Consider the following 56703-nt stretch of genomic DNA (forward strand, 5'->3'; position numbering starts at 1 on the left):
CTCCTCGCGCAGCCGGTCCGCCCAGGCGGTGGCCCCGGCGACGAACCGCTTGCGGTGCATCTCGCGCACGCCGAGATCGTGCAGGTACTGCTTCAGGCTCTTGCCCTCCGCCGCGGCGGCGGCGCGCACGCCTTCCATTTCCTCGTCGGAGAAGGACACATTCAGCGATGGCATACGGCCATGGTACCTACCTGGTACCTGGCCCGCCAGGCCGGACGGCCGCGAGCGTCCGGGGCACGTACGGAGCACGTCAGGGGCGCGTGCGGGGAACCGCGCCCCGCCCGCCCGGCGTCCTGGACGCAAACGGATCCGGAACGTCCGGAAGGCGCGCCCTCCCCATGTCCGCACCACACGACCGCACGCTGCCGCCGACGAGCGGGCGCCCACGACGCGGCGTCCTCGCCACGACCTTCACCGTCCTGCGGCAGCGCCGGCGAACCCTGGCGGGCGCGACGGCGCGCGTCGTCGGCCTGGCGGGCCTGACCGGGCTGCTGACCACCGCCGCGATCTGCGCCCTCGCCTGGCCCGTCTTCACCCGGATGCGCGACCAGCGCATCCGGTACCACCGCGCCGAGGAGCCCTACCCGCACGACCACACCGACCTGGCGTGGGTCGCCCTCTGCACGCTCCCGCTCTTCCTAGGGTGCTCCTGCTGGTGACGCGGCTCGCCCTGCCGCTGCGCCCCTTCGTGCGCACTCTCCTCGAACGAGCCACGGGCAACTTCTTCGCCGCCTACTACGCCGGCGTCCTCACCCCCGTCATCGTCGCCGTCCTGGCCACCGCGGCCCTGACGCTCCCGCTGACGTGCACGGCGTTCGCGGCCCTCCACGACCGCCTGCGGCCGCACCGCACCGCGTGAAGCGGCCGCACCGCACCGCGCGAAAAGGGCTGTGCGCGCCGCCGGTCCGGCTGGTAGCTTGCAGTCGACCGTGACGTCGCCGAAGGAGGTGAGACCACCATGAACGCTGTATCGAGGTGGATGCTCCCTCTCCCCGTCACGGTGCCCGGCTGATCCAGCCGTCGTCGGGAGCGCCTCTCCAACCAGGCACTTCCGAAAGGCGAACACCCATGAACACCGTGACGATCACACGGACCGCGCAGGACCGGTGGGAGGCCGTGGCCGACGACCGGATCGTCGGCGACGGCGACGTCTCGCGCCGGCCCGACGGACGGACCTTCATCAGCGTTGACGTATGGCAGGACGCCGTCTTCGAGCAGCTCGCCGCCGCGATGCTGGCAGACCTCTGCGCACCGCTCCACACCGTGGTCGGCGCGGCCGACCACGAACTGAGGTCGCGCTGGGAACGGCTCGGTTTCACCGCCGCGCGCCGCGAGTGGGAGTACGTCCTGCCCACCGACCCGCAGGCGACGGGACTCGGCGCACTGGCTCTCCCGCCGGGTGTCACCATCCTGCCCGCCGGTACGGCGGACGAGGTCCCGCTGCGTAGGCTGGACCGCGTGATCCGCGAGGAGGTCGAAGCCACCGTCGGCTGGCGTACCATGCCGGCCGAGGTGCTGCCCTGCCCGGCCGGGCCCCCGCCGGTGGACCCGGCGAAGTACGCGGTGGCGGTGCGGGGCGGCCAGTACGCCGGTCTGATCCGGGTGGCGCCGGTGCGGCGCCGGGCGCGGATCGGGCTGCTCGCGGTCCGGGCCGATCAGCGCCGGCACGGCATCGGACGGGCGCTGCTGGCCCACGCGCTGGGCGCGCTGCACCGGGACGGGATCGACTCCGCCTGGGCCGAGGTGGACGCGTCCAACACCGCGGCGATCGAGCTGGCCGAGGCGGCCGGCGCCCGGCGATCGAGCGGATACCTGGAGCTGGCACGGCCTTGAGTGCCCGCTCCCGCACCGAACACCATCACATCGAGAAGAGAAGTGAGACACCTTGGCGAGAACATCGAAGGGCCTGGAGCTGGAGGGCACCGTCCTCGAATGCCTGCGCAACGCCACCTTCAAGGTGGAGCTCCAGAACGGACACCACGTGCTCGCGCACATCAGCGGCAAGATCCGCAAGAACTACATCAGGATCCTCCCGTACGACCGCGTGCTCGTGGAGCTGAGCCCGTACGACCTGACCCGCGGCCGGATCCTCTACCGCTACCGCAACTGAGCGTCAGCGCAGCACCAGCAGGTCCATCCAACTGATCGCCCGCTCCTCGGGGTTCGCCGCCGCGGCCTCGCGGATGCGGGCGATTCCGCGAGCGTAGGCGGCGTCGCCGAGGGCGCGGAGCTTGGTGTCGGAGTCGCGGCGGAGACGGTCGGCCCAGGCGGCGAGGGTGGGCGCGGACTCCTGCGGGACGGAGCGCAGCGCGACCCGCCGGAAGCCGGCCGCGCCGAAGGCCGCCTCGACCCGTTCGACGGTGGGATAGCCGGCGACGCTGTCCGCGGTCTCCGGGAAGAAGCGGACCCGCAGGTCGCGCCCGCTCCGGCCGGGGAACGTGTTGCGGATCAGGACCGGGGCGCCGGGACGCAGCGCACGGCGCAGCTCGCGGGCGGCGGCGTCCAGATCGCCGAGGTGATGCACGACCGAGCCGAGCCACGCGGCGTCCGCGCAGGCGTCGGGGACGGGCAGGGACTCCGCGCGGCCGTCCAGCGCCCGGACGCCCGCGCCCGCCGGGATCAGGGCGCGCATCGCCGCCGCCGGTTCGACGGCCAGTACGCCCACTTGGAACCAGTCGTGGAACGCGGCGGCGAAGCCGCCGGTGCCCGCGCCGACGTCCAGGACGGTCATTCCGGCCGTGAGACGTGCTTCGTCGGCGACCGCCCGCCGCCAGGCGGTCAGACCCTCGCGGGGGATCTCCCGCGCCGCCCGGTACTCGGCGGCGGCCGCGGCGTCGTAGCTGGTCTCTGGCATGGCCCGTTCCCGTGCGGCGCGGTGGAGGAACCGGGACGGCGGCCGGCCGCGCACGGCGGGCGACGCCCCGGTCAGGACCGTATCCGCCCGCCCGGGAGGTTGTCTAGACCAGACGGCGCCGTCAGGACGGCGGAGCCGGGAGGGGGTTCTCGGCCAGCGCGCGTGCGGCGTGGACGAGGTTGGAGGCCATGGCCCGGCCGGTGGACGCCGCCCAGTCGTGGCCGCGGTCGTCGTCGAGGTAGTCGGGCCCGGGGCCGGGACCGAGGTGCCAGTACGTCCACGCCTGGCCGGGGATCGTGTAGCCGATGTCCGCGAGGGCGCCGCTGATCTCGCTGATGACGTGGTGGGCGCCGTCCTCGTTGCCGGTGACCACCACGCCCGCCACCCGGTTGTAGGCGACCGGGCGCCGCTGGTCGTCGGTCTCGCCGAGCATCGCGTCCATCCGCTCCAGCACCCGCTGGGCGACGGAGGAGGGACGGCCCACCCAGGTCGGGGAGGCGATCACCAGGATCCGGGACGCCAGCAGCTTCTCGTGCACCCGCGGCCAGTCGTCGCCGTCGCCCATGTCGGTCCGCACACCGGGCCTGAGATCGAGGTCGACCGCCCGCACGACGTCCACCTGTACGCCGTGCCCCTGGAGCGCCGTGATGACCGTGGCGGCCAGCGCCTCGGTGTTGGAGGGCTGCGGGGAGGGCTTGAGAGTGCAGTTGATCACCAGAGCGCGCATGGGAGACACCTTCCCCGCCGTCCGCGCTTCCATGAGCGGGCCACGCGACCGGTTCACTCCGCCGCACCAACGGCCGCGTGACCGGCTGCCGCGCCACGCGCTACGGGCGCCCCAGGCTCTTGCGGTGCACCGTCGAGCCGTGGCGGACCGTCATCCCCACCCGCAGGTACAGGGAGAGCGCGCCGGTCTCGGAGTGCGTGTCGAGGGTGCACGTCCGCCGGCCCTGCCGGTGGAAGGCGCGGAAGGCGTGCCGCAGCAGCAGCCGGGCGATGCCGCGGTCGCGGTGGTCACGGCGTACGGCGACCTGCTCGACGTAGCCCTCACCGGCCTCCGGCAGGTCCACCGAGAGCACCACACCGACCAGTTGGCCGTCGTGGAACGCCACGGCGGACATCTCGGGGGCGAACGTGGGACGGCGGACGGTGTGCCCCGCCCACTCCTCGAAGGACTCGCGCCGCTGCTGCCATGCGTCGAAGGCGTCCTCGACGAGCCGGTGCGCCTCGGGCCCGTCGCCCGGGCGGAAGAGCCGGACCGTGACGCCCGCGGGCGGTTCGGGCACCTCCGGTTCGTCGGGCATGGCGAACTCCAGCAGCCATGCGCTCACCATCGGCTCGTACCCGCGCGAGCGCAGCAGCGCCACGGCTCCCGCGTCGTCGTCGGGCACGGTCTGCGTGATCTGCTCGCTCCCCGCCCGGCGGGCACGGGCCTCGGCCCAGTCCAGGAGCGCCGCGCCCAGGCCCCGGCCGCGGTGCCGGGGGTGGACGTCGACCTCGGAGCGCCGGTTCACCCACGCGCGGGCGGCGAGCCGCCCCGCCGGGTCGTGGATCAGCAGGGTGTCCAGCTCCGGGTCGAGGCCCGGGCGGGCGAGGACGGCGGCTTCGCCGCCGGGGGCGGTCCGTACCCGGCCGTACAGCGCGCGCTCGCAGGCCGAGACGAGGTGCTGGACGGCGCCGGTGTCGTCGGCCGTCGCCGGACGGGCGCGATAGCCGGCGGGCACAGCCGGCACAGCCGGCAAGGACTCTGACATTCGGTGACACCCCCGGGACATGGAACCCGCCGCGGACCGGTGGCGGCGCACGCGCGGCACCGCGACAGTCTCGCGGTCGCCCCCCTTCGGATCAAGGCACGGGTGCGCACCCGGCCGCGGCCCCGGCGCCGGCCGCCGCCCGTGCCGGGGCGGTGCGGACGCGGGAACGGGGTACAAGGCACCCATGCACGCAGACGACCCGAACAAGAACGTCGAGGACTGGGTGACCGGTGCGGAACGGGCCACGGGACCCCAGCTCAGCTATCTGCACACGCTGGCCCGCGAGGCCGGCGAGGACATCCCGGAGGGACTGACCAAGGCGCAGGCGTCACAGATGATCGACCGCTTGCAACAGGCGTCCCCGCGCACCGCGGGGCAGGACCGCCGGCCGCCCGCCACGGACGGCGACGACCCCACTCGGTGAGGCCGCCGCCCCCGGGGCTCGTGCGGGACGGACGCCGCCGCCGGGGGCGGCCGGGCCGCTCGGGCCCTTGACGTACGCCCGTGCGCTCTTCGCCGGTGGTCACAGGAGGAGCGGGCGGGTGGCCGCGTAGCTCGCGGCGGCCAGGCCCCTGGGCTCCTCCTCGGGACGGGTCAGGTCCGCGACCAGTTCGGCGACGCAGCGGTGCCACAGACGCGCCCGGCGCAGCATCGCGTGGTCGCCCTGCCCGATCAGGACGATGCCCGCCCGGGTCTGCGGGCCGCGGGCCCGGCGGACGTACCGCAGGGAGGCGCCGGGGCTGGTCACGGTGTCGCGGCTGCCGTGCAGGACGACGATCCGCTTGCCCGCGAGGTGCACGGTGGGCTCGTCGGCCGGCACCCAGGGCGCCAGCGCCACGACGGCGCTCACCCTCGGGTGGGCGGCCGCGCGCAGCGCCGCCCGGCCGCCCATGGAGTGGCCGATCAGGACGACGGGAACCGGCCCGGCGAGCCGGTCGAGTTCGTCCAGGGCGCGGTAGGCGTCCTGGAGGGGGTCCTCCCGGTTCCAGCCCCGGTGCCGGTAGCGCACCTGGCCCAGGACGGCTTCGTCCGGACGGAGCGCCGAGCCGGCCGCCCGGAGCACGGGCCGCATTCTCAGCGCCGCCAGATGCCAGGGCTGCGACGTCTGGTAGCCGTCCTCCCGGCCTCCGTGCAGGGTGATGACGGCGACCCGCGGCCGCTCGGGAAGCCGCCGGACCCACAGGGCCGCGGTCGCCGCACCGCCGTCTGTGCCTCTCACCATGGAAAACGACCCCTTCCACCCCTGGTCCCTCGCGGACCCCCGCCTGCGCACCGATGCCTCACGCCTGTGATCCGTGGCCGCCGCGGGCACGGCTTGGTGCGCGCCGCAGTGTACGGCCGGGTGCGGGTGCGGGTGCGGGTGCGGGGTGCGGCGCCGCCGGGGTGCCGGGCGCGTGCGCCCGACGCGGTGCTGCCGGGGCGCCGCGGCCGGACGGTGGACGCGGGGCGGTGGGGGTCTCCGGCCGGGGTCTCAGGCGGCGCCGGCCGCGTGGACCGTCTGCCGCAGGAGGGGCCCGACGGGGGTGGCGGGGTGGCCGATGATCTCGGCCAGGTCGGGGGCGACGACGGCGAACTCGCCGTCCCGGGCGGCCTGGAAGAGGCCGAGCATCAGACGCGCCCGCCACTTAGGTGCGCCGTGCTCGGCCATCGACGCCAGGTAGGCGTCGTCCGAGACGGTGACGCGCTGGACCGTGCGCCCGGCCAGTTCGGAGAGCTGGGCCGCGACGGCGTCCAGATCCAGCGCGGCCGGGCCGGTCAGAGCCGGGGTCGGGCCCTCGTGGCGGACCTGCCCGAGCAGGACGGCGACGGCGGCCTCGGCCAGGTCGTCGTGGCCGGTCCAGGAGACCGGGCCGTCCTCCGGGAGGGCCAGCGTGCCGGTCCGCAGGGCCGAGTCGACCAGGGCCGGCAGCGTGGTGGCGTAGAAGCCGTTGCGCAGCGAGGTGTGCGCCAGGCCGGAGGAGGCCAGGTACTGCTCGGTGGCCGCGTGGTCGGGCATCGGGGCGAACCGCGAGGTGGCGGAGGAGCCCTGGTGGCTGGTGTAGACGACGCGCTCGACCCCGGCGGCGCGGGCCGCGTCGATCGCGGCGCGGTGCTGTGCGACGACCGCCTCGCCGGTCGTGGTCGAGGAGACCAGGAGCAGCTGCCGTGCTCCCTCGAAAGCCCGCGCGAGCGTCTCCGGCCGGGTGAAGTCGCCCCGGCGGACCCGCACACCGCGCCCGGCCAGGGCGACCGCGGCGGGCGCCTCGGGATCGCGGACGCTGACGCCGATCCGGTCGGCGGGCAGCCGCTCCAGCAGGCGGTCCACGACGCGTGAGCCCAGTTGGCCGGTGGCGCCGGTGACGACGGTCATGGGGGTGGCTGGGGTGACTGGGGTGGCGGACATGGCGTTTCCCTCTCCCGATGTTTCCGTCGCTATCGCTCAATCGTTATCAACGGTACTAACGACGATAACACCACTGGAAGAAACAGTGTTCTCGGCGCTGCGGTATCGTCGGCACCGTGAACGAGAGCGAGAGCGAGCAGCGCCGTACCACCCGGGCGCGCATCGTCGAGGCCGCCGCCCGGCTGCTCCAGGAGCGGGGCTCGGGGGCGGTCACCACCCGGGCCGTCGCGCAGGCGGCCGGACTCCAGCCCCCGGCGCTCTACCGGCTGTTCGCCGACAAGGACGCCCTGCTGGACGCCGCCGCCGAGCACGTCTTCGCCCAGTACGTCGCCGCCAAGCGGCGCACCGCCCTCACCGGCGACCCGCTGGAGGACCTGCGGGCGGGCTGGCGGACGCAGATCGAGTTCGGGCTGGCCAACCCCGCCGTGTTCGTCCTCATGTCCGACCCGGTGCGGTCCCGGGCCGACCCCGCCCACGCGGCCGGCCTGGGGATCCTGGCCGCCCGGGTGCACCGGGTGGCGGCCGAAGGACGGCTGCGGGTGGACGAGGACAGGGCGGTCGCCATGATCCGCGCCGCCGGCACGGGCGCCGTGCACACCCTGCTGGCCCAGCCGCCCGAGTCCCGGGACCCGGGGCTGGCCGACGCCCTGTTCGAGGCGGTGACGCGCACGGTGCTCACCGACGCCCCGGCCCTGCCGGTAGACGACGTCACCGCTGCGGTCACCGCCTTCCGCGCCCTCGTCCCGCGGCTGCCGGGCCTCACCCCGGCGGAAGCGTCGCTGCTGGAGGAATGGCTCCGTCGCCGCGCCGCCGGGCCCGAGGAGGCCGAGTAGGAGGGCCGGCGGCATCGCCGACCGGCCCCCTGCCGGTCGCCCCGCCTACCGCTCCTCCCGGTCGGCCGGGCCCAGGGCCACGACGCGCTTGGCCTCCTCGATCGCGGACTCGAACCCGGCGTCCGGGTCGCGCCGCAACCGCTCCGTGGCGATCGCGTGCGCGCGCACGCGGGGGTCGGGATCGTCCGTCGCGGCGCTCACCGCGGGCCTGCCCGCCTCGCCGAGCGCGACCAGCGCCCGGCTGAGGCTCAGCCGCGTCTCGCGCTCACCGCGTCCGAGTCGCGCCGCCAGCGCCACCGCCAACGCGTGCTCCTCGCCCTCGGGTACGAGCACGACCGCCGCCCGCCAGGCACTGCGGGCCACCTCGTCGTCGGCGTCGGACAGCAGCGCCGGTGTGATGGCCGGCCACGCCCGCCGGTCCCCGATCTTGGACAGCGTGTGCAGCGCCTGGCTCCGCGCCCGCGCGGACCGCGCGCGGACCTCCGCGACGAGCACCGGCACCGTCATCGACGCCGGGTGCCGGGTGAGCGCCCACGTCAGCATCTCCCGCACGGAGAAGTCGGGTTCGACCGCACACCGCGCCACGAGCGGGCCGATCGACTCCGGATCCGGCGTCGAGCCCACCGCCAGCGCCGCCCGCAGCCGTACCGACGGGCTGCCGCTCTCCAGCCCCTGAACGGCCCGCTCCGTACGCGTGTCCGCTTCCGCCCTGGTCATCGTGACCACCTCCTGGGCCGCAGTGAAGACCTTCTCACCGTGTCAAGGTCAAACGGTCCCGCGCGCCCGGGCCCATGGCCGGCCGCTCGCGCCGCCGGTCCCCGCGGCCCGCCGTGATCGTCGTCCGCCCGGGCGTACAACCATTCGGGCACTTGATCGGTCTCCGCAGTGACCAGCACCTTGGTCGTTCCTCAGAGGAGACCGACATTTCCGCCATACGCAACACCCTGGCCGCGACCGCCGTCGCCACCGTGGTCCTCGCCGGGACCGCCGCCTGCGGGACCGTGGAGAACCTGACCGCGGGCCAGAAGCTCGACCGCGCCTTCGACGCACTCGGCGAGCAGCACTCGCTCACCTTCGAACTCGATCTGGACACCGACGCGGCGACCTTGCAGGCGCTGGACACCGAGGCGCAGCCCGAGGACCGGATGCCCGACGAGATCGCCGAGCTGTTCAGCGGCGCCCGCGTCTCCGTCTCCGTGGAGTCGAAGAAGCCGCTGAACGACTCCGGCGACAAGGACTTCAGCGCCATGGCCGTGAAACTCAGCGGTCCCAAGGGCGACTTGTTCGAGTACCGGCTGATCGGCGACGACGCCTACGTCCGCGCCGACGTGGCCGCGTTCGGGCAGCTGGCCGGCAGCCCGATGCCCAGCGCCGACGAACTGCCTCCCGAGGCGGGTGCGTTCAAGAAGGTGCTCGCCGGCAAGTGGATCAAGCTCTCCGCCAAGGACCTGCGCAAGACCAGCGAGCAGATGGCCCGGGACCAGGCCGCCGAGAACGGGAAGAAGCCGTCCCCGGCCCCCACGCTCGACGCCCAGGCCCAGAAGAAGCTGATGAACGGCCTGCGCGGGGTCATCGCCAAGGAGGTCCGGTTCAAGACCGCCGACGGCGCCGACGGCACCGAGCACGTCAAGGCCACGGCTCCCTTCCGCACGCTGCTGGCCGGGCTGATCGACGAGATCCGCCCGCTGGCCGGCCAACTGCCCGAGGGAGGCGGGCTGCCCACGGCCGACGACCTCAAGGACGCGCCGAACAAGAAGGTCACGGCCGACTTCACGCTGAAGAACGGCGCCCTGAGCGACGTGTCCGTGGACCTCGCCCCGCTGGCGGAGAAGGCCAAGGGCAAGAAGTTCGCCCTGGTGCTGCGCACCGTGAAGGGCGCGAGGCCCACGGCTCCGGCGGGAGCCACCGAGGTCCGGATGGACGAGCTCATGGAGGGCTTCTTCGGCGGCCTCATGGGCGGCTCCTTCGCGGCGGACGAGCTGTCGGACGAAGCCGCCGGCTGAGCCGCGCGCCTCACCGCCGTACGGCCGCGCTAGCCTCGCCGGTCATGGGAGCGAGAGCGCAGTACGTGGTGGTGGAGAACGGCGTTCGGCAGCGGTACGGCTCGCACTGGGCGGCCGGCCGGCTGATCGTCGATCTGCTGCCCGGCCCGCTCGCGGCGACCCGCTGCTTCCGCTCCCGCCGGGAGAGCGGGGAATGGCTCGACGACGTGTGGTGCGAGGGCGCCGCACTCGTCGACCACGACCGCCGCGTCCTGCTCTGGCACGCCGTCGTGGAGAGCTGGGCCGACTACCGCGCCGCCCGCGCCGTACTGGCCCGGACGTGGGCCGGCTGGGACGTCCGCTTCGCCCACGACGGCATGGGCGATCTGACCCATCACCTGGGCCTCGGCAGGGACTTGACCCGTTCGCCGGGCTGGTTCGAGACCGGCGAACCCTCCTGGTGGGCGGATCCCAGGGGCACCGAGCCCTCGTCCGTGGTCTCCCTGCGGATGCCCGACGCGAGCGTGCGCGCGTGGGGCAGCGTCGGGGAGCCCCTCGAACACCTCGCCGTCACACCTGGTCTGATCGACCTGCTCGTCGCGTCGGAGGACACCCCCGTGCCTACGGACATGCCGCACGGCGGCGTCCACTTCGACCCGCGGGCGCGCACCGTCTCGCTCTGGGCGGTGCGGACCGTGCCCGGCGTCCACGACTGGCCGCTGCCGGGCTGGGAGGACTGGACCCTCGACTTCCAGGGCGACGACCACACCCGGCAGGCCGAGCTGCTGCCCGCCGGCTTCCCGTTCCCGCGGCCCCCGCTCGGGCCCGCACTGCGACAGCTCGGCGACTGGCTCGACGTCCCGCCGCCCGACCACGCCGCCCTCCTCGCCCGTGCCGCGGCCGCACCCGGCCCGCAGGGCGTCGTGTCCGCCGAGGTGCGTCCCGCCGCGCTGACGCCCGACGAGCCCACCGGCCCCCATCCGGCCGAGCCGGCCGAACTGCGCACGGTGCTCGACGCGCTGATCGCGGAGACGGCGGCCGGCTGACCGCCGGCCCACACCTGGTCCGGGGCAGTGCGGCGTACGTCTTCGGCCATCGCCGTGCCAGGGGGTTGCCGGGGTCGGCAAGGCGCTTCGACAATCAGCGTTCATGGACTTGAGTCGCTTGGGCGCGCATGCGCAAGAAAGCCTTCGCCGCAGAGGCTTGCTCGCCGGACCGGGTGATACGGCCGCTTCCGTGCGGATCTGTGCGGACGACGGCAGCCGCGGCGGGTTCCCCATCGGCTGGGTCGTGCGGGAACCCCACGCCTTCCGCCCGGGCCGCCTCGCCTGGAACGCGTACGCGCGGCGGGCCATCAACGACCCCGGCTACTGGAACGGCCGCGTCCGGGGCCGGTACGAGGAGTACGGCGGAGGCGGCGAGGAGAACATCGACAAGGCCGTCCACGAGGTGCTCTACGCCGCCTCGTTCGGGGACGTCCTGGCCGCGCGCGCGGCCGAGTCCCGCGCGGCCGACACCTATACCGGAACGATCGACGAGGCGCAGGCCGAATGGCTGGGCTCACTGGACGTGCCGAAGGGCATGACACACCTGGGCGGTGGCCGGATCAGGTTCACCGCCATCGCGTACGCCTACTTCCGCGGCGGCCCCGAGTCCGGCCCGTTCATCGAGGAGGCCGGCGGCACTCCGCTGCTCCACCTCGATCCGCTGGACGAGCCGTACCGCCTCACCCGCGAACGCTGAACGCCGGGGCGGCAGTTGGGCGCCTCCGGCTACAGCGGCGCCCGTTCGCCCACCCGCGGCGGCCCGGACACGACCGCCAAGTGCGCCATCCTCGCGGTCGCCGGTGCCCGACTCCTGTACGTGTCTTGTTCGCTCGCTGTACGTTTCCTCCGTGTCTGATGGCGGGCGGCCGTCACCGACCCGGCCGCCCTGCTGGCCGCCAAGAGCGCCACGTTCGTGTTCCACGCCCCGTCCGGACGCCAGTGGGTGTCGAACTTCGACCGGTACCAGTTCTCCCCGACCCCGGACTCTCCGTCCGCCACGACCACCCTCGCCACGCTCACCGCGCTCAACAGCACCACGACGGGCGGCGGTTCGCTCCCGCTGAGCCTCGCGAACGGCGCGGATCTGCGCGACGGCGCCGACACCGTCACCGTCCGCTACGACAAACCCCGTTCGCGCGCGGCGTCGGACTCGCACCTCACCCTGCGCCTCGGCTCCCGGGACGGCGCCAAGAGCGTCGACATCCCCCTCGACTACACCGGTTCGGGCTGGGGCACCCTCGCCACCACGACCGCGCGGCTCGACCCCGGTGTCTTCCGCGGCGTCCAGGACGTCTACGCCGACTTCGCCTCCGGCACCCAGACCGCCGCCCAGCCCTACGTCGGCAACATCCACTCGCTGACCCTGACCCGCAGTTCCGACACCCCGGTCGGGTTCGACGCCACCGCCTTTCGCGCCGGCAGCGGCGGCGGCCTCAAGAGCGAGCCGGCCGGCTGGAGCGGCGCCGGCTCCGCCACCGACCTCGGCGGCACTTACGACGGCGCCTGGCTCGACTACGGGGACGTCGACTTCGGCGACGTGCCGAGGAACACCGTCACCCTCACCTACGTCAACAACTCCGCCCGCTGCGGCGCCGGTTCGGCCGTCCAGCTCTACCTGGACTCCTTCGACGCGGCGCACCCCGGCACGCCGTACGCGACCGTGCCGCTGCCGGTCACGGGAACCGCGTGGTCGGCGGGCGGGACGACGAGCCTGACGCTGCCCACGCCGCTCACCGGCGCCCACACCGTCCACCTGCGGCTGACCACCCACCCGGACGCCTCGCACCCGTACGTCGCGAACCTGGGCCGGATCACCTTCGGCCACGCCGACACACCCGCCGCCACCGACGCCTCCGCCCTGCGCGCGGCGATCGACCGCTACGCGCACCTGTCCGGCGACGCCGACCGGTACGACACGATCGACTTCGGCGTGTTCCGGCGCGAACTCGCCGCCGCACGCGCCCTGATCGACGCCGACGGCGCGACCCAGCTCGACGTCGGCACCCGCACCCGCACTCTCCATCTCGCCGCCGGGCAGCTGATCCCGCTGCCGAGGCTGAGACTGGAGGACCTGGTCGCGACCGCGTCGGCCCTCGACAAGGCCCGTTACACGGACGCGTCGTGGCAGACGTTCACCACGGCACTGGCCGGGGCGAGATCCGCGGCCGGCGACGACACGGCCACGGACGCGACCCTCACCGCGCGGTACGAGGCGCTCGACCGCGCCCTGGCCGCGCTCACCACGAAGCCCCGGACGGCGCCCGCCGCGCCCGACGCCGTGTCGGCGACCGCGTCCGGCACGAGCGTCACCGTCGCCTGGGCCGCACCCGCGGACACCGGCGGCTCGCCGGTCACCGGCTACCGGGTCGCCCTCGGCGACCACCAGGTCGACATCCACGATCCGGACAGCCGCGCCACGACGTTCACCCGGCTGCCGGCCGGCCGGTCGTACACGGCGCGCGTCCAAGCGGTGAACCGGATCGGCGCCTCCCGCCCGAGCGCCGCCACGGCGCCCGTGGCAAGCGGCGGCGGCACACCGCAGAAGCCGACCGTGACGGGTGTGACCACCGACGGCCACCACGTCCGCGTGACCTGGCGGGCCGCCGGGGACGGCGGATTCCCGCTCGTCGGCTACACCGTCGCCCTCGACGACGGCACCACCGCGCACCTGCCCGGCACGGCGGACACGGCGCTGCTCACCACCCCGAGCGGCGCTAAGGCCCACACGGCCACCGTCACCGCGCTCACCCTGGCCGGCACCTCGGACGGCACCGCCCCGACGGCCCCGACGCCCGCGACCGCGGCGCCGGACGCCGCCGACCCGGCGTACGAGCCGACCCCCTTCCCCGCCGGCACCCTGAACGCGGCCTACGCGTCGGACGAGTGGCCCGCGACCGGCGACGGCACCGACTACTTCGACCGTCTGCTCAGCGGCTTCGACGACCTCCACTCCGACATCCTCGGCGCCCCCGCGAACGTGCCCCACGGCACCCCGCCGACCGCCGAGAACGACGAGATCGCCCTCCGCGTCAACAACGCGGCCACCCAGAAGGAGGTCGACCGGGCCGAGACCGACGCCACCCACAGCGCCACCGTCAGCCTGGCCGACGGCCTCGGCTCGCGGCTCGCCGGATCTACGCCGACGCCCTGAGCGGCGGGCTGCTGCCCAAGACCAACGCGCTGTTCGGCCGCGTCACCCAGAACCTCGACACCCACGACGCGGCCAAGGACCACTACGGCTACCCGCGCCCGTACGTGCGGCTGGGGTTCGTCGGCGACGGCGGCGACGTCTACGAGTCGCAGGACGGCTCCTACAGCGGCCTCGCCACCAGCGGCTCCTACCCGAGCGGACACACCTACGGCGGCTACGAGGCCGGCACGATCCTCGCCACCCTCCTGCCGGAACTGGCGCCGTCCATCCTCGCGCGCACCTCGGAGTACGGGAACAACCGCGTCGTCCTCGGATTCCACTACCCGCTCGACGTGATCGGCGGCCGGATCACCGCACAGGCCACCGTCGCGCACCGGTGGGCGGACCCCGGCTTCGCCGCGCTGCTCACGCAGGCCCACACCGAGATCGAGAACGTCCTGCCGGCGCAGTGCGCGAAGGAGGGGTACGGCGACACGCTCGCGGCCTGCTCCGGCGACTCCTACGGCGGCCTCGGCACGCAACAGGACGTCGACCTGTACACCCGGCGCCTGACCTACGGGTTCTCCCGCACCGGGCGGTCGGGGCAGCCGCTCAGGGCGCCGTCCGACGCGGCGGCGCTGCTGACCACGGCCTTCCCGGACCTCACCGCCGGGCAGCGCACACAGATCCTCCAGCAGACCGCGACGGACTCCGGCTACCCGCTCGACCTCACCCGGGACGGAGGCGAGAGCTGGCAGCGGATCAACCTGGCGGCCGCGATGACGGCGCGGGTGGTGGTGAACGCCGACGGGTCGGTCACGGTGACGAACCACTCGGACGCCACCGGGGCCGGCGTCGCCGACGCCAGGGCGATCACCGTCGGCGGCGTCGCGATCGACGGATTCGACCCGGACGTGACGACGTACGTCGTGGACCGGCCGGGGAACGGGCCGGTCCCGGCCGTCTCCGCCGTGGCGGCACAGCCCGGCGCGCGGGTGAAGGTGACCGATGGAAGTTCCGTGCTGACGTCGGCCGGGTCGCGGACGACCGCCCGCACCATCACGGTGACCTCCGCCGACGGCACGGTCACCCGGACGTACACGGTCGGGTTCCAGCGCCCGGGCCGCGGCCACCGGCCGACGGCGGCCGGTGGCGACGGCGGCGCCGCCGCGTGGCCCGGCGCGTGGGGCCGTGGACCGGGCGATGCGGGCGGTGCGGGTCTCTGGTCGCGGGGCACGGAGTGGGCGCGAAGGAGCGGGATCGGCGGCTGACCGACGCCGTTCGCCACGCCGGGCGTGCGCCGGCCGGCTCCCGACCCGCATGATGGGGGGAGCCGGCCTCCGCTCCGCGTCCCCCGAGCCGGAGCGGAGGCCATGGTGTGCCCTCGGGCCCGGGACGGGCCTAGAGCGGCGTGACGTAGGCGCCGGCGATGCCGCCGTCGACGAGGAACTCGGCGGCGTTCACGAAGGACGCGTCGTCGCTGGCGAGGAAGGCCACCGCGGCGGCGATCTCCTCCGGCTCGGCGAACCGTCCCACCGGGACGTGCACGAGGCGGCGCGCGGCACGCTCGGGGTCCTTGGCGAACAGCTCCTTCAGCAGCGGGGTGTTGACCGGCCCCGGGCACAGCGCGTTGACCCGGATGCCCTCGCGGGCGAACTGCACGCCCAGCTCGCGGGACATCGCCAGCACGCCGCCCTTGGACGCGGTGTAGCTGATCTGCGAGGTGGCGGCGCCCATGACGGCCACGAAGGACGCCGTGTTGACGATCGAGCCCCTGCCCTGGCGCCGCATGTAGGGGATGGCGGCCTTGCAGCACAGATAGACGGAGGTGAGGTTGACCTCCTGCACCCGCCTCCAGGCGTCCAGGCCGGTGGTGAGGATGGAGTCGTCGTCGGGCGGGGAGATGCCGGCGTTGTTGAAGGCGACGTCGACCGAGCCGTAGGTGTCGTGGGCGGTCCGGAACAGCGCCTCGACCTGTTCGGGATCGGTGACGTCCACCCGTACGAACAGCCCGCCCACCTCGGCGGCCGCGGCCTTGCCCGTCTCCTCGTCGATGTCGGCGCAGACGACGTGGGCGCCCTCGGCGGCGAGCCGGCGGACGGTGGCACGGCCGATGCCGCTGCCGGCCCCGGTGACGACGGCGGTACGGCCGACCAGGCGGCGGCAGACCGGGCTCTCGGTGTCGGAGGCGGGGGCGGGGGCGCTGTCGGTCACGGCGGGGCCTTTCTCTCGGGTCACTCGGGTCTTTCGGGTCTCTCGGGTACGGATCTCTCGCATACGGGACACGTGTGCGGGGCCCGCGACGGGTCGGTCGGGTCAGTCCTCGGTGCTGAGGAACACGTTCTTGGTCTCGGTGAAGGCGGCGAGGGCGCCGGGGCCCAGTTCCCGGCCGAGTCCGGACTGCTTGTAGCCGCCGAACGGGGTCCAGTAGCGCACGCTGCTGTGCGAGTTGACCGACAGGTTGCCCGCCGCGACGGCGCCGGCGACGCGCAGCGCCCGGCCGACGTCACGGGTCCAGAGGGAGCCGGAGAGCCCGTACGCGGTGGCGTTGGCCAGGCGCACGGCGTCGGCCTCGTCCGTGAAGGGCAGGACGACGGCGACGGGCCCGAAGACCTCCTCGACGGCCGCCGGGATGTCGGGGGAGGCGGGGGCGAGCACCGTCGCCGGGTACCAGAAGCCCTTCCCGTCCGGCGCGTCCCCGCGGAAGGCGACCGGTGCGCCGTCGGGGACGTAGGAGCGCACCCGCTCGCGCTGGGCGGCGGAGATCAGCGGGCCCATCCGCGTGCCGGGGTCGGTGGGGTCGCCGACCCGCCAGGCCTTGACGGCTGGCTCCAGCAGCTCCATGAAGCGGTCGTACACGTCGCGCTGGACGAGGATGCGGCTGCGGGCGCAGCAGTCCTGGCCGGTGTTGTCGAGGAAGGAGGCGGGAGCGGCGTCGGCCGCCTTGTCGAGGTCGGCGTCGGCGAAGACGATGTTGGGGCTCTTGCCGCCGAGTTCCAGCGTCACCCGCTTCACCCGGTCGGCGCACTTGGCCATGATCCGCTTGCCGACCGGCGTGGAGCCGGTGAAGACGACCTTGGCCACGTCGGGATGCTCGACCAGGGCGTTGCCCGCCACCGGTCCGGCGCCCGGCACGACTTGGAACAAACACTCGGGCAGTCCCGCCTCCAGGCACAGTTCGGCGAGCCGCAGCGCGGTCAGCGGCGTCGTCTCGGCGGGCTTGAGCAGGACGGCGTTGCCCGCGGCGAGCGCCGGGGCCGCGCCCCAGCAGGCGATGGGCAGCGGGAAGTTCCACGGCGCGATGACGGCGACCACGCCGAGCGGCTCGTGCGTGGTGATGTTCAGACCGCCCGCGACCGGGATCTGAAGCCCGGTCAGCCGCTCGACGCCACCGGCGGCGTAGGCGAAGAGGTCGCGGGCGTTGCCCGCCTCCCAGCGGGCGTTGCCGAGGGGGTGGCCCGCTTCGGCGACCTCCAGCCGCGCCAGTTCCTCCAGATGGCCGTCGACGGCGGCGGCGCAGCGGTGCAGCAGCCGGGAGCGGTCGCCCGGGGCGACGGCCGCCCAGGCCGCCTGCGCCCTGACCGCCCGCCGGACCGCGGCGTCCACGTCGGACTCGCTCGACGCGGGGACGGTGGCGACGACGTCCTCGGTCGCCGGGTTGAGTACGTGGTGCTCGCTCAAGGTTCGGGACTCCAGGTGCCGGAGGGGAACGCGGACACGGTCGCCGGTGTGCGGCGGGAGGGGCTACATCCGCTCGAAGGACCGGAACCGCTCCCAGTCCGTGACGGCGGAGTCGAACGCGTCCAGCTCCACGCGCGCCATGTTGGCGTAGTGCTCGACGACCTCGTCGCCGAAGGCGGCCCGGGCGAGCGCACTGTCCGTCCACCGCCGCGCCGCCTCCCGCAGGTGCGTCGGGACGCGGTCGGCGCCCTGCTCGTAGGCGTTGCCGGTACACGCCTCGGGCAGCTCCAGCTCGTGTTCGACGCCGTACAGCCCGGCGGCGACCATGCCGGCGACCGCGAGGTAGGGGTTCACGTCACCGCCGGGCAGCCGGTTCTCGAACCGGTGGGAGAGGCCGTGGCCGACCACGCGCAGGGCGCAGGTGCGGTTGTCCGGCCCCCAGGCGAGCGCCGTCGGCGCGAAGGAACCGGCGCGGAACCGCTTGTAGGAGTTGATGTTCGGCGCGTACAGCAGGGTGAAGTCGCGCATCGCGGCGATCTGCCCGGCGAGGAAGTGCCGCATCAGCGGGGACATCCCGTACGGGTCCGCGTCGTCGGCGAACACCGGGTTGCCGGCCTCGTCGCGCAGCGAGAGGTGGATGTGGCAGGAGTTGCCCTCGCGCTCGTCCCACTTCGCCATGAAGGTGAGCGACGCGCCCTCCTGGGCCGCGATCTGCTTGGCGCCGGTCTTGTAGACGGCGTGCTGGTCGCAGGTGGTGAGCGCCTCGTCGTAGCGGAAGGCGATCTCGTGCTGGCCGAGGTTGCACTCGCCCTTGGCGGACTCCACCGTCATCCCGGCGGCGCCCATCTCGTTGCGGATCCGGCGCAGCAGGGGCTCCACCCGGCCGGTGCCGAGGACGGAGTAGTCGACGTTGTACTGGTTGGCGGGGTTCATGTCGCGGTAGCCGCGCGCCCAGGCGTCCTCGTAGGTGTCCTTGAAGACCATGAACTCCAGCTCCGTGCCGGCGTACGCGCTCCAGCCGTGCTCGGCGAGCCGGTCGAGCTGGCGGCGCAGGATCTGGCGCGGGGAGGCGACGACAGGCGAGCCGTCGTGCCAGGCCAGGTCGGCCAGGAGCAGGGCGGTCCCGGCGTCCCAGGGGGTGCGGCGCAGGGTGGCGGTGTCGCCGTGCAGGGCGAAGTCGCCGTAGCCGCGGTCCCACGAGGACATGGCGTAGCCGCCGACGGTGTTCATCTCGGCGTCCACGGCCAGGAGGTAGTTGCATCCCTCGGTGCCGTGCTCCAGGACGTCGTCGAGGAAGAAACGGGCGGCGAACCGCTTGCCCTGGAGTCTGCCCTGCATGTCGGTGAAGGCGAGGACGATGGTGTCGATCTCCCCGGCGTCGACGAACGCGCGCAGTTCGTCCACGGAGAGCGGGGGCGTACGGTCAGCCACGGGGGCGCCTCCTGGCGTCAGTCGTCGGTCCGGGAGGACGGCGGGGCCGCTCTCCCGGGTGTGCCGCACCGGATGAGGCATAAGGTATGCACAAGAACCTTTGCAGGGGAAGGGGGCCCGATGGGTGAGCTTCGGGAAGCCTCGGCGGCGGACCGGCTGGCGCCGGTGCTCCGGCCGGTGCGGGCCGGCAACGGCTTCGAGGAGGCGATGGAGCAGATACTCCAGATCATCCGCCTGGGTCTGGTGCCGCACGGGGAGCGGCTGCCGGCGGAGCGCGACCTGGCGGACCGGCTCGGGGTGAGCCGGGTGACCCTGCGCGAGGTGCTCAAGGCCCTCCAGGACCAGGGGATCGTGGAGAGCCGGCGCGGCCGTTACGGCGGCACGTTCGTGCTGCGGCGGCCGGAGCCGGCGGCCGGCGACGACGAGGACGAGCTGCGCCGGCGTGTGGCCGGGGTGGACGTCGAGGACGTGCTGCTCTTCCGCGAGGTGCTGGAGGTGGGCGCGGCCGGCCTGTGCGCGGTCCGCCCGCTGGGCGCAGACGCGGAGCGCCGGCTGCGCGCCGCGCTGACGGCCACGCAGGACGCGCCGCTGGCCGAGTACCGCCGCCTGGACACGATGCTGCACCTCACCCTCGCGGACCTGTGCGGCTCCCCGACGCTGGCCGGGCAGTACGCGGCCGTCCGGGCGACCGTGAACGACCTGCTGGACTGCATCCCGCTGCTGGTGCGCAACCTGGAGCACTCGCAGCGGCAGCACGAGGCGCTGGTGGAGGCGGTCCTGGAGGGGGACGCGGACGGCGCGCGGGAGGTCATGCGCGAGCACTGCGCGGGCACCGCGGCGCTGCTGCGCGGCTTCCTGTCGTGACGCCGCGTTCACCGATCGTTGACAGCACGGGTCTTGCGCTCGGCCATCGGGACCGCAAAGGTTTGTGAGCCGACCTTTGAACCGAGGCAGGAGCGACTGATGGCCGACGGCACCGACTCGCGCAGGCCCGCACCGTCCGCGCCGCCGCCCGACGGCGCCCCGGCGCCGTCCCCGGACGGCGACGCCTACCTGGAACGCCGGGCCCTGAACCGGGGCAGCGCCGGCTGGCTGCTGCTGACCGGTCTCGGCGTGGCCTACGTCGTCTCCGGCGACTACGCCGGCTGGAACTTCGGACTCGCCCAGGCGGGCTTCGGCGGGCTCGCCGTGGCCGCCGTGCTGATGGGCCTGATGTACACCTGCCTGGTCTTCTCCCAGGCCGAGATGGCCGCGGTCGTGCCCACCGCAGGCGGCGGCTACGGCTTCGCCCGCCGCGCGCTCGGCACCTGGGGCGGCTTCCTCACCGGCACCGCCATCCTCATCGAGTACATCCTCGCCCCCGCCGCCATCGCGATCTTCATCGGCGACTACGTGGAGTCGCTCCACCTGTTCGGCCTGACCTCCGGCTGGCCGGTCTACCTCGCCTGCTTCGTCCTCTTCATCGGCATCCACCTGTGGGGCGTCGGCGAGGCGCTGCGCTTCAGCTTCGTCGTCACCGGCGTCGCGGTCACCGCGCTGCTCGTCTTCGCCGTCGGCGCCCTCGGCGACTTCGACGCGGGCCGGCTCGACGACATCCCCGTCGACCACACGGCCTTCGGCGCGAGCTCGTGGCTGCCCTTCGGCCTGCTCGGCATCTGGTCGGCGTTCCCCTTCGGCATGTGGTTCTTCCTGGGCGTCGAAGGGGTGCCGCTGGCCGCCGAGGAGACCAGGGACCCGGCGCGCTCGCTGCCGAAGGCGATGGCCCTGTCCATCGGCATCCTGCTCGTCCTCGCGCTGCTCACCTTCCTGGCCGCCACCGGCGCGCACGGCTCGAACGCGGTGCGGGACGCCGGCAATCCGCTGGTGGCCGCGCTGGAAGGCGGCGGCGGGCCGACTCCGCTGAGCCGGTTCGTGAACTACGCGGGTCTCGCGGGTCTCGTCGCCTCGTTCTTCTCCCTCATCTACGCCGGATCGCGCCAGCTCTTCGCGCTCTCCCGGGCCGGCTACCTGCCTCGCTTCCTGTCCCTGACCAGCCGCCGCAAGGCCCCCTACCTCGGCCTGCTGGTGCCGGGCGCGCTCGGCTTCGCCCTGGCGGCGGCGACGGGCGACGGCGCGCGTATGCTCAACGTCGCGGTGTTCGGCGCGACCATCTCCTACGCCCTGATGGCCCTGTCCCACATCGCGCTGCGCCGCCGGGAGCCCGACCTGCCGCGGCCGTACCGCACCCCGGGCGGTGTCGTGACCTCCTCGGTGGCGCTGGTGCTCGCCTGCGCGGCGCTGGTGGCCACCTTCCTCGTGGACAAGGCGGCCGCGCTGATCGCGCTCGGCGTCTACGCCGTCGCCCTCGCCTACTTCGCCTGCTACAGCAGGCATCGCCTCGTCGCCTCCGCCCCCGAGGAGGAGTTCGCCGCCCTGGCCGCCGCCGAGGCCGAACTCGAACGGGACTGAACGAGCACCCCGACCCAGGATCGGAGCAGCCGTGTCCAAGCCGCTCATCGGCATCAGCACCTACCTCGAACCGTCCGTGCGGTGGGGCGTGTGGGACCTGCCGGCCGCCCTGCTGCCGGCCGGGTACCACCGGCTCGTCCAGCAGGCCGGCGCTCTGGCGACGCTGCTGCCGCCGGACGCGCCCGCCGCCGCGGAGGCGGTGGTGTCCCGGCTCGACGGACTCGTCATCGCGGGCGGTCCGGACGTGGAACCCGCGCGGTACGGGGCGGAGCGCCACCCGCGGACCGGGCCGCCCCATGCGGCGCGCGACGCCTGGGAGTCGGCGCTGATCGAGGCGGCGCTGGCGGCGGGCGCCCCGCTGCTGGGCGTGTGCCGGGGCATGCAGCTGCTGAACGTCGTCCTCGGCGGCACCCTCGTCCAGCACCTGCCCGACGAGGTGGGGCACGGCGGCCACTGCGGCCCGCCCGGGACGTTCGCCCGGCACACGGTGAAGCCGGTGCCCGGGACGCTGCTGGCCGCGGCGGCGCCCGAGGAGGCGAGCGTGTCCACCTACCACCACCAGGCCGTGGACCGGCTGGGCGCCGGACTCGTGCCGAGCGCGTACGCCGAGGACGGCACGGTGGAGGCGCTGGAACTGCCGACGGCGGACGCCTTCACCCTGGCCGTCCAGTGGCACCCGGAGGCCGGGCAGGACCTGCGCGTGACGCGGGCCTTCACAGCCGCCGCGGCGGCCCGCCGACAGAGCCGTTGACGACGACGCACCCGCCACCGCCCCCGTCCGTCGCCGCCCCCGGCCTCCGCCGCCCCGGCCGTCCGTCGCCGTCCTGTCCGTTGCCGCCCCCCGGCTGGCCGCCGCCTCCGGCCGCCGCCGTCGGCCGCCCCCGGCCGCCGCCCTGCCCGGCCACCGGACCGCTCGCCGGACCGGCCGCCGACCGTCGGTCCCGTGGGTCCGGCGGCGGCAGCGGTGTGTCGAGGAGGTGGTCGACCGGCCCCGCACGGACCGGCCGGATCAGAGCGGACCGGGGCGGTCGGCGGCCGGGAGCGGACCGGGGTGGTCGGCGGTCGCCTGCGCGAGCGACTTGCGCGCCAGGTCCGGGACCTCGCAGTCGGCCGCGGCGTAGCCGATGGGGAAGAGGATGTAGGGCCGCTCGTTGCCGGGCCGCCCGCAGATCTCGGTGAGGAAGCCCATCGGGTTGGGCGTGTGCGTCAGGGTGCTCAGGCCCATCGCGTGCAGGGCGGCGATGAAGAGACCGCAGGCGATGCCCACGCTCTCGTTCACGTAGTAGTTCTTGCGCAGCGAGCCGTCCGGCAGCGCGGTGCTCTTCTCGGCGAAGCAGACGACGATCCACGGCACGACGTCGAGGAAGCCCTTGTCCGCGTCCGTCTCCAGGCGCGCGAGCGCGGCGCGCCACTCGGGCGGGAGCCGCCCGCCCTCGTAATTGACCCGCTCCTCCTCCTCGGCGGCGAGGCGGATGCGGTGCTTGGTCGCGGCGTCGCCGATCACGGCGAACCGCCACGGCTGGAAGTGGGCGCCGGAGGGTGCGGTGTTGGCCGCGGCGACGGCGAGGTCGACGCAGGCGCGCGGCACCGGCTCGTCGCTGAAGAACCGCACGCTGCGCCGCCGGTCGAGGAAGGCCACGAAGTCCTGCCCGCGCCGCAGCATCTCGGCCTCGTCGTACCGCTCGGGCCGGTACGGGACGAACGGGTGGGTGTGCTGCCTCACAACTGCTCCTCGTGGGAGGGGAGTCCACAGGGTCCACAGCGTGGGCCATCGGCGGACGCGGAGGCAACACCCGCCGGGGGCGGCCGGGTGCCGGTCCGCCGGAAATCGCCTGTCGCCCCGGAGCCGCGCGGCGCGCGCGACACCGACCGCGGACCTCGCCTCAGGCGGACGCCGTCCCGCCGCAGGAGGCGCGCACCTTCAGCTCGGGGAGCAGTTCGAGGCGGTGGACCGGCAGGGTGTGCCCGTGCCGCAGCCGCCGCAGCAGGAGGTCGACGGCGGCGGCGCCGACGGCCCGCTTGGGCGGCGCCACGGCGGTCAGCGGCGGTGCGCCGAGGGCCGCGAAGACGTCGTCGTAACTGATCAGCGCCAGGTCCTCGGGCACGGACAGGCCCCGGGCGCGCAGCAGCGCGGGGAGCTGGATGGCGTCCTGGTCGTTGTGCACCAGCGCCGCCCGCACCCCCTGGCCCGCGGCCTCGGCGAGCCGCCCGGCCACCGTCTCGGGAGCCGTGGCGGGGTCCTCGATGTCGATCACCGGCTGCGGCGCCAGTCCCAGCGCCCGGCATGCCTCGGTGTAGCCGCTGCGCACCTTCATCGCCGTCCAGGTGTCGCAGCGGGCGGCGAGGACGACACTGTCATGGCCGAGCGCGGCCAGATGGCGCAGGGCGAGCAGCACGCCGTGGTGGTGGTCGGAGCTGACGGAGTCGAGTTCCGCCGCGGGGTCGCCGGCCGTGGCCCTGCGCTCCACCAGGACGGTCGGCACCGGCAGATCACGGAGCCAGAGCCGGTCCTCGGGCTCGTGCCCGGTGCGCCAGTTGGGGGTGAGCATCAGCCCCTCGGCCCCCGACTTGAGCAGTTGTTCCGCCTGGGCGCGGTCGGCGCCGGGGGTGTAGGAGGAGATGCCGAGCACCAGGTGCGCCCCGGCGTCGGCGGCCGCGGCGCGCGCCCCGGCGATCACCTCGTCGAAGTACTGGCTGACGGTGTGGCTCACGGTGGGCACGATCAGGCCCATGGTGCGGGCGTCCGCCGGGGCGGCGGCGCCCTCCTCGGGCCGGGAGACGGAGCCGTGCGAGCGGCGCAGGAGACCGGTCTCGGCGAGGGTCGCGACGTCCCGGCGCACGGTGACCGTGGGGAGGTCCAGCCGGGCCGCGAGGTCGGTCACCCGCACCGTGCCGAGCTTGCGCACGATCTCGAGGATCCGCGTCCTGCGCTCGTCAGCCGCGATCGACATGACGGTCCCTTCCTGGCCGGCCTGACTCGCCACGAGTTTATCATTCGATACGTCGTTGATCTACTGCTCAGCACTCGCCCGACCGAGGCCCGCGTGGCCGGCCCCCTCGCCCGGCGTCCCGAACTCGCTGGTGAGACAAGCGATTTCAGGCGAGCCGGGGGCCTCTTGCGGGGTCACGCGACCGGCGGGGAGGCGGGACATCACGCGGCGCCGTCCCACACTGACCTGATCGAAATTCGATCGAATAGTTCATATGTGTTGACGTGCGGGAGCGCCGATCCTAGCTTCTGGCCTCCCGAGCCCCCGCGGAAGGACCCCCTATGAGCCCTTACAGGAGAGCCAGGACCGCGCTCACCGCCGCGGCCGCCGCCGCTCTCGTAGCGCTCACCGCCTTCACCGGCGCCCCGGCCGCAGCGCTCACCGCCGTACCGGCCGCCGCCGCCGACTCACCCGTCACCGTCCATCTGGACTGCTCACAGCCCCGCAACGGCACCGGCGCCCGGAGCGCGCCGTACAACGACCTGGCCTCCGTCAACGCCCTGACGTTCGGACCCGGCGACACGCTGGCCCTGGCCGCCGGCACGACCTGCCACGGCACGCTCGCCCCGAAGGGCAGCGGCACCGCCGCCGCGCCCGTCTCCGTCGTCCCCTACGGCGCCGGCGCCGCCCCGGTCGTGGACGCGGACGGCGCCGAGAACGCGCTGCGGCTGACCGATCAGGACCACTGGAGTGTCAAAGCGATCGAACTGACCGATCCGGCCGACGCCGTGGCCCAGCGGCAGGGACTGCTGATCGAGTCCACCGACGGCCGGACGCACTCCGGCTTCGACATCGACGGCCTGATCGTGGACCGGGTCGCGGGCGAGACCGACAAGGCCGCCCACGCGACCGCGTTCGCCCAGTCCGCCTGCATCCGCACCGGCGCGTCCGGCACCGGCTCCCTGCTCAGCGACGTCCACGTCCACCACACCCGCGTCAGCGACTGCGGCGGCGGCGGGATCAAGGTCCGTACCGGCACCGTCAACACCCGGCTGGGCCAGAACGTGCACGTCGACCACAACACCGTCAGCGCGGTCGGCGGGGACGGCGTCATCGTCTCCTACGCCGAGTCGCCGCTGATCGAGTACAACACGGCGGCCGGCCTCGGCACCGGCGCCTACCCGTGGACCGGCGGCAACTTCGCCGGGATCTGGGTGCTCGGCGACCACGACGCGGTCATCCAGAAGAACGTCGTGTACGGCAGCGTCATGTCCGCCTACGACAGCGAGGCGTTCGACTGCGACTGGGGCAACACCGGCACCTGCACGGTGCAGTACAACTTCAGCCGGGACAACGCGGGCGGACTCTTCCTCGACTGCGACGGCTGCGGCACCGTCGGCGGGGCCACCGAGGTGGTGCGCTACAACATCTCCCAGAACGACTGCCGGATGGTCGGCGCCGGCGGCGGGCGCTCCGCCCTGCGCTTCTACGACAACGTCGTCCACTGCCCCGGCCGGAAACTCGATGTCAGCGTGCCCGCCGACAGTCTGATGGAGAACAACGTCTGGGTGGGCCGCGAGGACTCCCGGCTGCCCACCGGGCCGGGCGTCTCCTGGCAGTGGAACGTCTTCCAGGGCGTGCCGCGGCCCACCGCCAACGGCATCGTGGGCGACCCGCTGTTCGTGGCCCCGGGAACGGGCGGCGACACCCTCGGCTCCGCGGACGGCTACCGGCTCAGGGCGGGCTCGCCCGCGCTGGGCAACGGCGGCGTCGTCGCGGACAACGGCGGCCGCGACTACTGGGGCGCCCCGGTCTCCGCCACCGCCAAGCCGAACCGCGGGGCGGACGACGGCCCCGGCCTGTGAGCCACCCCGGCCGGAGCACTGGACGTGCCGGCGCCCCGGCCGGGACGCCGGACGCGCCGTCAGCCGCCGCTCGACGTGACGGCCACCGCGCCCGCGCGGACGACGGCCTCGCAGCGGCTGCCGTCGGGCCAGTGGACGAGCAGCCGGTGCCCCTGCGCCGAGCGGTGTGCCGTCACGCGGACGGCGGGCCGTTCGGCGTCACCGGCGTCACCGGCGCCGCTCAGCCGCAGCAGCGAGACGAACAGGCACTCCGCCGCCGTGACCGTGCCGGTCAGCGCGGGGACCGCCACCGCGGGCCCGAACGCGGTGCCCGCCCTCGGCGTCACGGCCGTCGCGCCGGTGAAGCCGTGCAGCGCGACCGCCTCGGAGACCAGCGGACGTCCGGCGACCAGCGCCCGCGCCCGGGCGCCGGTCACCGCGGTCTCCACCGCGGCGCCGGCCACGGCCCACCCGGTGTGCCGCACCGGGGTGCCCACGGCGGCGCCCGTGACCAGGTGCGCGTGGACCTCCAGCGCGCCGGCGGCGCACACCAGCGAGGTGACGCGGACGCCGGGCAGTTCGGCGCCGTCGGCGCGGGGCCGGTGGGCCGAGGCCGCCCAGTCCGCCCCCGTGCCCAGCGGCGTGATCCGGCCGCGCTCGCTCGCCCCGCCGTCGACCAGCAACGCGAAGTGATTGTCCGCCACGTCCGCCGTGTCGTCGGCGTCCGCCGATTCCGCCGCGTCCGCCGCGTCCGTCGCGTCGTCGGAGTGCGCCGCGAAGACCGGCGCGGTGGCGGTGGAGTACGCCAGGCGCGCGTACAGCGGGTCGTCCGGCAGGACCTCGTCCGCCGGCTGGTCGTCGCTGCCGTGGTTGTGGACGCGGACGAGCCCGTCCGCCGCCGTGGACTGCACCAGCCAGCCGGGACCGGCCGCCGGGCGCACGGCGTCGCCCCGTTCGACCGGCGCGGCCTCCTCCGGCGCGGTCCACACCGGATGCCCGGCCGGCAGCAGCAGCCCGAGGAAGCCCTTGCTGGCCCAGTAGGGCGAGGCGGGCCCCGAGTACCCCTGCACCATCGGCGGGCAGGGGCCGAACCAGCCGAGCGTGAGCAGGCCGTCGGCGCACACCTCCTCGCGGTCCAGGAAGTAGCGCAGGGCGCCGGAGGCCAGCCGCCGGGTGGCGCCCGGGGCGAGCGGGCTGTGGCCGCTGAGCGCGCCGGCCCACAGCGCGGCGGCCGCGGCGAACCGGTAGGTCAGCGAACGCCCCTGGTGCAGCGGCGCGCCGTCGCCGCCGAAGGTGCGCGCGAACAGCTCCAGGTACTCCGCCAGACGGGTGCCGTAGCGCTCCAGCGCCTGCCGGTCGCCGGCCAGGTGGGCGTGCAGAACCGGGTAGAGGTGGAAGGCCCAGCCGTTGTAGTGGTCGAAGGCGCGTGGGCGGCCGTCGGTGTACCAGCCGCCGCCGACGTACCACCGCTCGATCCTGTCCAGCCCCCGGCGCACCGCCTCCTCGGCGGCCCGCACATGGTGGCCCGTCTCGGCGAGGAAGCCGCCGACGGCGACCTGGAACAGCCACCAGTTGTTGTCGACGGGGGTGTGGCGCAGCGCGCCGGCGAGCCAGTCGGCGGCCCGCTCCCGGGTGTGCCCAGGGAGGCGGTCCCACAGCCAGGGCCGGGTCAGACGCAGGGCGAGCGCGATGGAGGCCGCCTCCACGATGGCCTGGCCGCGGTCGGTGACGGCCGGCCAGGAGAACGGGTCGCCGGCGGTCACCTCGCGCACCGTCGTGGGGGAGCGGGTGCCGGCCTCCAGCCCCTGCGCGTACCGGTCGAGCAGGCCCAGCGGGTCCTGTCCGCGGGCGCCCGCGACCCGGAAGGCCGCCATCAGGAACGTACGGGCGTAGCCCTCCAGACCGTCGGAGCGGGGGCCGGACCAGCTCGGGCGCGGGCCGGGCAGGGAGAGCAGGGCGTGCCGCGGGCCGGCGTGCCGCAGCGCCGCGGTCAGCAGCCCGTCCGCGGCGGCCTCCCAGTGGGCCCGCCCCCAGCCGGTGTACGGACTGAGCGAGCGGTCCTCGGGCGGGACGGGGATGCGCGGCATGGCGGGCGGCTCCTTTGCTCCGGGATCCCGAATCTAGAAGTCACCAGATCGTTCGTCAATGCGATCGATCGAACGATCCGGAGCGCGAAGCCGGAAGGGCGACCCAGTACAGCATTTGCGGCACATGCGGGGCCGCTGATGTGATCGGATTCGATCGTTCGATCCAAGAGTGTTGACTTCGACCTGTGGTGCTCCCAAGATGTGGGCCAGCCGGAGTCCCGCGGCCCCGGCGTCCGGCCGGCCTCCTCGCCGGCGCCTCACCGGGCACACCCGACCGTCCCGTTCTCCAGGAGCCGAGCCATGTCCGCTGCCCCCGCCCGTAGTCGCACCCCCTTGCGCGCCGCCGCCGCGCTCACCGCCGCCGCCCTGTCCGCCACCCTCCTCGCCGGCTGCGGCGGCGACGGCAAGGACGCGTCGGCGGGCCCGGACAAGCCCGTCGACATCACCTTCTGGGGCTGGGCCAAGGGCACGAAGCAAGTGGTGGACGCCTTCAACGCCTCCCACAAGGACGTGCGCGTCCGCTACGAGGAGATACCCTCCGGCGCGGCCGGCGGGTACGCCAAGCTGTCCAACGCGGCCAAGGCGGGCAACGCGCCCGACGTGTTCAACGTCGAGTACCCGCAGCTGCCGGACTTCGTCAGCCAGGGCGCCGTGGCGGACATCAGCGAGTACGTCGACGCCGGCCTCAAGGCCAAGTACCTGCCGCAGGCGGTCCAGTTGACCACCCTGGGCGGTGCGACCTACGCGCTGCCGCTGGACGCCGCGCCGCAGGTCTTCTACTACCGCAAGGACCTGTTCGCCAAGGCCGGCATCACGGCGGCCCCCACCACCTGGGCGGAGTTCCGCGCCGACGCCGTCAAGCTGAAGCAGGCCCAGCCCGGCAGCCGGATCGCCACCTTCTTCCCCGACGACCCGACCACCTTCGAGGCGATGGCCTGGCAGGCCGGCGCCCAGTGGTTCGGCACCTCGGGCGACACCTGGCAGGTGGGCCTGACCGGCGCCGAGACGAACAAGGCCGCCGACTACTGGCAGAAGATGATCGACGACGACCTGGTCCGGGTCGAGCCGTCGTTCAGCCAGCAGTGGACCGCCTCGCTGCAAAAGGGCGGGACCGCCGGCTACCTGGGCGCGTCCTGGGGCGGCGGCGTGCTCAAGGGCACCCTGCCCGAGGAACAGGCCGGGAAGTGGGCCGTCGCCCCGCTGCCCGCCTGGAACGGCGCCGCCAGTGGCATGCTCGGCGGCAGCACCTTCGCCGTCTCCAAGGACAGCGACAAGGTCAAGGCCGCCGTCGAGTTCGCCGCCTGGGCCACCACCACCGCCGAGGGCATCCAGGCCCGGATCTCCTCCGGCGACTCCTCCACCTACCCGGCCGACCCCGACCTGGTGCCGGTCGCCGCCAAGGCGTTCAAGGCCGAGTTCTACGGCGGCCAGGACGTCTACGCCGTCTACGAGGGCGCCGCGGCGACCATCGGGCAGAAGTGGACCTGGGGCCCGGCGATGGGCGTCACCAACACCACCCTCAAGGACTCCTTCGGCAAGCTCGCCGACCACTCCGGCACGATCTCGCAGGCGCTCGCCGCCGCGCAGAAGGACACCGTCGCCGAGCTGAAGAACCGCGGCCTGAAGGTCTCCGCCCGGTGACCCCGACCGCACCCACGGCCGCCCGCCCGGCGGACGCCGCACCCTCCCGTACCGCCGCCGCCCCCCGACGACGGCGGCGGCACGGGGCGCCGGCCGTGCTGCTCACGCCGTTCTTCGTCCTGTTCACCGGCGCCACGCTGGTGCCGATCGGCTACGCCCTCTACCTCAGCCTCTACGCCGAGCACCGCTCCGGCCTCGGCTTCGGCGGCGGCGAGACCGTCTTCACCGGCCTCGGCAACTACACCAGGGCGCTGGGCGACGCCGCCTTCCGCGGCGGCTTCGTCAACCTCGCCGAGTACTGCCTGCTCTACATCCCGCTCATGACGGGCCTCGCCCTGGTGCTGGCCCTGCTGCTGGACTCCGCCCTGGTCCGGGCCCGCCGCTTCTTCCAGCTCGCGCTGTTCCTGCCGCACGCGGTGCCCGGCACCATCGCCGCCCTGATCTGGGTCTACCTCTACACGCCCGGCATCAGCCCGGTGATCGGCGCCCTGGACGCGCTGGGCGCCCAGGCCGACCTGCTGGGCCATCCGCTGGCGGCCGTGGTCAACATGGCGGTGTGGGAGTGGACCGGCTACAACATGGTGATCTTCTTCGCCGCGCTCCAGGCCGTCCCGCGCGAGGTGCTGGAGGCCGCCGTCGTGGACGGCGCCGGACCGCTGCGCACCGCGCTCAGCATCAAGCTCCCGCTAATCCGCTCCTCGCTCGCGGTCGTGGGCCTGTTCACCGTCATCGGCTCCCTCCAGCTGTTCACCGAGCCGATGATCCTGCACGGCACCACGCCCAGCGTCACCTCCGCCTGGTCCCCCAACATGTACGCCTACACCGCGGCCTTCGAGCGGCACGACTACGGACTCGCCGCCGCCTCCTCGGTGCTGCTCGCGCTGGCCGCCGCCGGGCTCTCCTTCGCCGTCACCCGCGCCACCCGCGGCCGCGGCGGAAGCCGGCCCCCGCACGGAACGGAGCGCGCCGTATGAGCACCGCCACCGCGCGGCCCGGCGCCCGCCGCGCCGCGGACCGCCCCCGGTCGCTGTCGAGGGCCGCCGTCAACGGCGCCCTGGTGCTGGCCACCGCCTACACCCTGCTGCCGCTGGGCTGGCTGCTGACCGCCGCCGCCAAGAACACCGGCGACCTGCTCGGCGGCCGTGCCCTGACCCCCGCCACCTGGCACCTCGGCGCCAACCTGCACGCTCTGTTCACGGCCGGCGACGGCATCTATCTGCGCTGGTACGCCAACTCCCTGCTCTACGCCGGGATCGGCGCCGTCCTGTGCGCGCTGGTGTGCGTCTGCGCCGGATACGCCTTCCACGTCTACGCCTTCCCCGGCAAGGAGAAGCTGTTCGGACTGGTGCTGCTCGGCGTGCTGGTGCCCACCACCGCGCTCGCCCTGCCGATGTACCTGCTGGCCTCGAAGCTGGGCGTCGTCAACACCTTCTGGGCCGTCTTCGTGCCCAGCCTGGTCAACCCGTTCGGGGTCTATCTGGCGCGGGTCTTCTGCGCCGGGTACGTGCCGGGCGAGGTGCTGGAGGCCGCCCGCATGGACGGCGCCGGCGAACTGCGCACCTTCTGGTCGGTGGGCCTGCCGATGGTCATGCCCGGCTTCGTCACCGTGTTCCTCTTCCAGTTCACCGCCATCTGGAACAATTTCTTCCTCCCGCTGGTGATGCTGTCCGACAACCGGCTCTTCCCGCTCAGCCTCGGCCTGTACAGCTGGAACACCCAGACCCACGCCTTCCCCGAGTACTACCCGCTGGTCGTCACCGGCTCCCTGCTCGGCATCGTCCCGCTGGTCGTCGCCTTCGTCGCGCTGCAACGCCACTGGAAGGCCGGCCTCACCGCCGGGAGCGTCAAGTGACCTCCGCCCCCGCCGCACCCGCACCGGAGAACCGAGTGTCCAACCCCCCGACCACCCCCACCGCGCAGCCGGCCCCGGCGCCGCCCGCCTCCGCGCGTCGCCGACCGCGCACCCTGCTGGCCATGCACGCCGACCTCGCCGCACGGCTGATCGACCCCGCCACCCTGGACCGGCTCACCACGCTCGCCGACCTCGACCCGGCCCTCGTCGTGGACGACTTCACCGACCCGCGGGCCGTCGAGGCGCTGCGCGAGACCGAGGTCATCGTCAGCAGCTGGGGCTGCCCGCCGCTGGACGAGGACGTGCTCGCCCGGGCGCCCGCGCTGCGCGCCGTCATCCACGCCGCCGGATCGGTCAAGCACCACATCACCGACGCCTGCTGGCGGCGCGGCATCCAGGTCACCTCGGCGGCCTGGGCCAATGCCCTGCCCGTCGCCGAGTACACCGTGGCCGTGATCCTCCTGGCCAACAAGGAACTGCTGCGCATCCGGGAGGACTACCGCGCCCGCCGCGGCGCGTACGACTGGCAGGCCGCCTACCCGCACGCCGGGAACTACCGGCGCACGGTCGGCGTCGTCGGTGCCTCCCGCATCGGCCGCCGCGTCCTGGAACTGCTGCGCCCGCACGACCTGCGCCTGCTGCTCCACGACCCCTATGTGGACCCGCGGGAGGCGCGTGACCTCGGCGCCCGCCCGGTGGAGCTGGACGAGTTGTGCGCCGCGAGTGACGTGGTGAGCGTCCACGCCCCCGAACTCCCTGCCACGCGCCACCTGCTGGACCGGCGGCGGCTCGCCCTGATGCGGGACGGGGCGACCCTGGTCAACACCTCCCGCGGGTCCCTCCTCGACCAGGACGCGCTGGTCGCGGAGGTGACCACGGGGCGGCTGAACGCGGTCCTCGACGTCACCGTCCCCGAGGTCCTGCCGTCCGACTCGCCGCTGTACGACCTGCCCAACGTCCTGATCACCCCGCACATCGCCGGCTCGCTGGGCGGCGAACTGCACCGGATGGCCGGCGCCGCGGCGGACGAACTCGCCCGTTACACGGCCGGCCTCCCCTTCGCCCACCCCGTGCTGGCCGAGGAGATCGACCGCTCGGCCTGAGACGCTTCCCCGTCCCGGGCCGTGTCGGCGCCCTGGGCGAGGGAGTGACCGGCCGGGCGGGTGAACGGCTGAAGGCCCGTACCCGGAGTGAGCGCCCCGCCCCCCCGGCGTACGGAACCGGGGGGCGGGGCGGCCGTCTGCTATGCCGTCGCCGGTCCGGAGGACGCCGCCGCGCGCGCGACGGTCGCGGAGGCGGTGAACAGCGCCTGGACGGCGGCGCGGACCTGGGCGTCGACCACCTCGGGCGTGGAGGCGTCCAGCTTGCCGTCGAGGTGCAGGAAGGCCAGGCCGTGGACGAGGGCCCACACCGTGGTCGACAGCGCCTCCGGATCGACGCCGGGGAAGGCGCGGTGGACGACGCCGCGGACGTACTCCCGGATGGCGGCGGTCGCGGCGACCCGCTCCTCGCTGGTCTGGTCGCAGGGCTCGGCGAACATCACCCGGAACAGCGCCGGGTGGTCCAGCGCGAAGCGGACGTAGGCGACGGCGACCGCGGCGAGGTCACCGGCGCTCGCGGGCGACGGGTGCGCGGCGGCCAGGTATCCGGCGAGTTCCTCGTAGCCCTGCGCGGCGACGGCGGACACCAGCGCGTCACGGTCCGCGTAGTGGCGGTAGGGCGCCGTCGGCGACACGCCGGCCCGTCGCGCCACCGCCCGCAGCGACAGCCCGGCGCTGCCGTCCTCCTCCAGCAGCTCCCGCGCGGCCCGCAGACAGGCGGCGCGCAGATCGCCGTGGTGATACGCACTGGCCTGCGGCACAGGTCACACTCCCTCATGTTGGCAGCGCTTACATCGCTGGCCTAATGTAGACGGTGCATACATTCTACGCGATGAACGCGACGAAAGGGAAACTCCCATGATCAGCGAGCTGTTCGCGCCGCTGCCCCTGCGCTCCGGATCGGTACTGCCCAACCGGATCGCGAAGGCGGCCATGGAGGAGAACATGGCGGGCGACGGCCAGCTGCCCGACCAGGAGCTGCTCACGCTGTACCGGCGCTGGGCCGCCGGCGGCACCGGACTGCTGATCACCGGCAACGTCATGGTGCACGCCGAGGCGCTGACCGGCCCCGGCGGGGTCGTGCTCGACGCCGCCGTGCCGCTGGAACCGTTCCGCGCGTGGGCCGAGGCCGGCAAGTCCGGCGGCGGGGCCATCTGGATGCAGATCAACCACCCCGGCCGCCAGGTGGCCTCCGGCATGCCCGGCGTGGTGTGGGGCCCCTCCGACGTCGGCGTCGACCTCGGCCGGCACAGCGGCCGCTTCGGCCGGCCCACCGCCATGACCCCCGACCAGATCGAGACCACCGTCGCCCGGTTCGCCACCACCGCCCGGCGCGCCGAAGAGGCGGGCTTCGACGGCGTGGAGGTCCACGCGGCACACGGCTACCTGCTGTCCCAGTTCCTGTCCCCGCTGGTCAACCAGCGCACCGACCAGTGGGGCGGACCGCTGGAGAACCGGGCCCGGATGCTGCTCGACACCGTCCGCGCCGTCCGCGCCGCCGTCTCCCCGTCGTTCGCGGTCGCCGTGAAGATCAACTCCGCCGACTTCCAGCGCGGCGGCTTCGGCGCCGAGGACGCCCGCCAGGTGATCGAGATGCTCGCACCGCTCGGCGTCGACCTGGTCGAACTGTCCGGCGGCAGCTACGAGAGCCCGGCGATGACCGGCCGCCCCGCCGACGCCCGCACCCAGGCCCGCGAGGCGTACTTCCTCGACCTGGCCAAGGACCTGGTCGAGGCCAGCCCCCTCCCGCTCATGCTCACCGGCGGCATCACCCGGCGCGAGACCGCCGAGACCGTCCTCGACAGCGGCGTCGCGCTCATCGGCATGGGCACCGCCCTCGCCGTCACCCCCGACCTGCCCGCCCGCTGGCGCGCGGGCCGCGAGGCCGACCGGCAGCTGCGCCCGGTGACCTGGTCCGACAAGGCCCTCGCCGCCGCCGCGAGCATGGCACTGGTCCGCCACCAGATGCGCCGCCTCGCCGACGGCGACGACCCCAGACCCCGCACCCGCCCGGCGCGCGCCCTGCTCTGCGAGCAGCGCCACCAGCGACGGGCCCTGCGCCGCTACCGCGCCTGGCTGCCCACCGCGCTCGACGCCGCCACGCGCTGAGCGGACCGGTTGCGGCCCGCGACCCGCCGCGGCCGCGGTTGCGGTTGCGCCCCCCGCCCGGTCGGCGGCGACCATAGGTCTACGGCCACGAGGCGAGGGGAGCACGATGAACCGAGCAGCGCGTGGCGCCTGGACCAACTGGGCCGGCGACGAAACCTTCACCCCCGCCCGGATGCCGCGGCCCCGATCGGCGGCCGAGGTCGCGGAGGCGACCAGGCGCGCCGCCGAGGCGGGGCAGACCGTCCGCGTCGCCGGCGCCGGCCATTCCTTCGGCGACCTGGTCCGCACCGACGGCGTCCTCCTCGGCCTCGACCGGATGAGCGGCCTGCGCCATGTCGACGCCGACGAGGGACTGGTCGACGTCGGTGCGGGAACCACCCTGGCCGATCTCAACCTCCAGCTCGCCCAGCACGGACTCGCCCTGCCCAACCTCGGCGACATCGACCGGCAGAGCGTCGCGGGCGCCCTGTCCACCGCCACCCACGGAACGGGCCGCGCACTGGGAAACCTGTCCGCCTGCGTCCAGGCCCTCGACCTCGTACTGGCCGACGGCACCACGCTCAGGTGCACGGACGAGGACCCCGAGACCCTGCGCGCCGCCCGGGTGAGCCTCGGCGCGCTCGGCGTCATCACGAGCTGCACGCTGCGCGTCGTGCCCGCCTTCGCGCTGCGCGCCGAGGCCGGGCCCATGCCGCTCGCCGAGGTCCTCGCGCGCCTGGACGAACTGGTCGACGGCAACGACCACTTCGAGTTCTTCGTGTTCCCGCACGCCGGCGCCGCCCTGGTGAAGACGAACAACCGCACCGACGAGCCGCTCCGCCCACCGCACCGCCTCGCCCAGGTCGCCACCGGGTTCGTGGAGAACGGCGTCCTGGCGGCGGCGTGCCGGGCGGGGCGCCGTTTCCCGTCCCTGATCCCGCGCCTGAACCGGGCCCTCACCCGGCTGATCACACCCTCCGCGTACGTCGACCTGAGCCACCGGGTGTTCGCCAGCAGACGGTCGGTGCGGTTCACGGAGATGGAGTGGGCGCTGCCGCGCGCCGCGTGCGCCCCCGCGCTCCAGGAGATCCTGCGGGTCGTCGACCGCGACCGCCTCGCCGTCGGCTTCCCGGTCGAGGTGCGGTTCGCGGCGCCGGACGAACTGTCCCACCTCAGCCCCGCCTACGGCAGGGAGACCGCCTACCTCGCCGTCCACATGTACCGGGGCATGGCCTGGGAGCCGTACTTCCGGGCCGTCCAGGACGTGGCGCTGGCCCACGAGGGCCGGCCGCACTGGGGGAAACGGCACCTGATGGAGGCGGCCGGCCTCGCCGCCCGCTACCCCGCCTGGGAACGGTTCCAGGCCGTCCGCGCGCGGCTCGACCCGGAGGGCGTCTTCACCAACGGCCATGTGCGGCGCGTGCTCGGACCCGTACGGCACGACCTGACCCCCGGCCGGTGACCGGCGGCGCGGCCCGATCGGGCCGCGCCGTCCGTCCCGGCCGTCGCGCAGGGCTGTCCGTCCCGGCCGTCGTGCCGCGCCGTCCGCCTCAGTCGTCGTGCAGCGCCGTCCGCAGGGCGTCGATCGCGAGCCGGCGGGCGACGTTGGCGGCGCGGGTGTCGCGCAGGCTGTCCAGCAGCAGGAAGTCGTGCACCATCCCGGCCACCCGCACGGCCGTCACGTCCACCCCGGCCTCGCGCAGCCGGGCGGCGTACCGCTCGCCCTCGTCGCGCAGCACGTCGGCCTCGTCGGTGACGACCAGCGTGGTGGGCAGGCCGCGCAGCTGGTCCAGGGAGGCCCGGAGCGGGGCGGCGTACACCTCGGTGCGCCGGCCCGGCGCCGCGTACTGGTCCCAGAACCACCGCATGCCGTCGCGGGTGAGGTAGTAGCCCTCGGCGAACTGGACGTAGGAGGGGGTGCCGAAGTCGGCGTCGGCGACCGGGTAGAGCAGCACCTGCGCCTTCAGGCCGAGTCCGCCGCGCTCCTTGTTCATCAGCGCGAACACCGTCGCCATGCAGCCGCCCACGGACTCGCCGGTCACCGCGACGCGCGAGGCGTCCAGGCCGTGCTCCGCGCCGTGCTCGGCGACCCAGCGGCCCACCGCGTAGTTCTGCTCGACCTGGGTGGGGTACTTCGCCTCCGGCGCCCGGTCGTAGACGGGGAAGACGCCCGCCGCGCCCGCGCCGACCGTGAGTTCGCGGAAGAGGCGGTCGTGGGTCCTGTCGTCGCCGAAGACCCAGCCGGCGCCGTGGATGTAGAACACCACCGGCAGCGGCCCCTCGGCCCCCTTGGGCCGGATGACGCGGGTGCGAACCGTGCCCCACTCGCCGGCGTCCACGTCGACCCACTCCTCGTCGACGTCCGGGCGGGGCACGCTCGCGTCGCTCTGGAGCCCGAGCAGGATGTCGCGGCCCTGCTCCGGGGGGACCTCGTAGATCCGCGGATGCGGGTCGGTCGCCTCGGCCAGCTCCTTCGCGGCGGGTTCGAGGTACGGGGTGAGCGGCGGCGGAACCTCGGTCATGTTCGCTCCCTGTCATCGGGTACGTCGGTGCCTGCCGAGCGGCCTCGGCGGCCGTGGCCGGTGCTGTCCCCCTCCGGGGCGCGATCGCGCCTCCATCGTCGGCGCCGCCCTCGCGAACCGCAGTCGGCCGAGGACGCGGGAACGTTTCCCCGGCCGGCCGCGGCGCCGTCCGTCAGCCGTAGAGGGCCTGACGCAGGGCGGCGGTGGTCCTGGCCACGGCGTCCTTGGCCGACCAGGTGTCGCGCAGGGCGTCGAGCATCATGAAGTCGTGCACGGTCTGCGCGTAGTGCAGGTGCTGGACCTCGACGCCGGCGGCGCGGAGCTTGCCGATGTAGGTCTTGGCCCCGTCGAGCAGGACGTCGGAGTCGGTGACGACGAGCGCCGGGGGCAGGCCGCGCAGCTGCGCGGTGGTGGCCTTGTTGGGCGAGGCGAGCGGCTTCTCGCGGTCGGCGGCGGCGGGCGCGTACTTGTCCCAGAACCACTTCATGTTGGCCCGGGTCAGCCAGCAGTTCTCCGAGAACCGCCGGTAGGAGGCGGTGTCGAAGTCCGCGTCGGTGACGGGGTAGAGCAGGACCTGCTCGCGGAAGGTGGGGCCGCCGCGCTGCTTGGCCATCATGGTGACCGCGGCCGTCATGTCGCCGCCGACGGAGTCGCCCCCGACGGCCAGGCGCCTGCCGTCCACGCCGATCTCGGCGCCGTGCTCGGCGACCCACTTCGCGGCGGTGTACGCCTGCTCGACGGCGACCGGGAAGCGTGCCTCGGGGGAGGGCGTGTAGTCGACGAAGACGACCGCCGCGCGGGCCCCGTCGGCGAGCTGCCGCACCAGCCGGTCGTGCGTCGTCTCGTTGCCCAGGACCCAGCCGCCGCCGTGGAGGAAGACGAGGCCGGGCAGGGTGCCCTTGACGCCGGCCGGACGCACGATACGCAGGGAGACCTGCCCGGTGGGGCCGCCCTTGATCGTCCGGTGGGTGATGTCCGCGGGCAGCTTGGGCACGGGCCCGGCCTGGAGCTTGTCGAGGGCCGCGCGGGCCTGCGCGGGCGTCTGCTCGAACAGCGGCTTGCCGTCCTGCGCGGCGAGCTGGTCGAGGAAGGACTGCGTGGTGCGGTCGAGGGCGACGGGCGGCATTCCGCAGGGCACGTTGCCGTGGGAGGTGTCACCGCCCGCGGTGCCGCCGCCGGTGACGAAGGCGGCCGGAACGAGCGCCGCGGCGCCGGGTGCGGTGCCGTAGCCGGTCAGCACGGTGCCGGCGACCACGGCCGCCGCCATGGCCAGCAGGGGCCTGCGCAGGCCCCGCCCGTCGAATGCGCGCATGCGTTTCTCCTTCTGGGTGAACTTCCGGGAGATTCGTCCCCCGGCGCACACCCTCTCGGGCGGCCGCCATACCCGGCCATCGGGTGAACGCACTCGGGTGACGCGACGCCGCCGGGGGAGTGACACACGGGCGGAGGGGGTTTGGTATCACCCGTCCGGCGGCGTCGCCCGTCGCCCGACCGGCCCGGTCGGTCCGCCATCCGAACCATGGTTGACGACGGCCGCGATGTGGTGCTCAATTGATCGCATGAACGCCGATCAGCGCTTGGTCACCCGGGACCACATCGACTTCGGTCGGGTGTGGTCCGCGGCGTGTCCCGCCTGACCCGGCAGTGAGCCGGCCGACCGGCTCGCCCCTTCCCCCGCGCTTTGTCTCGCGGCCGCTCCCGCGACGCTGAAGCCGCCCCCGGACGTCCCCGCGAACGTCGCCAAACCCGCGCACGCTGGTCGCCGCCCGGTTCCGTCCGAGGCCCGCGCCCGGACGCCGCCGCACCCGCTCACCCTTCGTCCGCCAGCACCTCCCACGCCAGCACGCCCGAAGCGCCGCCGCCGGCCGCGCGAGGGCCGCCCGGCCGTGCCCGCGCGCCGACCACGGCACGGCCCCGGAGAACTTGAGGAAAGGCCATCTCCCATGCCGGTTGAGTTCCTTGGCATCGCCGCCACCCACGACGGCTCCGAGACCACCCCGCGCTCCGGCGCCGCCTTCGACAAGGACTACACGCTGCGGCTCGCCCGGGCGCACGAGGAGCACGGCTGGGACCGGGTGCTGTTCGCCTACGGCTCCGGCTCGCCGGACCCCGCGCCGGCCGCCGCCTACATCGCGAGCCGGCTGGACCGCCTCCAGATCCTGCTCGCCCACCGGCCCAACGTCTCCTACCCGACCTTCGCCGCCAAGACCTTCGCCACCCTCGACCAGATCAGCGAGGGCCGGCTGACCGTGCACTTCATCACCGGCGGCAGCGACCACGAACAGGGCCGCGAGGGCGACACCCTCACCAAGGACGAGCGCTACGCCCGCACCCGCGAGTACATCCGCGTCGTCAAGAAGATCTGGACCACCCACGAGCCCTTCGACCACGAGGGCGAGCACTACCGCTTCCACGACTTCGTCAGCGACGTCTTCCCGGTCCAGCAGCCCCGCCCGAACGTGTCGTTCGGCGGCTCCTCGCCCGCCGCGTACGCCGCGGGAGGCGCCGAGGCCGACATCTACTGCCTGTGGGGCGAACCCCTCGCGAAGACCGCCGAGCAGATCGAGAACGTGAAGGCCGCCGCGAAGGCCGCGGGCCGCACCGACGTGCCCCGCATCCAGGTCGCGTTCCGCCCGATCATCGCCCCCACCGAGGAACTGGCCTGGGAGAAGGCCCACCGTACGGTCGGCGCGATCAAGGCCCGCAGGGAGCGCGGCGAAGCGGTCACCCGGCGCCACAGCGGGCACGACCGGCCGCAGAACACCGGCTCGCAGCGGCTGCTCGCCATCGCCGAGGCGGGGGAGCGCTACGACCGCGCGCTGTGGACCCCGACCGCCGCCGCGACCGGCGGCGCCGGCAACTCCAACGCCCTCGTCGGCACCCCGGAGACGGTGGCCCGGGCCCTCCTCGACTACTACGACCTCGGTGTCGACATTCTCTCCGCCCGCGGCTACGACCTGCTGGGCGACGCCATCGACTTCGGCCGGCACGTGATCCCCGTCGTCCGCGAGGAGGTCGCCAAGCGCGACGCCGAGCGCGCGGCGCGCGGCACCGCGGACCTCGCGGCGGTGACCGCGTGACCTCGCTCGCGCGGCCGCGCCCGGCCGCGGGCGAACCGGCCGTCGTACGGGTGCCCGTGTCCGACCCACGGGTGAGACCCCTGCTGCGCGAACTCGGCGACGAGTACTGCGCCCGCTACGGCAAGGACGCCCACGCCGAACTCGCCCGCTATCCCGACGAGGAGTTCACCGCCCCGCACGGCGGCGTGCTGCTCCTGCTCCTCGAACACGACGAGCCGGTCGCGGGCGGCGCCTTCCGCCGGTACGACGCGGGCACCGCCGAGCTGAAGCGGATCTGGACCCACTCCGCCCACCGGCGGCGCGGCCTGGCCCGGCGCGTCGTCGCCGAGCTGGAGCACGAGGCCGCCGCCCGCGGCTACCGGCGGGTCTACCTGACCACCGGCCCGCGCCAGCCCGAGGCCCGCGGCCTGTACCTGCGCACGGGCTACACCCCGCTGTTCGACACCGAGGCCGACCCCGAGACCATCGGCCCGCTGCCCTTCGAGAAGCACCTGCCGCACGCACCGCGCGGGCTTGCCCCTGTCTGAGCCGTCGCTGCGCGGCCGGGCAGCAGGCCGGCACGACCGCGGTGCCGGCCCACAGCGCCCCGCGCCCCGCCCTGCCCGTCAGGAAGCGAAGGCCCGCTCCAGCCTGGGGATCAGGTCCCGCAGGTCTTGTTCCCAACAGCCCGCGTTGTGGCCGCCGTTGCACTGGGCGCCCCAGCCGGAACCGTCGCCGTAGTCGACGTAGTGGTACGGCATGCCCAGTTTGTCCATGCTGTCCTTGACGTGCCCGGCCGCGCCTTCGAGCCAGAACTCCGGGTCGACGGGCGAGCCGCCGCCGTTGCCCACGTAGACGGAGACGCCGACTCCGGCGAGCTTGTCCATGTGCGCCGCCGGGTCGACCTCGTTCCACCGCCGGTCGGCGTTGAACACCGGATAGGGGGAGCCGAACAGCGCGTCGCTGTCCACACCGGGCTGGTAAGGGGAGTTGGCGGGGTCGCAGACTCCGGAGGACGAACCGCAGACCGCGCCGAGCGCGTCGGTGACGGAGGCGACGACGGCCAGCCGCAGGTCCATGGACCTGGCCGACAGATCGATGTCCCCGGACAGGGACGCGGTCTGGCTGAACAGGTCGGGACGGACCTGGGCGTAGTGCAGGGCGCCGAAACCGCCCATGGAGACACCGGCGACGGCCCTGGCCTTCCTGGTGGCAACGGTGCGCAGGTTGGCGTCGATGAACGGGATCACCTGCTTGAGGTGGAAGTTCTCCCAGTTCTGGGCGCCGAGCCGGGTCTTCTGGTCGAGCCAGTTGGCGTACCAGCCCCGGGCGCCGCCGTCCGGGATGACGGTGATCATCGAGTCGGACGCCCGCAGCGCCGGGTAGTTCTGCTGCGCCGGGTCGTCGGGCGAGCCGTGCAGGAAGTACAGCACCGGGTAGCGCCGGCCCGGGTCGGCGTAGTAGCCGCTCGGCAGGATGATCTTGATGTGGTGCTTGCCCGCGACCTCGGGTGTGGTCACCGTGAGGGTGAAGTCGGTGGGCCCGCCCACGGTCGGGCCGGCCTGGGTCAGGCCGAATCCGTCCGTCATCGGCGGGGGCGCGGCGCCGTCGGCGGCCCGGGCCGGACCGGCCGGCCCGGCCAGGGCCAGGGCGGCCGCGGCGACCAGCCACGTCACCGTCAGCCGTCCGCGGTTCGCTGTCCTTGTCACAGAGTGCCTCCTCGTGGGCCTTCGTGCCGTACGGGGCGGGACGCGCCGGGCGACGATCCCCGTGGTGTGCCGGGCGTGCCTCGCTCCCCGTCCGGGGCCTCGGCCACCGGCCTCCTCGTCCGCGCCCGGCCATGCTGGGGAAGGCCGATGAAATCCCGATGACGCCGCGGCGCGCGTCCTCTCCCCGGACCGGTTCACCCTCGTCGGCGTCGGCGGGTCTGGGCGAGGCGGCTCTGCAGACGGGCGTGCCGGAACTGGTAGACCGCACCGGCCTGGCGCAGCACGCCGCGCTGGTAGGCGTCGTCGAGGAAGGCGGCGAGGGCCCAGGGGAGGCGTCCGGTCAACGGCAGCCAGATACGGGAGAGCACGCACCACTGGCCCCAGGCGGTCAGGGTCAGCGTGTAGCCGAGGGCGCCGCCCAGACCGCTGATGGCGCCGAGCAGGGCACTGGCCACGGGGTCGGCGGCGAGTTGGCCCAGGCTCCCCTGCAACAGGTCGATCACCAGTCCGGACCCGACTCCGACCGCCACGCCGAAAACGGGCGTCCAGACGGCCAGTTGGGTGAGCGCCGTCCTGCGGTCGGTGTTCAGGACGCTGCCCGGGCTGACGGCGGACACGATGTCGAGCGGGGTCTCCAGGAGACCGAGGAGGCAGAAGGTGAGTCCGGTGGCGCCGCCGAAGACCATGCCGAAGACGATCCCGTTGACGAGTCCGAGGCCCAGTGTGGCGGACGCCCCCAGGTCTCCGACGTACGCGCGCAGCAGGCCGACCAGGAACCCGTAGGCGAAGCCGAACAGCGCGCCGCCCAGGGTGCCGATCAGCAGCCGGGGGCCGGCCGACCACGTGGTGGTGTCCGGCCGGCCGCGGATCCGCAGGCGCACGGCGGACGGTCCGACGTCCTTGCCGGTGAGCGTGAACGTGAACCAGTGCACGAGCCCGAACAGCAGGCCGGCCAGCACGGCGACGATGGTGCCGTCCACCAGGCCACCGGTGAGCGAACCGCTGAAACCGGTCGAGAGGGCGGTGTCGACGAGTCCGATGACCAGCGCGGTGACGAGGGCGGTGACCAGGGTGCGGGTGGAGTCGCGCAGGCCGTGGCCGATCCGCCACCACGCCAGGTCCGGGGTTCTCAGCTCGGTCAGGTGGTGGGCGAGGTGGCCGAGCCAGCGCTGCACGCGGTCGGGATCCCAGCGGCGCGCGCCCGGGCGGCGCCGGCGGTAGACGGTGGGCAGGAAGTCGTCGAGCAGGTGCTCCTCCAGCGTCCGGGCGTCGGGGAAGCGTGCGGTGTCGAGCAGTTCGGCCGGATCGTGCTCCGGGGTGTCGCTGTAGACGGTGCGGGCGAGCGCGACCATCAGCGGCGTCGACAGAACCGCCGCGAGCGGGGCCGGCGGCCCGTCCGGCGACGGCTCGCGCAGCCTCTTCAGCACGGACTCCCAGGCCCCGACCGCGGGGTCGGCGCGGTCGGACTTGCGGGTGGTGCGGGGCAGGTAGTGGTCCAGGTCGTCGAGGGTGAGGTCGGTGAGCTCGATCGGCGCGGCGGAGGTCAGCACGTCCGTCTCGGCGACCGCGGCGGCGTACTCGGCGGGGCGGCTGGTCAGCAGCAGCGGGAGGGTGGTGGCGTTGAGGGCTTCGAGCGCGGGGCGGCGCAGCCCGTCGGCCATCTCGTCGAAGCCGTCCAGCACCGGCAGGACACGGCCGGCGTCGACCAGCGCGGACGCCAGGCTCGTCCTGCCGGGTCCCGGGGCGGCGGTGCCGGGGTGGTCGCGGGTCAGCTGCTCGGCCAGCCAGTCGCGCAGGGTGATGGCGGTGGGGTCCCAGGCGCCGATGCTGAAGATCACCGGTACGGGCTCGGCGGGCGTCCGCGACGCCAGGTGGTCGAGGACGAAGCGCAGGGTCAGGACCGTCTTGCCGGAGCCGGACCGGCCGAGGACCACCAGCCGGCCGGAGGGGACGCTCCGGTAGGTCTTCGCGATGTCCGCCAGTCGGCCGCCCAGGTCCAGGGGCTCGCCCGGAACTCCCGGCGGCAGACGGCGGATGTTGGCCCAGTGGTCGGTGAGCGCCGGACGGGCGGCCTGCCAGCGGACCGGCAGCGGGTAGGGGTCCTGGACCCGCCGCTGTTCCTCCTCGCGCTGCCAGCGGGCCGCCACCGCCTTGGCGAGCTGTTCGGCGGCGTCCGCGAGCGCGGTCCGCGCCGCCGGGACCGGCTGCCGCACGGCGTACGGCGCCGTGGCCGCCGCGCCCGCCTCGCCGCCCGCCACCTCCGCGCCCGCCTCGCCGCCCGCGGCCTTCGCCTCCTCGGCCGTTCCGGCGGTGCGTGCAGCCGACGTCCCCGCTTCCGGAGCCGTTCCGTCCGCCGGCGACGCCGCCGTAGCCGGGCCCGGAGCCGCTCCGTCCGCCTGCCCGTCCGCCGCCCCCGGAGCCGCGTCGCCCGTTCGTGCGGCCGTCGCCGCTGCCGGCCCGGCCGCCGTGTCCGAACCGGCGCCCCGGTACCCCGGGACGGCGGCGCCGAGTAACTCCTCGCGGTCCTCGCTGCGCAGGGCGAGCGCGTCGGCCAGCTGCCGCACCGTGGTCATCCGCGGGTTGCCGCGCTTGCCGGTCTCCAGACCGCGGATGGTGCTCACGCTGACCCCGGAACGCCGCTCCAGCTCGTCCTGGGTCAGCCCCGCCCGCTCGCGCAGCCGACGCAGCACCGCGCCGAACCCACCGGCCACAGCTACGGCCCCTCCCCGTCATGTCGTCCGCAAGTGCGCAGGTGGGGACTCTAGCGCGGCCACCGGTCACATATGACCGGTTGAATGCTCTGTCCACATTTCCTGCACGGCGGCCACCCTCGACGCCATCGACATGAGCGACCGGGGCGAGTGGAGCGCCCGGTCCTGGAGACGGGGAGTGGCCATGCCGACGACGACCGCGGACCGCGCCGGCCGGGGCGCCGCGTTCCTCACCGCAGAGGAGCGCGAGGTGCTCTACGCGCTCGGATGCGGCCTGGGGAACGCCGAGATCGCCGCCGCCCTGGTCCTGCCCGAGGGGGCGGTGGCCGAGCGGCTCGACCGTGTCCTGGGGAAGCTGGGGCTGCGCGACCGGGCCGCCGCCATCGTGCACGCCTTCGACTGCGGTCTCGTCGTGCCCGGACAGGGCCCGCGCGGGCCGCTGCCCGGACCCGGCGGCGCCCGGCGCACGGCGCCCGAGCCCGGCCCCTGGCTGCGGGTGTCGCTGCTCGGCCCGCTGCGCACGACGCTCGCGGGGCGGCCCGTGGACGTCGGCCCGGTACGGCAGCAGGCCGTGCTGGCGGCGCTGGCGCTGAGCGCGGGCCGCTCCGTCAGCCGGGGGCGGCTGCTGGAGGACGTGTGGGGCCGGGAGATGCCGGACGGCAACGTCGTACCGGTCTACGTGTACCGGCTGCGCAAGATCCTGCGCCTCGGGGAGCGCCCGGACTCGGTGATCCGGCGCGACCGGTACGGCTACGGGCTGGTCCGCGGGGTGGCCGAGGTGGACGCGCTGTGCGTGGAGGACCTCGTCACCCGGGCCGCCGCGGCCGAACGCGGCGGCGACCTGACCGAGGCGGTACGGCTGTGCGGCCGGGCGCTGGAGCTGTTCCGCGGTGAGCCGCTGGCCGGACTGCCCGGGCCGTTCGCCGAGGCGGAACGGCTGCGGCTCGCCCAGCGCCGGGTCGCCCTGGCGCAGCGCGGGGCGGACTGGCTGCTGCGGCTGGGCCGGCGCCGCGAGGCGATCACCGCACTGTCCGCCCTGGCCCTTGAGGAGCCGCTGAACGAACAGGTCGCCGCGACGCTGATGCACGCGCTGCGGTGCGACGGCCGGCGGGCCGAGGCCCTGGCCGTCTTCGACCGCACCGGCCGGCGGCTGGCCGAGGACCTGGGGGTGGCGCCGGGCGAGGTGCTGGTGCGGGCCCGGCGGGCGGCGCTGCGCGGGGAGGACGCCGGCGCCGGCCGGGCGGGCGCGGCGTGAGCGGGGGCGCCGGGGACCGTGAGCGCGCCGAGGAACTGCAGCTGGCCCGGATCTCCGCGACCGCGGGCCGGGCGCGCCTGGGCCGGCGGCACGCCACCTACCGGGCGCTGCCCACCGTGCCCGGTGGGCGGTGGACGGCCACGGCGGACGTACGGCGTCTGCTGGGGGCCGGCGGCGGACCGGCCACCCGCGCGGCCGCGCGGCTCGACCTGTACGAGCACGGCATGACGTTCGCCGTCGGCAGGCGGATCCATGTCATCCGCTTCGACACCACGGTGGTGCGCCGGCGCAAGGTGCTGTCCGCGCGGGGCATCACCCGCGCCCTCGTGCTCGTCGACGTCGACGGCGAGCGGGTCGTGCTGCGCTGCGGCGACTTCGGCCGGTGGCAGGAGTGGTGGCCGGCGATCCGCCGGGCCGTCGTCGCCGCGCAGACCCCACGGGCCCTGGCCGCGCTGCACCAGGGCGCACGGCTGGTCTTCGGCCCGGTGTGGCTCACCGCGGACGAGGTCGGCTGCGGCACCACGGTCCTCGGGTGGAGCCGGGTCCGGCGGATCGACGTCCTCAACGGTTTCGTCGCGGTCCGCGCCGACGGCCGCTGGCAGGTGTGGGCCACCGCCGCCTCCGGCATCCCGAACCTCTGCGTCTTCCAGGCCCTCGCCGAACACCTCATCCGTGCCGCGCGGGACGGCGACTGAAAATCCACAGATCCCTCAACCCATCGATCGACCCATCCAACAGGTCCACAGATCCACAGATCCACAGATCCAGAAGGAGACAGTCATGGCCGACAGCTACCGGTACCGGTGCGGCGAGTGCGGGCACCACACCGCCTGGGGGAGCGAGTCCCAGGGGGCGGACGCGATCGAGGAGCACTACGGGCGGAGCCACCCGCACGTCGTCCCCGGCGGGATGGTCGAGTTCCGCAAGGGATCGTCCTCCGGCTGCGGCAGTGGCTGCCTGATCGCCCTGGGCGTCCTGGTCCTCTTCCTGATCATCGCCTCCCGGCACTGACGCCCGTCGCGCAGCCGGGGTCCTGGGTCTCGTGCGGGGCGTCCGGCGCCGGGCAGGGCGCGGGCAGCAGCAGCCGGAAGGCGCAGCCCGCGCCGGGCCGGGTGTCCAGTTCGAGACGTCCGTCGTGCGCCTGGGCGATGGCGGCCGCTATGGCGAGTCCCAGACCGGTCCCGGGCGTCGCGTCCGTCCCGAGCGCCTCGGCCCGGTAGAAGCGGTCGAAGACGCGGGCCGCCTGGCCGGGTTCGATGCCCGGGCCGTCGTCGGCGACCTCGACGACGCACAGGGGGGTGCCCGGAGCCTGCGGTGGGCCGACGCCGACCCGGCCGGGGCGGTCGGCGCCGAGGCCGTGCTCCCCGGCGCACGCGGCGCCGACCCTCACCCGGACGCGGGCGGAGAGGGGGGTGTGGGTGCAGGCGTTGGCGAGGAGGTTGCCCACCACCTGGGCGAGCTGGTAGGGATCGCCCGTGGTCTCCACGATGTCGAGGTCCGGGTCGTGACCGGCGCGGGCCGTCCCGAGCGGTTCGAGGGTGATGCCGCGCAGCGGGTGGCGCACCGCGGTGGTGGCGATGGCGTCCGCGGCGAGGGAGAGCAGGTCGACGGTCTCGCGGTGCGGATGGGGGCTCTCGCCGAGTCTGGCGAGCAGGAACAGGTCGTCGACCAGCCGGCTCATGCGTTCGGCGTTCTGGTTGAGCAGGGTGTGCGCCTCGTGGCGCCGCTCGTCGCTCATCCGCGGTTCGTCGAGCAGGAGTTCGGCGAACCCCTGGATGGCGGTGAGCGGGGTGCGCAGCTCGTGGCCGGCGTCCGCCAGGAAGCGGCGCAGCTGCCGCTCGGAGGTCTCCGTGCGATGCAGTGCCGTGCGCAGCCGGTCGAGCATCGTGTTCAGGGCCAGACTGAGCCGGCCGACCTCGGTGTCCGGGTCGGGGACGGGCACCTTGAGCTCCAGGGCGCCCTCGGTGATCCGCTGGGCCGTCCGCTCGACCCGGGTGAGGGGGCGCAGGCCGAGCCGGACGGCGACGTTGCCCAGGACGACCACACCGCCCGCGACGGCGATGCCGAGAGCCAGGCTGACCCACAGCAGTTTGGTGGTCGCGCCGTCGACGGTGTCCAGGGGGAGGGCGACGACGGCGCGCATGCGGTCGGGCCCCATGTAGGTGATGACCCGCCATTCCGAGCCGGAGGACTCCTCGGCGGCGAGGGTGCCGGGGCGTCCCGCGGTCAGGTGGAGGTCTGCCGCGTTCCGGGGAAGGCGCGGGCCCGGGGTGTCGCTGTCGCCCAGGGCCGAGTCCAGCAGGCGTCCCCGCTGGTCGTAGAAGAAGACGCGGTAGTCCGACGGCAGGGTGGTGTCCGTCGTGGGGCGCCGCAGGAGCCCGCCGTCCGCGATGTAGCGGTAGACGCCCGTCGGCGGCCGGAAATGGGTGAGCCGGTCGTCCACCTGGTCGGTGAGCCAGGTCCGTACGACGGTGAGGCCGGCGATCTGACACAGGACGACGGCACAGGTCGCCAGGAGCCCGGCGATCAGTACGAGGCGGCTGCGCAGGGAGCGCGGGCGCAGTCGGCGCGCGGGCGTCATGGTGCGCCGGTGTTCGTCCCGGGGCGCGGGAGCCGCAGGCAGTAGCCGACTCCGCGCACGGTGTGGAGGAGCGCGGGAGGGGTGTGGTCGATCTTGCGGCGCAGGTTCTTGACGTAGGTGTCGACGATGCGGGTGTCGCCGGAGAAGTCGTGCCGCCACACCTGCTGGAGGATCTCGGCCTTCTCCAGCACGCGTTCGGGATGCGACAACAGGCAGACCAGGAGCCGGAATTCGGTCGGCGACAGCTGCAGCGGGCGGTCGGCGCGCCGTACCTCACGGGTGCGTTCGTCCAGGGTGAGGTCGGCGTAGCGCAGCGGGGGCCGGACGTCGGGAGCGGCGGCGGTGGCGCTGCGGCGCAGGATGGCGCGGACGCGCAGCAGCACCTCCTGGATGTGGAACGGCTTGGTGACGTAGTCGTCGCCGCCCGAGCTGAGGCCGATGATGCGGTCCTCGACGCCGGTGCGGGCGGTGAGGAACAGCACGGGTGTGTAGGCGCCCTGGGAGCGCAGTTCGCGGGTGAGCCGGAACCCGTCGATGTCGGGAAGCATCACGTCCAGCACGATCAGGCTCGGGCGGCGGCTGCCGGCCTCGAACATCGCCTCCTGCCCGGTGGCGGCGCTCGCCACGGTGTAGCCGGCCGCGGTGAGCGCGGAGGTGAGCAGGGTACGGATACTGGGGTCGTCCTCCACGACCAGGATGGTGTGCCCGGTCGCGGACGTGCGCTGCCGCGCGGGAAGGGGCTGCTCGATCACGTGCTGATACCTCGGGGTCCTGGGCAGGAGGGACGCTGCGGGGTCGGTGGCGTGGCGCGAGGGTAGCCGTGAAGCCTGTGAGCGGTCCGGGCGGGACCGGGGTCCCGGCGCCGCCCCCGCTCGGGGGACGGACCGGGACACCGGCACGTCAGCCGGTCACCTGCTTGTCCTTGGCGAGCGCCGCGGCACGGTCGGTGAGCGTCTTCTTGAGCTTGGTCACCGAGGTGTCCAGCTCCTTGGAGTCGGCCCCCGCCGAGCGGGCCTGGTCCGCTATGGACTCCAGGGCCTCGACCGCCGTTCCCGACTGGAAGAACCGCTGGTACAGCTCGCGGTATGCCTTCTTGTAGACGCCGTCGAACTGCTGGGAGTCCAGGAACTTGGTCTTCAGCACATGCCCCATCAGGCCACCCTGGCCTCCCTTCCCACCGGGCATGCCGTCGGGCATCCCTTCGGGCATGGCGCTGGGCATCCCCTGCGGCATCCCTTCGGGCATCCCCTGCGCCCCCTGCGGCATGCCGTCCGGCATGCCCGAAGGCATCGTGTCGGGGGCGCCCTGCGGCATGCCGGACGGTGCGGACGAGGGGGCCGCGCCGCCTGCGGAAGGCTGCTGGGACGCTCCCTGCCGCCCGCCGGTCGCGCCGCCGGTCGCGGTCCCGCCCTTGGCGCCGCCGCCGGGCTGCCGGGCGCCGCCCATGCCGCCGCCCATGCTGATCGAGTCGTCAGGGCCGACCGTCGCGTCACCGCTGAAGGTCAGGTTGTAGTCCCAGCCCAGCACGGAGAACTTCTTGGTGTCCAGGTCGTACCAGAGCAGGTAGTTCTTGCCGGGGCCGGCCATGTCGTCGAAGTTCAGCAGCAGATTCTGCGTCGCGAGATACGTGGCCAGCGAGTCGACGTCCACGTACTTGCCGAGATCGCGGGCGAACTCCTCGTCCGACGCCTTGTTCGCCCACTTGATGAGCTTCATCACCGGTTCGAGATCCTGGCTGCCCTTCTTGTTGAGCTGCTCGAAGGAGGACTCGTAGTCCGTCGGGTCGTCCCCGCGGTAGTCGAAGCTGCCGCCGGCCTTCGCCTTGTAGAGCACTCCGTTGCCGTCGGCGACGTCGTCGGCGTAGTCGGTGTCGGGGCTCTCGACCATGAGCCGGGTGGCGACGGGCCGGTTGTTCACCTTCAGCCCGGTGAAGGCGTACCGCTCGGCCTTCTGGCCGCTCTGCCGGGTCAGCGTCAGCGACAGCGCCTCGTTGACCGGCGCCTGGCCGTTGCTGCCGGGGCGCAGCGAGATCTCCCGCTCGCCCTGGTAGGCGCGGCCCTCGACGAACTCGTCGACCTTGACGAGCCAGGGCAGCTCCTCCGGCTTGGCCGCGGACAGGTCGTACTGCACCATGCCGCCCATGCCGCCACCGCCAGGGGCACCACCAGCGGCGCCTCGCGCGCCCTGTGGGCCCTGCGCGCCCTGGGGCGGGGCCGCGCCGCCGCCGGGCATGCCCTTGTTGCCGCGCAGGGACGACAGCGTCGAGTTGCCCTTGAGGCGGATCCCGACGTCGTTGAGGTACACCCCGTCGATGATGAGGTCGGCCTCGATGTAGTCCTTGGTGCCGTCCTTGCGGAACTCCTTCATCATCTTGTCGAAGTCGGTCTGCTGGTAGGTGAGCTGGATCGAGTGCGACACCGAGGTGTCGTACAGGTCCACCGATCCCTTGACGTTCTCGGTGACGGGGTCGGCTTCGACCCGGGAGGACGACATGACGTAGGGGGAGATCCGCGCGTCGCCGAGGAAGTAGACCATCGCCGCCAGCCCGACGCCCAGGGTCGCGACCGGCTTCCAGTGGTGGCGCAGCCGGACGGGCAGCCGGTCCCGCAGCCGCCGCGCGCGCCGCGCGGTGGTGTCCGCGGCCACTACAGATCCGTCGTGTCGTAACCGGTCAGGACCGTGACCCGCTGCCCGGACGTCCGTTCCTGGAGGGCGCTGACCAGGTCGCCGGGCTCGGCGCCCTTCTTCAGCCGCACCGTGTAGAAGATCTCGCTCAGCGCGCCGCCGCGGATCGTCTCGGTGCTGACCAGCTCGAACTCGCTGGTGTACTTGATCAGCACGTCGCGAATCTGCGGGGTGTAGTCGTCGCCGGCCGGGACCTGCACCTTGACGACCTGGCGCTGGACGTTCAGGGCGAACCAGTCGAACTTGAACATCACCAGGATCACCGCGCAGATCACCACGGCGCCGACCGCGGCCAGCGTGTAGAACCGGGCGCCGCAGGCCATGCCGATCGCCATCGCCAGGAAGATGAAGCCGACGTCCCTGGTCTCCTTGACCGCGTTCCGGAAGCGGACCACCGACAACGCGCCGACCAGGGAGAACGCCCGCGCCAGGTTCGAGCCGACGACCAGCATGATGAGGGCGACGATCATGCCGACGATGACGAGGGTCTGCACGTAGGACTGGCTGTAGGAGATGTTGCGATGGGTGTACCGGTAGACGTAGCCGATCAGCGTGGACAGGACGAACGAGAGCACCATGGCCGCCGCGACGTCGGCCACGCTGAACGTGCCGCTGAGTTCCTGTAGGTCGAAGTTCACTGTGCTCCTATCTCCAGTGGCGCGTCCTGCGCCGACCGCTGCTGCGGCATCTGCTCTCGGGTGGGGGAGGGGTGGTTCGCCTCGTTGACGTGGAAGACCGAGCGGGGCGCCAGACCGAACGCCTCGATGGACTGCACGTACTTCGAGACACGTATGAGACTGAGGTTGCGGCGCGCGGTCAGGTCCGTGATCCAGTGCGGGGTGCGCTCGTTGACCTTGATCTCCATCACGGACAGGTGCGGCGGGAGGGTGAACCGGTTCTCGGCGGTCGCGGTGCCGAAGTGGAAGTCCCGGTCGCGGCCGCGGATACGGCGGTCGAAGGTGACCCGCAGACCGGTGTCGGCGTCCCGGCCGACCAGGGCCTCACGCTGGTAGCCGGTGATGGCGGTGGGCTGAAGGTTCAGCCGGATGACGAGTTCGAGGACCTCCTGGACGAAGGCGCTCTCCTTCGCCGAGTGCTCCACCAGCTCACGGCTGTCGCACAGTTGCCGCGCGACCCCGTACGGGAGGGTGATGCGGCGCTTCTGGGTGACCCGGTTCACGCGCTGCTTGATCTCCACGCACACCGGCGACTCGTCGGTGACCGAGTCGAGGTCCCCGTAGTGGCGGATGCGCAGCTTGCGGCGGAACTTCAGTCCCTCGATCTTCTCCCAGTAGAAGCGCAGTTGGGGAGAGTCGTAATACAGGCTCCAGACGCCGTAGCCGCCGACCGGGCTGTGCGGGTCCTGGTCCATCCGCTCGGCCAGCTCGTCCCGGATCTGCGCCGCCTGGTCCACCGGGACCAGGTATTTCAGCTCGAACCGGTTGAACGCGTGCAGCCGACTGGCCACGTGCAGCGGCTCTTCCTCCGTCCGCTCCGTGCCCGCGTCCGCGTTCGCCGGAACCTCTTCGGTCCGGCGCTCGCGCGCCGCGGCTGCCTTCGAGAAGAACACCATGCGCCTCCTTGCTCATACGTTGCGGTCCGCCCGGCCGGACACACGCAACCAACGGCACATGAGGAGCCCATGAGAAACTCGGGTTGATTCCAGGAGTCTTCAAGATGGCGGGAAAGTGAACACGGGTCGGCTCCGGGCGGCGGCGCCCCCGGAGCCGTATCACCGGCCCGCGCGGGAGCGGTCCCTCGCGGCCGGCCGCGTGAAGGCGGTGCGCCGGGCGCCGTGAGCGCTCACCGGCCCCCGCCCCCGCGCGGAGCCGTCACTTCTCCCAGCCGACCGTCTCCGGGAGCGGGTTGTAGAAGATGGTCGCGCCGACGTTGGCGAGGCCCTTCTTGACGCCGTAGGTGGAGGGGCCGCTGAACATGGGCAGGAAGGCGTACTCCTGGAGCGCCTTGCGTTCCACCGCGTTGGCCTCGCGGGTCTGCTGGGTCAGGTCGCCGGTCCGGGAGACGGCGCGGATCTCCTTGTCCAGCGCGGGCGTTCCGGCGCCGGTGAGGTTGGAGTCGCGGTCGGAGCAGTAGAAGTCGCACAGGTTGCGCGCGCCGAACGGGTCCATCGAGCGGTTGCCCGACAGGAACAGGTCGAACTTGCGGTCGCTGAGGATGCGGGAGAACTCCGCCTCGTCCGCCTTCCTGACGTCCAGGCGGACGCCCACCGACTTGAGCATGGCCGCGAGCGCCCCGGCGGTGGCCTTGCCCAGCGGATCGTCGCCGATGAGCGGGTAACCGAGGGCGAGCTTCTGGCCGTTCTTGACCCGGATGCCGTCGCCGCCCGGCTTCCAGCCCGCCGCGTCGAGCGCCTTCCTCGCCTCGTCCGGCGCGTACTTCAGCACGGCGGCGACGTTGTCCTGGTAGCCCTTCTGGAAGCTGTAGAGGATGGCCGAACCGGGCAGCGGCTCCGTGTAGTCGAGGCCCTGGAACTGGATCTTGGCGATCTGCGCCCGGTCGACGCTCTCCTCGATGGCCTTGCGCACGGCCTTGTCGGCGAGGACGGGTGACTTGGCGTTGAAGTACAGCGAGTACTCGAAGGGGCTGCCGCCGCTTCGGATTTCCGTGCCCTTCAGTCCCTTGATCTGCTTCAGGCTCTCCGCGCTGGTGGCGGAGACGTAGTCGATCTGCCCGTTCTTGAAGGCGTTGACGGCCGCGGTCGACTCCAGGTTGACGTAGACCCGCTTGTCGAGCTTGCCTCTCTTGCCCCACCACTTCGGGTTGCGGACGAAGGTGATGTCGCCCGAGTGGGCGTCCCACGTGCCGACGGTGTACGGCCCGGCGCCCCACTCCGGGTGGGCCTTCTTGACGTAGGCGTCGTTGAAGTTGGCGACCGTGGCGGCCTTGGGGTGCAGGAAGGTGGAGAACAGGGCCGACCAGGAGGCGTTGACGCCCTTGAAGGTGAGCACGGCCTGTTTGGCGTTCACACCCTTGGTGACCGAGGTGATCTGCGAGTAGCCGTTCGTGGTGGAGGCGGCGTAGGCCTTGTCGGAGCCGTTGTTCGCCTGCCAGGTCGCCTTGATCGCGGTCCAGTCGATGGGAGTGCCGTCGTTGAACACCGCCTTGGGGTTGAGGGTGAGCACGACCTTCTGGTTGCCGCCCTGGACGGAGACCTTCACATCGCTGAGGTAGTCGGGGTTGTACCGCACCTCGCCGGTGGGCGAGTAGGTGATGGCGTCGGCGTTGTACCAGGCCCAGACCCGGGCGGCGGTGAGCGTGGAGTTCACGTTGAACGGATTGCCCTGGTCGTCGAAGGTGCCGACCGTGGTGTACGTGCCGCCGTCCCTGACCCGGTCGTAGGGCGTGGGGTTGTAGTCGGCGGCGGACGGCGCGGCCGAGGGCGCGTCCTTGCCGTCCGGGTGCGCCGAGCCGGTCCCGGACGAGGACTGGCAGGCGGTGACGGTGAGGGAGACGGCGGCGAACAGGGCGACGGGCAGGGCCGGTCGTGCGCGCATGGCGGGGTTTCCTTTCGAGTGGGCGAACCGGTGGATGCGGGCGCGGGCACACGGCACCGCGCCGCCGGGTGCGGGCGTGCGTGTGGGTGTGGACGGCGGCGGCCCCTGGTCGCGCGGTCGGGACGCGCCGGAGGTGTGCCGGGTGTGCCGCGGGTGCGGGTGTGTTCAGACGCCGTGACAGGCGTAGCGGTGGCCCGAGTCGCCGGCCACGGGGGTCTGCGCGGGTGGCTCGGTGCGGCAGCGGCGGCGCAGTTCCTCGCCGGCCTCGCGGTACAGCGGGCAGCGGTCCACGAAGACACAACCCCGCGGCGGACGGGCGGCGTTGGGCGGCTCGCCCGTCAGCACCACGCGCTCACGGGTGCGTTCGCGCCCGGGGTCGGGGATCGGGACCGCCGACAGCAGCGCACGGGTGTACGGGTGTCTGGGGTCGGCGAAGATCGCCTCGGTGTCCCCGGTCTCCACGATGTGCCCCAGGTACATCACCGCGATGCGGTCGGAGACGTAGCGGACCACGGCCAGATCGTGCGCGACGACGAGATAGGCGAGGCCCAGTTCGCGTTTGAGCCGGGTCAGCAGGTTGATCACCCCGGCCTGCACCGAGACGTCCAGGGCGGACAGCGGCTCGTCCAGCGCGAGCAGCCTCGGCTCGGTCGCCAACGCGCGGGCGATGCCGACGCGTTGGCGCTGGCCACCGGAGAGCGCGGCCGGGAAGCGGTCGCCGATCGTGTCGTCGAGGCCGACCAGGGCGAGGAGTTCGCGCACCCGGGCGCGGATCGACGCGCGGTCGCGGCCGATCGCCCGCAGCGGCTCGGCCAGCGAGTGGGAGACGGGCATCCGGGGATCGAGGGCGCCCAGCGGGTCCTGCATGACGATCTGCACGTCCCGCCGCAACCGCCGTACGGCCGCCGGGGAGTCGAGTGCGGCGACGTCGGTGCCGCAGATCTCGACGCGGCCGCCCTCGGGCCGCGCCAGGCGCAGTATCTCCATCAGCGTCGTCGTCTTGCCGCTGCCGGACTCGCCCACCAGAGCGAGCGTCTCGCCGGCGCGCAGTGCGAAGCCGACCCCTCCGACGGCTCGCAGGGTGCCGATCCGGCGCTTGAGGACGGCGCCCTTGGTGACGGGGAACGTCTTGACGAGATCCTCGACCCGGAGCACCACCTCGCCGGTCGCGGTCCGGTCCGCGGGCGCCGGCGGGCCGGCGGGCGGGGTGTCGCCCTTGGGGTCGAGCGAGCCGTCGGCGATCTCGGCGGCGCGCAGACACGCCACGTGGCCGTGTCCGGTGACCTCGTGCGACTCCGGTTCGGCCGTGCGGCAGGCGTCGAGGGCGACGGCGCAGCGGGGCGCGAAGGGACAGCCGGCGGGGAGGTCCACCAGGGCGGGCGGTTCGCCGCCGATCGGGACCAGTGGACGGCGGACGCCGCCGTCCACGGTCGGCACGGCGGCCAGCAGCCGCGCGGTGTACGGCATCGTCGGGCGGCGGAAGAGTTCCATGACGCCCGCGTGTTCCACGAACCGGCCCGCGTACATGACGGCGACGTCGTCCGCGTGGCCCGCGACGACTCCGAGGTCGTGGGTGATGAGG

The 56703-nt window shown here is 73.8% G+C and carries 51 protein-coding genes (2 of these 51 running past the window's edge); 26 read left to right on the top strand and 25 right to left on the bottom strand.

Annotation, left to right across the window (positions count from 1 at the left end):
* Positions 1-174 carry the 5' portion of a hypothetical protein gene (locus ABEB07_RS11895; protein ID WP_164585234.1) on the bottom strand. 69 nt of this gene lie to the left of the window's left edge, so only the first 174 of its 243 coding nucleotides appear in the window; its start codon is at positions 172-174; its stop codon lies beyond the left edge, outside the window.
* Between the two features lie 164 nt (positions 175-338).
* Between ABEB07_RS11895 and ABEB07_RS11900 the strand changes: the two genes are divergently transcribed.
* From ABEB07_RS11900 to infA, 4 genes are all read left to right on the top strand, one after another.
* On the top strand, positions 339-659 hold the full coding sequence (locus ABEB07_RS11900) for a hypothetical protein (protein ID WP_345668298.1): 321 nt from the start codon (positions 339-341) through the stop codon (positions 657-659).
* A complete protein-coding gene (locus ABEB07_RS11905) occupies positions 656-859 on the top strand; it encodes a hypothetical protein (RefSeq protein WP_217711059.1) in 204 nt (67 codons plus the stop codon). The genes ABEB07_RS11900 and ABEB07_RS11905 overlap by 4 nt, the downstream gene beginning before the upstream one ends.
* Positions 860-1068: 209 nt before the next feature.
* The gene (locus ABEB07_RS11910) at positions 1069-1833 is read left to right on the top strand and encodes a GNAT family N-acetyltransferase (protein WP_345668299.1); all 765 of its coding nucleotides are present in this window, start codon (positions 1069-1071) and stop codon (positions 1831-1833) included.
* A 52-nt stretch (positions 1834-1885) separates the two neighbouring features.
* Positions 1886-2110: a translation initiation factor IF-1 gene (gene infA, locus ABEB07_RS11915; protein WP_018549108.1), complete on the top strand. Its 225-nt coding sequence runs from the start codon at positions 1886-1888 to the stop codon at positions 2108-2110.
* A 3-nt stretch (positions 2111-2113) separates the two neighbouring features.
* Here the strand turns inward: infA and ABEB07_RS11920 are convergent, their stop codons facing one another.
* The 3 genes from ABEB07_RS11920 to ABEB07_RS11930 all read right to left on the bottom strand — a co-directional run bounded on the left by ABEB07_RS11920 (position 2114) and on the right by ABEB07_RS11930 (position 4578).
* On the bottom strand, positions 2114-2854 hold the full coding sequence (locus ABEB07_RS11920; RefSeq protein ID WP_176147460.1) for a class I SAM-dependent methyltransferase: 741 nt from the start codon (positions 2852-2854) through the stop codon (positions 2114-2116).
* A 121-nt stretch (positions 2855-2975) separates the two neighbouring features.
* Positions 2976-3581, bottom strand: a complete 606-nt coding sequence (locus ABEB07_RS11925) for a flavodoxin family protein (protein ID WP_164585230.1) — start codon at positions 3579-3581, stop codon at positions 2976-2978.
* 100 nt (positions 3582-3681) lie between these two features.
* A complete protein-coding gene (locus ABEB07_RS11930) occupies positions 3682-4578 on the bottom strand; it encodes a GNAT family N-acetyltransferase (RefSeq protein ID WP_345668300.1) in 897 nt (298 codons plus the stop codon).
* A 214-nt stretch (positions 4579-4792) separates the two neighbouring features.
* Here ABEB07_RS11930 and ABEB07_RS11935 point away from each other — a divergent pair, with 214 nt between their 5' ends.
* Positions 4793-5032 (top strand): DUF3072 domain-containing protein, encoded by a 240-nt coding sequence (locus tag ABEB07_RS11935; protein WP_345668301.1) that lies wholly within the window; start codon positions 4793-4795, stop codon positions 5030-5032.
* A gap of 99 nt (positions 5033-5131) precedes the next feature.
* On the opposite strand, the gene ABEB07_RS11940 is transcribed toward ABEB07_RS11935, so the two are convergent.
* The gene (locus ABEB07_RS11940; protein WP_345668302.1) at positions 5132-5830 is read right to left on the bottom strand and encodes an alpha/beta fold hydrolase; all 699 of its coding nucleotides are present in this window, start codon (positions 5828-5830) and stop codon (positions 5132-5134) included.
* A gap of 249 nt (positions 5831-6079) precedes the next feature.
* Positions 6080-6958 carry an NmrA family NAD(P)-binding protein gene (locus ABEB07_RS11945; protein ID WP_345668408.1) on the bottom strand — a complete coding sequence of 293 codons (879 nt, stop codon included), beginning with the start codon at positions 6956-6958 and terminating at the stop codon, positions 6080-6082.
* Positions 6959-7107: 149 nt separating this feature from the next.
* Between ABEB07_RS11945 and ABEB07_RS11950 the strand changes: the two genes are divergently transcribed.
* Positions 7108-7824 carry a TetR/AcrR family transcriptional regulator gene (locus ABEB07_RS11950; protein ID WP_345668303.1) on the top strand — a complete coding sequence of 239 codons (717 nt, stop codon included), beginning with the start codon at positions 7108-7110 and terminating at the stop codon, positions 7822-7824.
* A gap of 45 nt (positions 7825-7869) precedes the next feature.
* Here the strand turns inward: ABEB07_RS11950 and ABEB07_RS11955 are convergent, their stop codons facing one another.
* Positions 7870-8541: a HEAT repeat domain-containing protein gene (locus ABEB07_RS11955; RefSeq protein WP_345668304.1), complete on the bottom strand. Its 672-nt coding sequence runs from the start codon at positions 8539-8541 to the stop codon at positions 7870-7872.
* Positions 8542-8825: 284 nt separating this feature from the next.
* On the opposite strand from ABEB07_RS11955, the gene ABEB07_RS11960 reads away from it, so the two are divergent.
* The 5 genes from ABEB07_RS11960 to ABEB07_RS11980 all read left to right on the top strand — a co-directional run bounded on the left by ABEB07_RS11960 (position 8826) and on the right by ABEB07_RS11980 (position 15253).
* Positions 8826-9827, top strand: coding sequence for a hypothetical protein (locus ABEB07_RS11960; RefSeq protein ID WP_345668409.1), 1002 nt, complete (start codon positions 8826-8828; stop codon positions 9825-9827).
* Between the two features lie 44 nt (positions 9828-9871).
* Positions 9872-10852, top strand: coding sequence for a hypothetical protein (locus ABEB07_RS11965; RefSeq protein ID WP_345668305.1), 981 nt, complete (start codon positions 9872-9874; stop codon positions 10850-10852).
* Positions 10853-11042: 190 nt separating this feature from the next.
* Positions 11043-11549 (top strand): hypothetical protein, encoded by a 507-nt coding sequence (locus ABEB07_RS11970; RefSeq protein WP_345668306.1) that lies wholly within the window; start codon positions 11043-11045, stop codon positions 11547-11549.
* Positions 11550-11765: 216 nt separating this feature from the next.
* Positions 11766-14003 carry a carbohydrate-binding protein gene (locus ABEB07_RS11975; protein WP_345668307.1) on the top strand — a complete coding sequence of 746 codons (2238 nt, stop codon included), beginning with the start codon at positions 11766-11768 and terminating at the stop codon, positions 14001-14003.
* 104 nt (positions 14004-14107) lie between these two features.
* Positions 14108-15253 carry a phosphatase PAP2 family protein gene (locus ABEB07_RS11980; protein ID WP_345668308.1) on the top strand — a complete coding sequence of 382 codons (1146 nt, stop codon included), beginning with the start codon at positions 14108-14110 and terminating at the stop codon, positions 15251-15253.
* A gap of 130 nt (positions 15254-15383) precedes the next feature.
* Here ABEB07_RS11980 and ABEB07_RS11985 read toward each other — a convergent pair whose 3' ends face one another.
* The 3 genes from ABEB07_RS11985 to ABEB07_RS11995 all read right to left on the bottom strand — a co-directional run bounded on the left by ABEB07_RS11985 (position 15384) and on the right by ABEB07_RS11995 (position 19094).
* Positions 15384-16196 carry a 3-oxoacyl-ACP reductase gene (locus tag ABEB07_RS11985; protein ID WP_345668309.1) on the bottom strand — a complete coding sequence of 271 codons (813 nt, stop codon included), beginning with the start codon at positions 16194-16196 and terminating at the stop codon, positions 15384-15386.
* Between the two features lie 102 nt (positions 16197-16298).
* The gene (locus ABEB07_RS11990; RefSeq protein ID WP_345668310.1) at positions 16299-17663 is read right to left on the bottom strand and encodes an aldehyde dehydrogenase family protein; all 1365 of its coding nucleotides are present in this window, start codon (positions 17661-17663) and stop codon (positions 16299-16301) included.
* Between the two features lie 63 nt (positions 17664-17726).
* Entirely contained in the window at positions 17727-19094 is a 1368-nt protein-coding gene (locus tag ABEB07_RS11995; protein ID WP_345668311.1) for a glutamine synthetase family protein, read from the bottom strand.
* Positions 19095-19214: 120 nt separating this feature from the next.
* Between ABEB07_RS11995 and ABEB07_RS12000 the strand changes: the two genes are divergently transcribed.
* The 3 genes from ABEB07_RS12000 to ABEB07_RS12010 all read left to right on the top strand — a co-directional run bounded on the left by ABEB07_RS12000 (position 19215) and on the right by ABEB07_RS12010 (position 22293).
* Positions 19215-19958, top strand: a complete 744-nt coding sequence (locus ABEB07_RS12000; protein ID WP_345668312.1) for a FadR/GntR family transcriptional regulator — start codon at positions 19215-19217, stop codon at positions 19956-19958.
* Positions 19959-20057: 99 nt separating this feature from the next.
* Complete coding sequence (gene eat / locus ABEB07_RS12005) at positions 20058-21542, top strand: ethanolamine permease (RefSeq protein ID WP_345668313.1); 1485 nt, start codon at positions 20058-20060, stop codon at positions 21540-21542.
* A gap of 31 nt (positions 21543-21573) precedes the next feature.
* Positions 21574-22293 carry a gamma-glutamyl-gamma-aminobutyrate hydrolase family protein gene (locus tag ABEB07_RS12010; protein WP_345668314.1) on the top strand — a complete coding sequence of 240 codons (720 nt, stop codon included), beginning with the start codon at positions 21574-21576 and terminating at the stop codon, positions 22291-22293.
* A 258-nt stretch (positions 22294-22551) separates the two neighbouring features.
* Here ABEB07_RS12010 and ABEB07_RS12015 read toward each other — a convergent pair whose 3' ends face one another.
* Positions 22552-23265: a nitroreductase family protein gene (locus ABEB07_RS12015; protein WP_345668315.1), complete on the bottom strand. Its 714-nt coding sequence runs from the start codon at positions 23263-23265 to the stop codon at positions 22552-22554.
* A gap of 160 nt (positions 23266-23425) precedes the next feature.
* Complete coding sequence (locus ABEB07_RS12020) at positions 23426-24493, bottom strand: LacI family DNA-binding transcriptional regulator (protein WP_345668316.1); 1068 nt, start codon at positions 24491-24493, stop codon at positions 23426-23428.
* A 320-nt stretch (positions 24494-24813) separates the two neighbouring features.
* Between ABEB07_RS12020 and ABEB07_RS12025 the strand changes: the two genes are divergently transcribed.
* Entirely contained in the window at positions 24814-26337 is a 1524-nt protein-coding gene (locus ABEB07_RS12025; protein ID WP_345668317.1) for a right-handed parallel beta-helix repeat-containing protein, read from the top strand.
* A 59-nt stretch (positions 26338-26396) separates the two neighbouring features.
* Here ABEB07_RS12025 and ABEB07_RS12030 read toward each other — a convergent pair whose 3' ends face one another.
* A complete protein-coding gene (locus ABEB07_RS12030; protein WP_345668318.1) occupies positions 26397-28403 on the bottom strand; it encodes a DUF2264 domain-containing protein in 2007 nt (668 codons plus the stop codon).
* 300 nt (positions 28404-28703) lie between these two features.
* On the opposite strand from ABEB07_RS12030, the gene ABEB07_RS12035 reads away from it, so the two are divergent.
* The 4 genes from ABEB07_RS12035 to ABEB07_RS12050 all read left to right on the top strand — a co-directional run bounded on the left by ABEB07_RS12035 (position 28704) and on the right by ABEB07_RS12050 (position 32999).
* Positions 28704-30044 (top strand): ABC transporter substrate-binding protein, encoded by a 1341-nt coding sequence (locus ABEB07_RS12035; protein WP_345668319.1) that lies wholly within the window; start codon positions 28704-28706, stop codon positions 30042-30044.
* A complete protein-coding gene (locus ABEB07_RS12040) occupies positions 30041-31018 on the top strand; it encodes a carbohydrate ABC transporter permease (protein ID WP_176147486.1) in 978 nt (325 codons plus the stop codon). Before ABEB07_RS12035 ends, ABEB07_RS12040 begins: the two co-directional genes overlap by 4 nt.
* Positions 31015-31896 carry a carbohydrate ABC transporter permease gene (locus ABEB07_RS12045; protein ID WP_176147487.1) on the top strand — a complete coding sequence of 294 codons (882 nt, stop codon included), beginning with the start codon at positions 31015-31017 and terminating at the stop codon, positions 31894-31896. Before ABEB07_RS12040 ends, ABEB07_RS12045 begins: the two co-directional genes overlap by 4 nt.
* Positions 31897-32018: 122 nt before the next feature.
* Positions 32019-32999: a hydroxyacid dehydrogenase gene (locus tag ABEB07_RS12050; RefSeq protein WP_345668411.1), complete on the top strand. Its 981-nt coding sequence runs from the start codon at positions 32019-32021 to the stop codon at positions 32997-32999.
* A 140-nt stretch (positions 33000-33139) separates the two neighbouring features.
* Here the strand turns inward: ABEB07_RS12050 and ABEB07_RS12055 are convergent, their stop codons facing one another.
* A complete protein-coding gene (locus ABEB07_RS12055; protein WP_345668320.1) occupies positions 33140-33757 on the bottom strand; it encodes a TetR/AcrR family transcriptional regulator in 618 nt (205 codons plus the stop codon).
* A gap of 97 nt (positions 33758-33854) precedes the next feature.
* On the opposite strand from ABEB07_RS12055, the gene ABEB07_RS12060 reads away from it, so the two are divergent.
* Both ABEB07_RS12060 and ABEB07_RS12065 read left to right on the top strand, forming a co-directional pair.
* Positions 33855-35105, top strand: a complete 1251-nt coding sequence (locus ABEB07_RS12060; RefSeq protein WP_345668321.1) for an NADH:flavin oxidoreductase/NADH oxidase family protein — start codon at positions 33855-33857, stop codon at positions 35103-35105.
* Between the two features lie 106 nt (positions 35106-35211).
* The gene (locus ABEB07_RS12065) at positions 35212-36546 is read left to right on the top strand and encodes a D-arabinono-1,4-lactone oxidase (protein WP_345668322.1); all 1335 of its coding nucleotides are present in this window, start codon (positions 35212-35214) and stop codon (positions 36544-36546) included.
* An 88-nt stretch (positions 36547-36634) separates the two neighbouring features.
* Here the strand turns inward: ABEB07_RS12065 and ABEB07_RS12070 are convergent, their stop codons facing one another.
* Together ABEB07_RS12070 and ABEB07_RS12075 are read right to left on the bottom strand one after the other, a co-directional pair.
* The gene (locus ABEB07_RS12070) at positions 36635-37606 is read right to left on the bottom strand and encodes an alpha/beta hydrolase (RefSeq protein WP_176147491.1); all 972 of its coding nucleotides are present in this window, start codon (positions 37604-37606) and stop codon (positions 36635-36637) included.
* A 172-nt stretch (positions 37607-37778) separates the two neighbouring features.
* Positions 37779-38918: an alpha/beta hydrolase gene (locus ABEB07_RS12075; protein ID WP_345668323.1), complete on the bottom strand. Its 1140-nt coding sequence runs from the start codon at positions 38916-38918 to the stop codon at positions 37779-37781.
* Between the two features lie 631 nt (positions 38919-39549).
* On the opposite strand from ABEB07_RS12075, the gene ABEB07_RS12080 reads away from it, so the two are divergent.
* Positions 39550-40686 carry an LLM class flavin-dependent oxidoreductase gene (locus ABEB07_RS12080; protein WP_345668324.1) on the top strand — a complete coding sequence of 379 codons (1137 nt, stop codon included), beginning with the start codon at positions 39550-39552 and terminating at the stop codon, positions 40684-40686.
* A complete protein-coding gene (locus ABEB07_RS12085) occupies positions 40683-41213 on the top strand; it encodes a GNAT family N-acetyltransferase (protein WP_345668325.1) in 531 nt (176 codons plus the stop codon). The genes ABEB07_RS12080 and ABEB07_RS12085 overlap by 4 nt, the downstream gene beginning before the upstream one ends.
* 78 nt (positions 41214-41291) lie before the next feature.
* Here the strand turns inward: ABEB07_RS12085 and ABEB07_RS12090 are convergent, their stop codons facing one another.
* Together ABEB07_RS12090 and ABEB07_RS12095 are read right to left on the bottom strand one after the other, a co-directional pair.
* On the bottom strand, positions 41292-42374 hold the full coding sequence (locus tag ABEB07_RS12090; RefSeq protein WP_345668326.1) for an alpha/beta hydrolase: 1083 nt from the start codon (positions 42372-42374) through the stop codon (positions 41292-41294).
* A 194-nt stretch (positions 42375-42568) separates the two neighbouring features.
* Complete coding sequence (locus tag ABEB07_RS12095) at positions 42569-45085, bottom strand: helix-turn-helix domain-containing protein (protein WP_345668327.1); 2517 nt, start codon at positions 45083-45085, stop codon at positions 42569-42571.
* Positions 45086-45269: 184 nt separating this feature from the next.
* On the opposite strand from ABEB07_RS12095, the gene ABEB07_RS12100 reads away from it, so the two are divergent.
* From ABEB07_RS12100 to ABEB07_RS12110, 3 genes are all read left to right on the top strand, one after another.
* Entirely contained in the window at positions 45270-46340 is a 1071-nt protein-coding gene (locus ABEB07_RS12100) for a BTAD domain-containing putative transcriptional regulator (protein WP_345668328.1), read from the top strand.
* Complete coding sequence (locus ABEB07_RS12105; RefSeq protein WP_345668329.1) at positions 46337-47035, top strand: DUF6585 family protein; 699 nt, start codon at positions 46337-46339, stop codon at positions 47033-47035. The genes ABEB07_RS12100 and ABEB07_RS12105 overlap by 4 nt, the downstream gene beginning before the upstream one ends.
* An 85-nt stretch (positions 47036-47120) precedes the next feature.
* Entirely contained in the window at positions 47121-47351 is a 231-nt protein-coding gene (locus ABEB07_RS12110) for a hypothetical protein (protein WP_176147498.1), read from the top strand.
* On the opposite strand, the gene ABEB07_RS12115 is transcribed toward ABEB07_RS12110, so the two are convergent.
* The 7 genes from ABEB07_RS12115 to ABEB07_RS12145 form a co-directional block, all read right to left on the bottom strand.
* Complete coding sequence (locus ABEB07_RS12115; protein WP_345668330.1) at positions 47332-48921, bottom strand: sensor histidine kinase; 1590 nt, start codon at positions 48919-48921, stop codon at positions 47332-47334. The two genes, ABEB07_RS12110 and ABEB07_RS12115, sit on opposite strands and share 20 nt — an antisense overlap.
* Positions 48918-49673, bottom strand: a complete 756-nt coding sequence (locus tag ABEB07_RS12120) for a response regulator transcription factor (protein ID WP_345668331.1) — start codon at positions 49671-49673, stop codon at positions 48918-48920. Before ABEB07_RS12120 ends, ABEB07_RS12115 begins: the two co-directional genes overlap by 4 nt.
* Positions 49674-49821: 148 nt before the next feature.
* Positions 49822-51567 (bottom strand): CotH kinase family protein, encoded by a 1746-nt coding sequence (locus tag ABEB07_RS12125; protein WP_345668332.1) that lies wholly within the window; start codon positions 51565-51567, stop codon positions 49822-49824.
* Positions 51567-52244 (bottom strand): DUF4956 domain-containing protein, encoded by a 678-nt coding sequence (locus ABEB07_RS12130; RefSeq protein WP_345668333.1) that lies wholly within the window; start codon positions 52242-52244, stop codon positions 51567-51569. Before ABEB07_RS12130 ends, ABEB07_RS12125 begins: the two co-directional genes overlap by 1 nt.
* Positions 52241-53074, bottom strand: coding sequence for a polyphosphate polymerase domain-containing protein (locus ABEB07_RS12135; RefSeq protein ID WP_345668412.1), 834 nt, complete (start codon positions 53072-53074; stop codon positions 52241-52243). Before ABEB07_RS12135 ends, ABEB07_RS12130 begins: the two co-directional genes overlap by 4 nt.
* Positions 53075-53438: 364 nt before the next feature.
* Positions 53439-55121 carry an ABC transporter family substrate-binding protein gene (locus ABEB07_RS12140; RefSeq protein WP_345668334.1) on the bottom strand — a complete coding sequence of 561 codons (1683 nt, stop codon included), beginning with the start codon at positions 55119-55121 and terminating at the stop codon, positions 53439-53441.
* A 165-nt stretch (positions 55122-55286) separates the two neighbouring features.
* On the bottom strand, positions 55287-56703 hold the 3' portion of the coding sequence (locus tag ABEB07_RS12145; RefSeq protein ID WP_345668335.1) for an ABC transporter ATP-binding protein. The gene runs 668 nt beyond the window's last position; the window shows 1417 of its 2085 coding nt (coding positions 669-2085); its start codon lies off the right edge, out of view; its stop codon occupies positions 55287-55289.

The organism is Streptomyces similanensis (assembly GCF_039543625.1).
In the GTDB taxonomy this organism is placed as follows: domain Bacteria; phylum Actinomycetota; class Actinomycetes; order Streptomycetales; family Streptomycetaceae; genus Streptomyces; species Streptomyces similanensis.

Coding starts and splice junctions, on each gene's coding strand:
- ABEB07_RS12035 (WP_345668319.1), top strand. CDS start 28,704: ATGTCCGCTGCCCCCGCCCGTAGTCGCACCCCCTTGCGCGCCGCCGCC.
- ABEB07_RS12045 (WP_176147487.1), top strand. CDS start 31,015: ATGAGCACCGCCACCGCGCGGCCCGGCGCCCGCCGCGCCGCGGACCGC.
- ABEB07_RS11900 (WP_345668298.1), top strand. CDS start 339: ATGTCCGCACCACACGACCGCACGCTGCCGCCGACGAGCGGGCGCCCA.
- ABEB07_RS11940 (WP_345668302.1), bottom strand. CDS start 5,830: ATGGTGAGAGGCACAGACGGCGGTGCGGCGACCGCGGCCCTGTGGGTC.
- ABEB07_RS12115 (WP_345668330.1), bottom strand. CDS start 48,921: ATGACGCCCGCGCGCCGACTGCGCCCGCGCTCCCTGCGCAGCCGCCTC.
- ABEB07_RS11955 (WP_345668304.1), bottom strand. CDS start 8,541: ATGACCAGGGCGGAAGCGGACACGCGTACGGAGCGGGCCGTTCAGGGG.
- ABEB07_RS11965 (WP_345668305.1), top strand. CDS start 9,872: ATGGGAGCGAGAGCGCAGTACGTGGTGGTGGAGAACGGCGTTCGGCAG.
- ABEB07_RS12070 (WP_176147491.1), bottom strand. CDS start 37,606: ATGACCGAGGTTCCGCCGCCGCTCACCCCGTACCTCGAACCCGCCGCG.
- ABEB07_RS12065 (WP_345668322.1), top strand. CDS start 35,212: ATGAACCGAGCAGCGCGTGGCGCCTGGACCAACTGGGCCGGCGACGAA.
- ABEB07_RS12075 (WP_345668323.1), bottom strand. CDS start 38,918: ATGCGCGCATTCGACGGGCGGGGCCTGCGCAGGCCCCTGCTGGCCATG.
- ABEB07_RS11910 (WP_345668299.1), top strand. CDS start 1,069: ATGAACACCGTGACGATCACACGGACCGCGCAGGACCGGTGGGAGGCC.
- ABEB07_RS12050 (WP_345668411.1), top strand. CDS start 32,019: ATGCACGCCGACCTCGCCGCACGGCTGATCGACCCCGCCACCCTGGAC.
- eat (WP_345668313.1), top strand. CDS start 20,058: ATGGCCGACGGCACCGACTCGCGCAGGCCCGCACCGTCCGCGCCGCCG.
- ABEB07_RS11935 (WP_345668301.1), top strand. CDS start 4,793: ATGCACGCAGACGACCCGAACAAGAACGTCGAGGACTGGGTGACCGGT.
- ABEB07_RS12080 (WP_345668324.1), top strand. CDS start 39,550: ATGCCGGTTGAGTTCCTTGGCATCGCCGCCACCCACGACGGCTCCGAG.
- ABEB07_RS12030 (WP_345668318.1), bottom strand. CDS start 28,403: ATGCCGCGCATCCCCGTCCCGCCCGAGGACCGCTCGCTCAGTCCGTAC.
- ABEB07_RS12100 (WP_345668328.1), top strand. CDS start 45,270: ATGCCGACGACGACCGCGGACCGCGCCGGCCGGGGCGCCGCGTTCCTC.
- ABEB07_RS12140 (WP_345668334.1), bottom strand. CDS start 55,121: ATGCGCGCACGACCGGCCCTGCCCGTCGCCCTGTTCGCCGCCGTCTCC.
- ABEB07_RS11925 (WP_164585230.1), bottom strand. CDS start 3,581: ATGCGCGCTCTGGTGATCAACTGCACTCTCAAGCCCTCCCCGCAGCCC.
- ABEB07_RS12020 (WP_345668316.1), bottom strand. CDS start 24,493: ATGTCGATCGCGGCTGACGAGCGCAGGACGCGGATCCTCGAGATCGTG.
- ABEB07_RS12000 (WP_345668312.1), top strand. CDS start 19,215: ATGGGTGAGCTTCGGGAAGCCTCGGCGGCGGACCGGCTGGCGCCGGTG.
- ABEB07_RS11920 (WP_176147460.1), bottom strand. CDS start 2,854: ATGCCAGAGACCAGCTACGACGCCGCGGCCGCCGCCGAGTACCGGGCG.
- ABEB07_RS11945 (WP_345668408.1), bottom strand. CDS start 6,958: ATGACCGTCGTCACCGGCGCCACCGGCCAACTGGGCTCACGCGTCGTG.
- ABEB07_RS12110 (WP_176147498.1), top strand. CDS start 47,121: ATGGCCGACAGCTACCGGTACCGGTGCGGCGAGTGCGGGCACCACACC.
- ABEB07_RS12060 (WP_345668321.1), top strand. CDS start 33,855: ATGATCAGCGAGCTGTTCGCGCCGCTGCCCCTGCGCTCCGGATCGGTA.
- ABEB07_RS12025 (WP_345668317.1), top strand. CDS start 24,814: ATGAGCCCTTACAGGAGAGCCAGGACCGCGCTCACCGCCGCGGCCGCC.